The sequence below is a fragment of the Dyella sp. EPa41 genome, from assembly GCF_016586165.1.
Classification (GTDB): Bacteria; Pseudomonadota; Gammaproteobacteria; order Xanthomonadales; family Rhodanobacteraceae; genus Dyella.
The window spans coordinates 1-56,572 of the sequence record NZ_BCPR01000001.1; the positions used below are offsets into that span (position 1 = coordinate 1).

Consider the following 56,572-nt stretch of genomic DNA (forward strand, 5'->3'; position numbering starts at 1 on the left):
GGTGTTGGCGGGGCCCTGCGGTCGCGCACTGGGTGCGCTCCTACAATGGTGTGTGGGTGGGCTGCGCCGTTGAGGTGCGATCGCCATGCGGTTGGTCTTCGCGGGTGGTTCGCCTTGGTAAGCCCTCCGTTCCTGTAGGAGCGCACCCAGTGCGCGAAAAGCCTACGGAGTGGTGTTGGCGGGGCTCTGCGGTCGCGCACAGGGTGCGCTCCTACAACGGTGTTGGTATGGCTGCGCCGTTGAGGTGCGATCGTCATGCGGTTGGTCTTCGCGGGTGGTTCGCCTTGGTAAGCCCTCCGTTCCTGTAGGAGCGCACCCAGTGCGCGAAAAGCCTACGGAGTGGTGCTGGCGGGGCTCTGCGGTCGCGCACAGGGTGCGCTCCTACAGGATGGTGGTCGGGGAACGGCGTTGAAGAGGTGGGTCGGGGGCTGGGGCGTTCGAGGGCGTTCGACTGCGCTCAGGAAGCCGGTCACGTTGCCGATAGGTTTATCGAGGGCGGGGCACTTTCCGCCGGGGTTCGGTGCTAACGTCCGCTTTAAGCGGACTGGACGTGTTCGGCGTCCGGCACCATACGCTGCCGTTTCGGCCATACGAGGCGGCCCATGTCCAACGCGGAAGCACTGGGAGCTTCGTCATCCAAGTGGGTTGCAGCATGAACGACGGGTATTACAAGCGCCATGGATGAGCAGAAGGTGGAATCGAATCGGGGCGCTCCCGTCTTCATCGCTTTGATCACGCTGCTCACCCTGCTGGTGCTTGGCGCACCGCATTTCGAGTTTCCCAAGATCGCGCCCAAGATCGTTCCGGTGGCACGCCCCATCGCGCCGACCGTCGATCTCTGGCTCAGCACGCAGGATCGCCGGTTGAGGCTCGAGCGGCAGCCGGAGATCGAGATGGCGGCGCGCGGCTCGTCGCCCGTCGACGTGGTGATCGATGTCGACAAGAAGTTCCAGACCATGACCGGTTTCGGCGCCGCGATGACGGATTCATCGGCCTGGCTGCTGCAGAACAAGCTGGGTGGTTTGCAGCGCAGCGCGCTGCTGCACGAGATCTACGGGCCGCCGCCCAACCTCAACCTGACCATGATGCGCCTGACCATCGGCGCGTCGGATTTCTCGTTGAAGCCATACACGCTCGATGACGTGCCCTTCGGGCAGGACGACCCGGACCTGGCGCATTTCAACGTCACGCCCAATCTGCGCAACGTGATACCCACGGTGCGCGAGGCGCTCTCCATCAACCCCTCGCTGCTCATCGTCGCGTCGTCGTGGACGGCGCCGGCATGGATGAAGACCAGCCAGAACGTCATTGGCGGCGAGTTGCTGGAGCAGTACGAAGACACCTACGCGAGCTACCTGGTCAAGTATCTCGATGCCTACCGCAACTACGGCATCCCGATCTACGCATTGACGATGCAGAACGAGCCCAGCTTTGTCCCGATCACCTATCCGGGCATGGAAATGTCGGCGTCGACGCGCGCGCGCGTGATCGGGCAATACCTTGGCCCGAAGCTGGCGCGGCGCAAGCAGAAGACCCGCATCCTGGAATGGGACCACAACTGGAGCCAGCCCGAGCAGCCGTTGAGCGTGCTGTCCGACCCGGATGCCGCCAAATACATCGATGGCGTGGCCTGGCATTGCTATGAAGGCAGCCAGTACGCGCAGGGCCGGGTGCATCGCGCGTATCCCGACAAGGACACCTACATCACCGAATGTTCGGGCGGCGATTGGGCATCGGCCGCCAAGGGCGAGCTGATCTGGTTTTCGCGGAACCTGCTGGTCACGGGCATTCGCCAGTGGGCGCGCGGCGTCATCTACTGGAACTTGGCGCTGGACGAAAACCACGGTCCGCATTTCGGCGGCTGTACGCTCTGCAAGGGCGTGATCCTGATCGACTCGAAGACCGGCGAAGTGAGCCGCAACGACGAGTACTACGCGTTGGCGCACTTCAGCAAGTTCGTGCTGCCCGGCGCGGTGCGGGTGGAATCGACCGCGACCGAGAAGGAGCATCTGGACAACGTGGCCTTCCAGAATGTTTCCGATGGATCGATCGTGCTGGTGATGGTGAACAGCAACAAGGAGGCTCGCCACGTGTCGGTCGCGGAGAGCCAGAGCCGCTTCGAATACACCATGCCGCCGGAAAGCGTGGCCACCTTCACCTGGAACCCCAGCCAGGCCGGCGCGTGGATGGGGCGCGCGTACTGGGCCTCCCCATGAACGCCGAGGGACGCAGGCGATAGCGTGCTATTTCGCCAAGGGTGCCAGCCACGCGAGCACGGCGTGCGACAGTTCAGTGCGCTTGTCGGAATACGCATGGTCGGTGGCGAGGTGCAGGGTGGTCACCTGATGATCACCTGCCTTGCGAAGGCCGGTGCTGAAAGCATCGTTCCACGGCGTGAGGCCATCGTCCGAGGTGATGACCAGGGCGGGGCGGTCCTTGAGCGCGGCGACCTTGGATAGAAAACGCCAATCGCGTGCATGCCCGGCCAGTTCCTGTGCCAGGCCGTCGGGCGTGCAGCCGCTGAGCGGCGCCATGCCTTCGTCGGCCAGCCCCGTGCTGGTGCCCTGGATGGCGGCCTGGCGGGTGCCCTTGCCGAGCAGCTCCTGAAACCTGCCGGCCATGTCGGCGGCCGAGATCATGCCGATGGCCTTGACCGCGGGGTCGGCCGCGCCGGCCTGCACGGCCATGAAGCCGCCCATGCTGTGCCCGATCAGGACGATGCGCGTGGTATCGATGCGGAGCCGCCTGGCGTTCTCGGGTTGCCGCAGATAGGCCAGGGCCGAGGCGACGTCCTCGACGCCGTGCGAGAAGGAGAAGTCGCCCGGCGTTCCCCATGATCCGCGGTAGTTGAAGTAAAGGACGTTCCAGCCCGCGCGGCGGATGTCCTGCGCGAGGTCCAGGTTGCGCTCGTTGCCGGGAAAGCCATGCAGCAGGACGACCGTCGGGTGCGGGCCGGCGCCTGCCGCCACGTAGACCAGGGCGTTCATCAGCGCGCCATGGCTGGGAATCTGCATCGTTTCCATGGAGGCGCGACGCTCGCCCTGCGGCGTCTGCGGGAGGCTGGTGGCATCGGTGTCCTTCATGGTTTCCGCGGTAGCGGAGGGAGGACACAGGACCAGGCCCGCCAACAGGCAAGCCGCCAGGAATGCACAGGTCGCGTGGCGCTTCATGGTCTTCTCCGGCGAGTGAATGGAAAGACGTGCAGTGGACGTGCGAGCACGGCCGCGATATGACGTCGTCGACCTGATGAAGCAGGTGCGTCGACGCGCCTACATCCAGGAGACGTCGACGACGTCGACTTCCATGCCCGGCGTCAGGGTGACTTCGCTGACCTCTTCGGCGTTGATCACGGCGCCGTTGCCCTCGCGACCCTGTGCGATCTCGGGCCAGCGCTGCACGGCGAGGTCGACCGCCTTGTCCAGGGCGGCGTTCGCATCGGCCGCCGAGACCACGCCGTACAGTTCGAAACTTGCGGTTCCGTCGAGGTGGGCAAAACCCTCCCCAACGGCCATCACGGCCCAAAGATTCATGTCTTCCCCCGATGTCCCAAGCCGGCCTTGCTTCAATGGCCGGCTGCCCTGGTATCCCCGGGCGCCAGTATGGCAACTCTCCCGGGCGCTGGGGAGGCCGCCATGCGGCTTGGCCGTTTGGCCGTCCGTTTGGGTCGAACCTGGCGCCCCAGCCGCCTTCGGCCGCGTTGTGGGCGTCAGCGGCCACCTGCGCCATGGCGATCGGGCGCGAATGGTAAAATGCCCGCTTTCCCACACGACGATTCCGCCATGGGCCACGAAGCTTTCTATCCGATCGGCACGCCGGGACAGCCTTGGGGCGCGCAGGAACGCGCCACCTGGCTGGCCAAACAGGTCAAGCAGCGCAGCTACGCGCAGGATGTGTTGAGCGCCGTCGAGCGCCTGCGCGGCGACTTCGACGTGGCCGAGTACGGTGCGTTGACCTACGGCGCGGAGCATTACCCCTTGGTCGTCGTTCGCAGCCGCTCGTGGCGGGACGATCTGCCGGTGGTGCTGGTGACGGGTGGCGTGCATGGCTACGAAACCAGCGGCGTGCATGGCGCGCTGCAGTTCCTGCAGCAGCACGCGGGCGAATATGCGGGCCGTGCGAACCTGATGGTGGTGCCCTGCGTCAGCCCGTGGGCGTACGAGCGCATCCATCGCTGGAACCCCGACGCGCTCGATCCCAACCGCAATTTCCGCAAGGACAGCCCGGCGGGCGAGTCGGCCGCGCTGGTGGATCTGCTGGAGCCGTTGCGCGACGTCGTGCTGATGCACATCGACCTGCACGAAACCACCGACTCGGACGAATCGGAATACCGGCCCGCGCTGGCCGCGCGCGACGGCAAGCCGTTCGAGCCCGGTGAAGTGCCCGACGGCTTCTACCTGGTGGACGATGCCGATCAACCGCAGCCGGCGTTCCAGCAGGCCGTGGTCGAGGCCGTGGCCAAGGTCACCCACATCGCCGACGCCGACGCTCGCGGCGAGATCATCGGGTCGCCGCTGCTGCTGCCAGGCGTGATCAAGTTTCCGGTGAAGCAGTGGAGCCTGTGCGCCGGCATCACCCATGCGCGCTACGCGACGACCACCGAGGTCTATCCCGACAGTCCGCGCGCCACGCCTCAGCAGTGCAATGACGCGCAGGTGGCGGCGGTGCGTGCGGCGATCGATTACGCGTTGACCCATCGCGATTGATGGGCCCTGGCGCCGGGCGGGCGCCGCGCCTGGGCGATGGTTTGCCATTGGTTTGGACGTCCGTTTCCCCCGGGGCTCGCCGACACGGCGAGCCCCGGGGGATCTTCAGGAGATGTCGATGCCGCAGCCCGAACGCCATCCATCCACCCTGGCCGCCATCGGCCTGCGGGCGCGCAAGGGCGGCGCCGTGGCGGTCGGTGTCTGCGTCGAGCACGGCGAGCCGCGCGTCGTCCTCTCCACGATGCTTGAAACCGGTACGGCAGGCGACCGGCTCGCCCTGGAGCCCTATCGGCTCGCCGCGGACATGGCGCGAAGCCCGACGGGCCGCGCGACCGGCGAGATGACGGCCATCGTTGCCGAGGGACGCCGACGGCAGGAGCAACAGGCCGCCGAGGCGTTGCGGGCCATCGTCGACCAGCTTGGCGCGGCCGCATGCAGGCCCGCCGTGGTCGCGCTGCTGGTGAACCGTGCCGGCTGGATCACCGACCTGCTCGATTACAGCCTGGCCTGGGCCGAGCACGTGCCCGTGGCCGAAGCACTGGCGGTGCGCGATGCGCTTCGTGCCGCGTCCGCGCGATGCGGTATCGACAAGGTGGAGCTGGACGAAAAATCGCTGCCCGGGCTTGCCGTCCAAGTGCTCGGGCAGCCGACCGTCGACATCGAGCTGCGGCTCAAGCGCCTTGGCACGGCGGTGGGAAAGCCTTGGCGCAAAGAGCAGAAACTCGCCTGCCTCGCCGCCTGGCTCGCGGTGATCCAAAGGCATTGAAGCGGCGCCGCACCGTTCGCGCGTCCGCAGGCCGTGCTGTCGAAAGGACGTCCGGATGGGCATCGGTGCGCGCTTCGTGCCACCGCTGCGCTGCCACGGCGATCAGGATTCCCTGGCTTTGCGGCGGCTGCGCTTCTTCGCCGCCGGCGCAGGCGTTTCCTTGAGGGTTGGCGCGCTGGCGGCACCCAGCTGTTCCAGCCACGCCAGATCGTCGATATAGGCGAGGAACTGCTGCAGGTAGCCGGGCGAGAGGTCGCGCATGAGCGCGATCGAGCGATGCACGAGCGCGCTGGAATTGAGCGGTCCGGCATGGGTTGGCGCCTGCTCCATCGACTGGCGCACCTGGCTCTGCGTGCGCACCTGCGACCAGATCTGCTGGAACTCGTCGAGCGCCTCCAGCGGCGGCAGCGAAACGGCCTCGTCCGCGTCGACACCCGGCGGCACGCGGTTGTCACGGGCCGCCACGCGCCGGCTGAGCTCATCGACCAGCGCGCCGAGCGGCCCGCGAGCGGACGATTCGGCCGTTGACGTATCGACAGGCGCCGCCTTTGCCACGTCGCGCGCGTACGCATCGAGCAACGACGAGAGCTTCTCGTCGAGCACCTGGCGTACGGCGCCGGTCTGCTCGCGGGTGCGCCGTTCCAGCGCCTCGATGAAGTGAAAGCGCACGGCGTCGACGCGGTCGGCGCGTTGTGCGCGCCAGGTGTCGAGCAAGGTCCGCGCGCGCGTCACCGCCTCAGTCATGGGCGGCGACGGTGGTGTTGGACGGCTTGGGGATCGGCGCGATTTCCACGCGGCGGTTCTTCGCGCGCCCTTCTTCGTTCGCGTTCGAGCTCACCGGTTGCTCCGCGCCGAACGCGGCGGCAAACAGCGAGGTCGCCGGCACGCCTTCGGCGATCAAGGCGCGCGTGACGGTGAGCGCGCGTTCGGCCGAGAGTTCCCAGTTGTCGGTGAACTGGCGGTTGCCGTCGCGCACCTGGCGGTCGTCGGTGAAGCCGCTCACCATCAGGATCTCGTCGCGGGACTTCAGGTAGTTGGTAAGCGGACCGGCGAGGCTCTTCAGCAGCTCGCGGCCCTCCGGCTGCAGCTGGTCGGAGTTGAGCGCGAACAGCACGTTGCCACGGATGCCGATGCGGCCGTTGACGAGCGTGACGCGGCCGGCGGCCAGCGGCGCGGCGAGTGCCTGCTCCAGGGTCATGCGTCGCTGCGCTTCGGCCTGGCGCTGCTTCACCTCTTCGTCGAGCCGGTGCGAAAGCTGCAGCTGCACGCCGATCACGCCGACGAGGATCAGCACGAATGCGCCCAGCAGCACCGACATCAGGTCGCCGAAGGCGGCCCAGATGGGCGCGGAGGATTCGCCTTCGAGCTCGATGTCCTCGTTCATGCCGCGTCGGCTCCGGCGGTGCGCTGCCCGGCGAGCAACTGCACTTCCTCGATGATCTGCTTTTGCGACAGCATGCTGAGGTCGATGACTTCCTTCGCCTGCGCCACGTAGTACGCCAGCTGCTCGTCACTGCGCGCGAGCGACTTGTCCAGTGCGGCTTCGATGCCCTGCAACCGTTCCATCAGCATCTCGTTCGACTGGCCGAACAGCTGCACGGCGGCGCCGAAGGCTTCGCCCAGGCTCGCCACTTCGATGGCGCTGCCGGTGACCTGCGCGGACACCGTTTCGAGCTTGCCGGTTTCGGCTTCGACATGATCGGTGAAGCGCGTGCCGACGCGTTCGAGCAAGGCGGCCGAGCTGCCGACCAGCGCATCCACGGCTTGCCGCTGCTCGGTCGAGGCGTGGTTGACGGCGTCGAGCAGCGTTTCCAGCGTGCCGAGCAGGCGCGCGCGTTCGTCCAGCATCGCGGTGTCGCGCACCATGCTGTCGGAGAGCTTCTGGCGCAGCTCGGCGATGACCTCGGCGGCCGCCTTGGGCGCCTCGGAGGCGGTCTGCACCAGGCGCGAGATCTCCGCGATGGTTTCCCTGGCGTGCGACTGGGCCTGGGCGGTGACGTCGCGCGCGGTTTGCGCGAGCGTGTCGCAGATGCCCTGCTGGCGTTGCGCCACCTGCTCGCCCGCCTGCTCCCAGTGCTTGCCGAGCGCGTCGGTCATCGCGCCGAGCGTATCGGTCCAGGTGGCCAGGCGCTGCTGGTCGCGTGCTTCCAGCGCGGACTGCAGCTCGGCGTGGGAACCTTGCACCACGCGCACCAGCGAGCTTGCATGTTCCTCGAAGGTGGCCGCGGATGCGGCCAGCATCTGCTGGCTGCGCTCGGCGAGCTGCGCGTTGAGCGTGTCCTGGCGCGACAGCGCATCGCTCCATGCCTGGGCGGCGCGGTTCGTCGCGGCTTCCAGCTGCGTCGACGTGCCTTGCAGCAGATCGCCGGCGCGCTGTTCGAAGGTTGCGCTGAACTGCTCCAGCGTCTGGCCCAGCCGGCCGGCGAGCTTGCCGTTCGTTTCGCGGTGTTCCGCGAGCGCGCCCTGCCACAGGCCCGCCACGGTGGTGGTGGTCTTGTCCAGCTGGGCCGACACGCCGTCGAGCTGGCGCTGCACGGCCTGGGTGATGTGGTGGTGCAGCGCGCCCGTCTCGCGCGTCAGCCCGGCCATGGTCGCCTCGACCACCGGTTGCAACGCGGCACTCGCGGCGCTGGCGCTGCCGGCGATGCTTTCCTTCAGCGACGCTTCGACGGACGAGGCAAGGCGCGTGTAGACGGCTTCGGTGCGCGCATGGAACGCCTCGTGACTGGTCGTCTGGCGTTCGTGCGCGGTGAGATTCTGCCGTTCGATGGCGGTCATCATCGCCTGCAGCTGCTCGACCAGCGCCGGCATCTGGGCCGTCTGCTGCTGCAGCAGCTTGAACGCTTCCTCGCGCTGGTACGTCTTGGAGTAGACGCGCAGCGTGGTGGCGGCCTTCGAGTCGAGCTGCTGCGTGGCGTGCAGGCGCTCGCGGCGGCTCAGCGCGGAAAGCAGGCCCAGCATCGCCGAGCTGGCGACACCGGCGATGGAGGTGCCGAATGCAAAGCCGAGGCCCTTTACCGGTGCGGCCAGCGAACTGCGCATGGCTTCCAGGTCGGTGGCGCTTTCCAGTGCCAGGCCGGTGCCGCGCAGCGTCGCCATCATGCCCAGCAGCGTGCCCAGCATGCCGAGCAACACCAGCATGCCGACCAGGTACGGCGTCAACGCCGGCGTCGGCATCGCCACGCGCTCGCCTTCGATGCGCAGGCGAGCGTTGTTGCGCACGCCGGGATGCAGGCGTTCCAGCCATTCGCCCAGGCTCGGCGGCGCCGCGGACAGATCCGCGACGGCACGCTGCAGCGAAGCCGTGGCCTGCCGGTACCGATGCAGTTCGAAGGCGCCGGCGAGATAGCACGCGGCGATCAGCATCGCGACGGCCGCGCCCAGCGGGTTGGAGCCGATGTAGCCGATGCCGATCCAGCAGGCGGCGGCAAGGCCGACGAGGAACACACCGAGATGGAGGAGGTTTCTGAGCATGACTAACCAGTTAGCGGGTGCGAAGAGCCGCGAGCAGCCCCTCGACCGGTTGAAAACGAACATCCAGTTCGGCGAGCAACACGCTCTGCATGTCCCTGCGGAAAGTATCGAGCCATGCGCCGGCGGAGGTGTTCCCCACGGACGGCGCATCGGCCGGTGTGTGCTGCGCGCTGTTGCGCAGCCGTTCGAAATGCTCGCCGAGCAGATGGGGCACGGCGGCCAGCAGCGTGTGTTCGCGCGGGCTGAGCGCGCGCTCCATGACCGCGTCCACCTCGGCGAGGCGGGCCATCTCGGGCGTCTTCTGGGCCAGCAGGTCGCGCAGGCGGCCGCGCAGGTTGCCCGTGGCGGTTTGCATGCGGCGTTGCATGGCGAGATAGCGCTGGCGGAAAGCCGTGTATTCCGCGTCGCCGTCGGTACTTTCCCCGGTGCCCTTGATCACCTCCGCGAGCGAGGCGCGCACGCGCGCGCACTCTTCCGCTTCGGCCTGGCCGAAGGCGGGCGCATCGAAGGCTTGCCCGGGTGCCCGGCGATCCATCGCCGTGGACAGCGCGATCGCATGCGTCCAGTCGAGCCATTGGCTCAACCGGTCCGAGAGCGATGCCCGGGACGGGGAAACGCCAGCGTCCGTCAGGCGAGCCAGCAGGCGAATGAACGTCGAGCCGCGGATGCTTGTTCGTGGAGAGTCCTGCGCCATACTACGGACGTCAAAAACTCCATATTTTACACGGTTATGGAGCGAAGACGCCCTGCGGCGGACACGGCGTTGCCGGGATATCGTTCAGCACGGCGACGAATCGCCCCGCGACAGGTGGCCCATGCAGCTCATCTTCACCAAAGGCGCCGGCAAGCACGACCGCATGGAGGTCGTCCGCGAGGGCGCGCCGAACCGGCAGATCGACTGCCCCAAGCAGGGCATCATCCCGCATGACATGGTGCATTACGCCGTGGAGAGCGTGCTGCACAGGCGCGGCTTCGTCACGCGCGTGGCGACGGGCGAGACGCCGGATTTCCGCATGGACGCGCAAGCCGAAAGCGATGGCGTGGAGCGCCTGGTCGAGGTGTTCCAGGCCGACGGATGGGCCGGCTGGAGCAGCGCGCCGGCGGACATGCTGGATCTCTACCGCGTCACCTGCCAGGCCAGGCAGTGCGAGCCGCTGGCCGTGGACGTAGCGGACGTGCAGGCCGTGCGGGAACGCATCCTCGCGCTCACCACGCGCTGGCAGGCCACGGGCGTGGGCCAGTCGATGGCGCTGGCGTTCTAGCGCCGCGGGGCTTCAGTCCGTCTGCAGCTCGGCCACGAAATCGTAGATGTCGCCGCGATACCACGAGGTGGTGAACTCCACCACGCGGCCGTCGTCGAGGAAGCTGCGGCGCTCGATGTTGAGGCCCGCGCTGCCCGCCGGCACGTGCAACAGGCGCGCCTGCTGGGCGCCGAGCGAGACCGCGCGCAGGCGCTGCAAGGCGCGGCGAGGGCGCGCGCCAAGGGTTTCCAGCACCTGGTACAGCGAGTCGTGCACGATCATCGGGTCGGGCAGCACGCTGGCGGGCACCACGCTGCGCTCGATCGCCAACGGTTCTTCCTTGGCATAGCGGACGCGGTGCAGGCGCGCGACCAGCACGCCGGGCGAGAGGTTGAGCGCCATCGATTCCTCGGGCGTCACCTCGCCGATGCTGCGCTCGAAGAATTCCGAACGCGGGTTCAGGCCGCGGGCGCGCAGGTCTTCGGTGAAGCTGGTGAGGCGCGACATCGGCTTGATGATGCGTTCGGCCACGAAGGTGCCGGCGCCATGGCGCTGGTTCAGCAGGCCCTCTTCGACAAGGCCGGCGATGGCCTTGCGCACGGTGACGCGCGAAAGCTGCAGCAGGCGCGAGAGATCGCGCTCGCTCGGCAGGGCCTGTCCCGGCTCGATGTCGCGGTGCTCCACCACGTTGCGGATGGCCCGGCGCAGGCGCAGGTAGGCCAGCGGCTGGTTCACGGCCGGATCACGGCTGAGGCGGCGATATTCGTTGACGAGGGCGGTTTCCATGCCTGCACGATACCAATGAGAATACCAATCGCGCAATCAGGCGCTGCGACGCGGCTTTCCGGTGGTACCAATTCAGGCGTTGGATCCGTGCTCAAGGCAGGCTGACAAAGGCGCGCCGGGGAACTGGTGTTGTCTGGTATTTCACTGGTACGATCGTCAGGCATTGCACGTGGTATGCATGCCACGTGTCGCTCCCCGCATCGCTCGAGGTGACTGAAGTGACTGCTTCTCCCCTGCCGGTCGAACCCTTCGACCTGGTGATCTTCGGCGGAACCGGCGACCTCGCCGTACGCAAGCTGCTGCCCGCGCTGTACCACCGCTATGCGGACGGGCAGGTTCCCGAGACCAGCCGCATCATCGGCATCGCCCGCGAGGGGCTCGACGACGAGGGCTACCGTGCCAGCACGCGCAAGGCGCTGCAGGAAAACGGCGGCGACAAGAGCAAGATCGACGCCTTCCTGAAGCTGGTGAACTACCGCTCGCTGGATGCGCGCAAGGACGAGGGCTGGGACGATTTCGCCGCGATGATCGGCGGCCAGCCCGACCATGTGCGCGTGTTCTACCTGTCCACCTCGCCCGAGCTGTTCGTGGACATCTGCAACCGCCTTGGCCATCACGGCCTCAACAAGGGCAAGGCGCGCGTGGTGCTGGAAAAGCCCATCGGCCGCGACCTCAGCAGCGCCAACCAGATCAACGATGCGGTCGGTCGCGTGTTCGACGAATCGCAGACCTATCGCATCGACCATTACCTCGGCAAGGAAACGGTGCAGAACCTGCTGGCGCTGCGCTTCGGCAACATCCTGTTCGAGCCGCTGTGGAACGCCGAGCACATCGACCACGTGCAGATCACCGTGGCCGAAACGCTGGGCGTGGGCCAGCGCGCGGGTTACTACGACCATGCCGGCGCGCTGCGCGACATGGTGCAGAACCACATCCTGCAGCTGCTGTGCATGGTGGCGATGGAGCCGCCCTCCTCGCTGTCGCCCGACGCGGTGCGCGACGAGAAGCTCAAGGTGCTGCGCTCGCTCAAGCACATCGACGAAAGCAACGCCGGCCAGCTCACCGTGCGCGGCCAGTACCGCGCGGGCGCGGCCGAAGGCCAGAGCGTGCCCGGCTATCTCGACGAGCTGAAGGACCACAAGTCGAACACCGAAACCTTCGTGGCGGTGAAGGCGGAAATCGCCAACTGGCGCTGGGCCGGCGTGCCGTTCTACCTGCGCACCGGCAAGCGACTGCCCGAGCGCGTGTCCGAGATCGTGGTGGTGTTCAAGCCGGTGCCGCATTCGATCTTCGATCCGTCGGCGGGCGTGCTCGCGCAGAACCGCCTGGTGCTGCGCCTGCAGCCGGACGAGAACATCAAGCTGTGGGTGACCATCAAGCATCCCGGCCCGGGTGGCCTGCGGCTGCGCCACGTGTCGCTGGACATGAGCTTCGCCGAAGCCTTCGGCGTGCAGCAGCCCGATGCGTACGAGCGCCTCATCCTCGACGTGGTGCGCGGCAACCCGACCTTGTTCATGCGCCGCGACGAAGTGGAGGCGGCGTGGCATTGGGCCGATCCCATCCTTGCCGCGTGGGCGGACAGCGGCGAGTCGCCGCGACCGTACACCTCGGGCACCTGGGGCCCGAGCGCTGCCGTGGCGCTGATCGAGCGCGACGGACGTACCTGGAACGAGGACAGTGAATAAGCCGGTGTCCAACACCGTCGATCGCCATGCACCGGCGTTTCACCTGTGCATGGCGGCCCCAGGCCTAGACTCGTGTTCCCGCCACGCGTGTGCCGTCCGCGCAGCCCGATTTGCCCAACCATGCCGCCGATCTTGAACGTCACGACCCATAGTTTCACCGACTGTCACGCCCTGGCCGACGCCCTGGCCGAGCGCATCGCGGACCGCCTGCGCGAAGGCATCGCCGAACGCGGCCACGCCCTGCTCGCCGTCTCGGGCGGCAGCACGCCGAAGCATCTGTTCGAGCGCCTGTCGCGGCAGGCGGTGGATTGGGCCAAGGTGCAGGTCACCCTGGTGGACGAGCGCTGGGTGCCCGAAACCAGCGAGCGCTCCAACGCCGCGATGGTGAAGGCCCTGTTGCTGCAGCACGCGGCGTCGGCCGCGCAGTTCGTGCCGCTGTACGCCGATGCGCCCACGCCCGAAGCCGGACTCGTCGCCCTGCGCGCACGCGTGGCGTCGCTGCAGCTGCCGTTCGATGCGGTGGTGCTGGGCATGGGCAACGACGGCCACACGGCATCGTTCTTCCCCGGCGGCGATCGCCTGCCCGAAGCGCTCGACGCCCACAGCGAGGTGCGCGTGCTGCCGATGCGCGCGCCGGGCGCCGGCGAGCCGCGCGTCACGTTCACGCTGTCGGCGCTGCTGCAGACGCGCGCGCTGTACCTGCATATCGAAGGCGACGCCAAGCGCCAGCTGCTGGCGGATGCGCGGCTGGGCCTGGGCGAAGCCGCCCATTTCCCGGTGCGCTCGGTGCTGACGCAGGCACACGTACCGGTGGCCGTGTACTGGTGCCCGTAAGACGCGGCGCCACCCTGATGGAAGGCGTGCCACGCGGCGCGCCAGCCGATTTTCCCGGAGTTGCAACATGACTGTGCTTCACCCCGTTCTTGCCGAAGTCACCGAGCGACTGCGCGAGCGCAGCCGCGAATCGCGTGCCGACTACCTGCGCCGCATCGATGGCGCGCAGGGCGGCAGCGTGCACCGCGAGCGCCTTTCCTGCGGCAACCTCGCCCACGGCTTCGCCGCATGCGGCGCCACCGACAAGGAGCGCCTGCGCGAAGGCCATGCGCCGAACCTCGCCATCATCAACGCGTACAACGACATGCTCTCGGCGCATCAGCCGTACGAGCGCTATCCGGAGCTGATCCGCAACGTCGCGCGCGACATCGGCATTACCGCGCAGATGGCCGGCGGCGTTCCGGCGATGTGCGATGGCATCACGCAGGGTCGCGCCGGCATGGAGATGTCGCTGTTCTCGCGCGACCTCATCGCCATGGCCACGGCGATCTCGCTCTCGCACGACATGTTCGACGGCGCGCTTTACCTCGGCATCTGCGACAAGATCGTGCCGGGCCTGCTGATCGGCGCGCTGAGCTTCGGCCATCTGCCCGGCATTTTCGTGCCCAGCGGCCCGATGCCCAGCGGCATTAGCAACGAGCAGAAGTCGAAGGTGCGCCAGGCCTATGCCGAGGGCAAGGCCACCAAGGCCGAGCTGCTGGAAGCCGAGGCCGCGTCCTACCACGCACCGGGCACCTGCACGTTCTACGGCACCGCCAACTCCAACCAGATGCTGATGGAGATCATGGGCCTGCACCTGCCGGGTGCGAGCTTCGTGGCGCCGGACACGCCGCTGCGCGACGCGCTGACGCGCGAGGCCGTGCTGCGCGTGGCCGAGCTGAGCGCGCCGGGTTCCTCGCATCTGCCGCTGGGCCACATCGTCGACGAGCGCGCCATCGTCAACGGCGTGATCGGCCTGCATGCCACCGGTGGCTCCACCAACCACCTGCTGCATCTGGTCGCCATCGCGCGTGCGGCCGGCATCGAGCTGCGCTGGGACGACTTCGACGCGCTGTCGTCGGTGATCCCGCTGCTGGCGCGCGTGTATCCGAACGGCTACGCCGACGTGAACCAGTTCCACGAGGCCGGCGGCATGGCCTTCCTGATCGACCAGCTGCTGAGCCAAGGCCTGCTGCACGCCGACGTGCGCACCGTGTTCGGCACCGGTATGGACGGCTATACGCAGGTGCCCCATATCGACGACGCCGGCGCCCTGGTGTGGAAGCCGGTTTCCAGGGAAAGCGGCAACCGCGGCGTATTGCGCGGCGTGGCCGAGCCGTTCCGCGCGGACGGTGGCCTGCGCATGCTGAGCGGCAACCTGGGCCGCGCGGTGATCAAGGTGTCCTCGGTGCCCGAGGACCGCCAGGTGATCGAGGCACCGGCCATCGTGTTCCACGACCAGGACGACGTGCGCAAGGCGTTCGAGCGCGGCGAACTCAACCGCGACTTCATCGCCGTGGTGCGCTTCCAGGGCCCGCAGGCGATCGGCATGCCGGAGCTGCACAAGCTGACGCCGACGCTGTCGGTGCTGCAGGACCGCGGCCACCGCATCGCGCTGCTCACCGACGGCCGCATGTCCGGCGCTTCCGGACGCGTGCCGGCGGCGATCCACGTGACGCCCGAAGCGCAGGACAACGGCGCCATCGCGCGCATCCGCGACGGCGACATCGTGCGCCTGGATGCGGTGAACGGACGCCTGGACGTGTTGGTCGACGCGGCGGAATTCGAGGCGCGCGTGCCGGCGACCGCGGATCTGTCGGCCCATCAGTTCGGGCTGGGACGCGAGCTGTTCGGCATGTTCCGTCGCAACGCCACGACCGCCGACCTTGGCGCGGGCGTGTTCTGACGCATTGCCCTCCTCTTTGAACGCATTCACGGAACGCCATGAGCATTGAACAGAAACAGCAGCAGGTTGAAGCCACCTTGCGCCTGGCGCCGGTGGTGCCGGTGGTGATCATCGAAAACGCGCGTGACGCGGTGCCGATGGCGCGCGCGCTGGTCGCCGGTGGCACGCCCGCCATCGAGATCACGTTGCGCACGCCCGCCGCGCTCGACGCCATCAAGGCCGTCGCCGAGGAAGTGGAAGGCGCCGTGGTCGGCGTGGGCACCGTGCTCAGCGCCAAGGACCTGCGTGCCGCACACAAGGCGGGCGCGCGTTTTGCCGTGTCGCCGGGCGTGTCGCCAGGCCTGCTCGATGCGGCCGACGACAGCGAGCTGCCGTTGCTGCCCGGCACCGCCACCGCGAGCGAGGTAATGACGCTGCTAGAGCGCGGCTATCGCCATGTGAAGTTTTTCCCGGCGGTGCCGGCCGGCGGCGCCAAGCTGGTGGGCGCCTGGGCCAGCCCCCTGCCGCAGATGAAGTTCTGCCCCACGGGTGGCATCTCGCTGGCGACGGCGCCGGACTTCCTGTCGTTGCCCAATGTCATCTGCGTCGGCGGTTCATGGCTGACGCCGGCCGACAAGCTGCGCAACGGCGACTGGGCCGGCATCGAGCAGCTCGCGCGCGAGGCCGCGGCGCTGCGCGCGAAGTAACCGCGGCAGGAGCGCACCCAGTGCGCGATCGCGATCCCCGCAATGACCCCTCGCATTGCTGCGGTCGCGCACTGGGTGCGCTCCTGCTTGAAGGTCAACGCACGGCGAGGGTGATCGTGAAGGCGGGGCTCTTGCCCTGGCGTGCCGCCGACCGCATCGGGTAGACGCGCACGGTGTAGTCGCCGTCCTGTTTCAGAGCGCCCGTCCAGCGGGCGTCGCCGGTGATCGAGGTGTTGACCAGGGCATCCTGGCCGCTCGGTGGCAACACGTTGAAGTACACCCCGCTGGGGCCCTGCAGCGCCACCGTCAGGCTCTGCCCGGCCTTCCCGCCCAGCACGTAGTCGTGCCCTTCGCCCAGCGCCGCGGTGAAGGTGGTGGAGTTCACGCCCTTGTCGAAACGGATGCGTTCGGAGGCGACGCTGCCGAAGCCTGTCAGCGCCACCACGGCGAACAGCAAGACGGCGGTCCATGCGCGCTCACGTTTCTTCATCGATACCATGGCTGCGACTCCGTTGACCCGGCAACGTGCGGTGCGCTGTCAATGACTCGACTGGCGTGGCGGCTGGTTGCCCGCGACGGCTCGCGTCCAGGCCACTATCGTGGCGTCGTCGTGAAGCTCCCGTGGAGCAGTTCGCCGCTGACGCGAACGTAACGACGCAGGGTGTTGAATGCCCGCACCTGACGGAGGGAGACGCACATGAACAAGCGCATCGGCGGCATGACCACGGGCTGCGTGGCCATCGCCTTGAGCCTTGCCTGCAGCGCGGGCGGCGCGCAGGACCTTGGCAAACTGGGCAGCATGATTCCCGGCGGTGGCTCCATGACCTCGGGCAGCATGGGCAACGTGGCCGGCCTGCTGCAGTACTGCGTGAAGAACAACTACCTCGGCGGCGACTCCGGCGCGTCGGGCATCCAGCAGCAGTTGATGGGCAAGCTCGGCGGTGGTTCTCAGTCAGCCGCGGGCAACTCCGAGCAAGGGTCTAGCACCAGCGACATGCTGGGCCAGCTCACCGGACAGAAGAAGTCCAAGTCGAGCACGGAAGCCACCGGCAGCGCGGGCGCAACCAGCGACCCCGGCTATCTCAGCGGCGCCAAGGGCATCCTGCAGGGCAGCAACGGCCAGCACATGGACCTCAACAGCCTCGGCGGTGGCTCGAGCGACCTGAAATCCCAGCTCACCACCAAGGTGTGCGATACCGTGCTGAAGCAGGGCAAGTCGTTCCTGCACATGTAACGCGCATCGCGTTCTTTTTCTTTTGTAGGAGCGCACCCAGTGCGCGACCGCGGACTGACAGGGTTGCCTCGATCTGCGGTGGTCGCGACGACGCAAGGGCAAGGTGCGTTGCGACGCGGCGGTCGCGCACTGGGTGCGCTCCTACAGAGATAGGAGAGGTTTTGGCGAGCACCCACCCCTCACCCCAGCCCTCTCCTCGCTCCTCAAAGCCGCGGCCATCCATGGCCGCTCCCCGCGTGCCCCGGAGGGGAGAGGGAGAACGGATGCGGCGCCTCATAGGGTTCATCACGGCTCAGCGAGGTTGCTTTAAGTCCTCTTCGCGTCGGCGCGTGGCGGTGTAGCCGCGTCGTTCGAGATAGTAACGAGCGCATCCCAGCTGGCCTCAGTCATCCGACGCTTCTATCCCACATATCGCTATGAGCCCTGGCTCTGAAGGCCATTTTCTTTGGGTTACTTTTCTTTTGGGCCAGCAAAAGAAAAGTGACTCGGCGGCCGGCAGGACGTCGAAACGCCCGCTGCGTAGGCGGCATGCTCGCGGAAGCGGGGCTACCGGAGGCAATAGCCCGCTTTCACAAGAGCAACAAACGTGCAGCCCACCGTGAAAGGCTGTCGCGCACAGGGTGCGCTCCTACAGGGGGGGCGGGGCTTTGCGCAGGCGGTATTCGTCGCGGCCCACGTAGATCGCCGCACCCAGCACCAGCAGCGCCAGCGCATACCAGGTGATCAGGTAACTGAGATGATTGTTCGGAAACGCGATCACCGTCAGCCCGCCCTGCGGCCATGAAGGCTTACCCTGGTCGAGTGTTCCGGGCGCAGCATCCTCGTCGACGAAGAACGGCGCGGCGCGATCCAGGCCACGAGCCTTGGCGATGCCGGCCACGTCGCGCGCGTACCAGCTGTTGCGCGCGGGATCGTTGCCACGCAGCAGCCCCGACGGCTCGCTCATGCGAAGCAGCCCGGTGAGCGTCGTCTCCCCATCGGGGACAAATGGGCAGGCGCGCCTGGCGCCACACCAGTCGGCCGGCGCGAAACCGCGGTTCACCAGCACGATCGAGCCGTCGTCCTGCTGCAGCGGCGTCATCACCCAGTAGCCGCTGCCGAAATCGGTCGCCGTCCACACCAGGGTCTGGCGATCGTGCAGAAAACGGCCGTGCAAGGACACATGCCGGTACTCCGCCGATTCCGCCGTGATGGCCGGCCATCGGTCCGGCGAGGGCACCGCAACGGGCGCCGCATGCACGCGCGCGTCCACGCGTGCGATCAGGTCGCGCTTCCAGGCGAGCCGCTTCACCTGCCACGTGCCGAGCGCCACGAAACCGGCGAACAGCACCAGCCCCAGCAGGGCGAACAGGCCGAGGGCGACGGGGCCGCGCGGCCGGCGGATCGAATCGTCAGTCATCGATGGGGGGTGGCGGTGGAAACGCGCGATAGTCTACGGCAGGTTCGACGTATCCATCAGCGGCATCATGTTGTGGTTGAGGTGATACATGATCCAGATCGAGCCGCTCAGCGTGATCACCACGAGCACGATGGTGAACACCAGGGCCAGCATGTTCCAGCCGCCCTCGGATTTCGAGTTCATGTGCAGGAAGTAGATCATGTGCACCACGATCTGCACGGCCGCCAGGCCAAGGATGATCACCGCCGCGGTGCTCGAATCCTTGATCACATGGCCCATTACCAGCCAGAACGGGATGATGGTGAGGATCACCGCCAGCACGAAGCCGGTCATGTAGCCCTTGAAGGTGGCGTGGATGCCCAGGTCGTCATGATCATGGTCGTCGTGGGCGTGCTGCAATTCATCGTGCGCGCTCATGGCAGCACCCCCATCAGATAGACGAAGCTGAAGACGCCCACCCACACCACGTCGAGGAAGTGCCAGAACATCGACAGGCACAGCAGCCTGCGCTTGTTGGCATGGATCAGGCCCTTCCTCATCACCTGTACCATCAATACGATCAGCCAGAGGATGCCGCAGGTGACATGCAGGCCATGCGTGCCCACCAGGCTGAAGAACGAGGTGAGGAAGGCGCTGCGCTGCGGGCCGTTGCCTTCGGCGATGAGGTGCGCAAACTCGCGAAGCTCCACCGTGAGGAAACCCGCGCCCAGCAGGCCGGTGACCACCAGCCACGCCAGCATCGGGTTCTTGCGGTCGCGCTGCATCTCGAGCACCGCAAAGCCGTAGGTGATGGAGGAAAGCAGCAGTAGCGTCGTGTTGAGCGCCACCGTGGGAAGCTCAAGCACTTCGGCGCCCGTCGGCCCGCCGGCGTACTCGCGGCCCAGAACGCCATAGGCGGCGAACAGGCAGGCGAAGATGAGGCAGTCGCTCATCAGGTACACCCAGAAACCGAGCAGGGTGCCGTTGGCCGTGTGGACGTCGCGCGCCTCGTGGAACAGCAGCTTCTCGCCCGGCCCGCCGTCCGGCGTCATCGTGGAGGACATGTCAGACATGGCTGGCCAGTAGCTCCGTGCGGGATTGTTCGACGCGTCGCACCTCATCGGCCGACAGGTAGTACTCGCGCTCGTAATTGAACGTGTGCGTGATCCCGACCACCAGGATCGCCAGGAACGACAGCGCCGCCAACAGCCACATGTACCAGATCATCGCGAAGCCGAACACGAAGCTCAGCGCGCCGAGGACGAACCCGGTGCCGGTGTTGTGCGGCATGTGGATCGGAAGGAAGCCGTCGAGCGGCCGCTCGTACCTGTATTTCTTCATCATCCACCAGGCATCGTGGTCGTGGATGCGCGGCGTGAACGCGAAGTTGTACGGCGGTGGCGGCGACGAGGTCGACCATTCCAGCGTGCGCCCGTGCCAGGGATCGCCGGTGACATCACGAAGCTCCACGCGGCGGCGGAAGCTCACGTAAAACTGCATGATGGTGCAGGCGATGCCGAGCAGGATGAGGAAGGCGCCGAACGCGGCCAGCAGCGTCCAGATGCGCAGCGATGGATCGTCGAAATGGTTGAGGCGGCGCGTCACGCCCATCAGGCCCATGACGTAAAGCGGCATGAAGGCGAAGTAGAAGCCGATCACCCACAGCCAGAAGGAGCACTTGCCCCAGAAGCGGTCGAGCCGGAAGCCGAACGCCTTGGGAAACCAGTAGTTGATGCCGGCGAACAGGCCGAACAGCACGCCGCCGATGATCACGTTGTGGAAGTGCGCCACCAGGAACAGGCTGTTGTGCAGCGAGAAGTCCGCGGGCGGCACCGCCAGCAGCACGCCAGTCATGCCACCGATGACGAAGGTGACCATGAAGGCCACCGTCCACATCATCGGTATCTCGAACTCCACGCGGCCGCGGTACATGGTGAACAGCCAGTTGAAGATCTTCGCCCCGGTGGGGATCGAGATGATCATCGTGGTGATGCCGAAGAACGAGTTGACGCTCGCGCCCGACCCCATCGTGAAGAAGTGGTGCAGCCACACCAGGTACGACAGCACGGTGATCACCACCGTGGCGTAGACCATCGAGGCGTACCCGAACAGCGGCTTGCGGCAGAAGGTGGCGGTCACTTCGGAATAGATGCCGAAGGCGGGCAGCACCAGGATATAGACCTCGGGGTGGCCCCAGATCCAGATGAAGTTTATGTACATCATGGCGTTGCCGCCCGATGCCGTGGTGAAGAAATTGGTGCCGACGTAGCGGTCCAGCGCCAGCATGGCGAGTACCGCCGTAAGCACCGGGAACGCCGCCACGATCAGCACGTTGGTGCACAGCGCCGTCCAGGTGAACACGGGCATCTTCATGATCGTCATGCCGGGCGCGCGCATCTTCACGATGGTCACCAGCAGGTTGATGCCTGACAGCAAGGTGCCCACGCCCGCGATCTGCAGCGCCCATATGTAGTAATCGACGCCGGCGTCTGGGCTCGACACGATGTCCGACAGCGGCGGATAAGCCAGCCAGCCGGTGCGGGCGAACTCGCCGATGAACAGCGAGGCCATCACCAGCAGGGCGCCGGCCACCGTCATCCAGAAGCTGAAGTTGTTCAGGAAGGGGAAGGCCACGTCGCGGGCGCCGATCTGCAGCGGCATCACGAAGTTCATCAGGCCCGTCACCATCGGCATGGCGACGAAGAAGATCATGATCACGCCGTGCGCGGTGAAGATCTGGTCGTAGTGCTCCGGCGGCAGGTAACCCATGTTGTCGCCGAAGGCGATGGCCTGCTGCGCGCGCATCATGATGGCGTCGGAGAAGCCACGCAGCAGCATCACGAAGCCGAGGATCATGTACATGATCCCGATCTTCTTGTGGTCGATGCTGGTGAACCACTCGCGCCACAGGTAGCCCCAAAGCCGGTAGTAGGTGATCACGCCGAGCAACGCGATGCCGCCCAGCGCCACCACGGCGAACGTGCCGACCAGGATCGGCTCGTGGAATGGCAACGATTCGAGCGTGAGGCGGCCGAACAGCAGTTTGGTCAGGTCGGGCATGGCATCACCGCGGGATCAGTCGGTACGGGAGGACATCGACATGCCGTCCATGTCGCCGGCATGCGCGTCGCCCGCCGGATGCGTGTTGCTCATGCACGAACGGCTGCCGGGGTCCACGCATTGCGTGAGGATGGTCTGGTAAAGCCCGGGCGCCACCGTGGCATAGGTGTGCACGGGCTCATAGCGGCTGGGCTGGGCGAGCTTCACGTACGCCTCACGACTCAGGTCGCCGCCGCCGCGCTTGGCGCGTTCCACCCATTGCGTGAAACCGCCTTCGCTCATGCCGTGGAAGGCGAAGTGCATGCCGGAGAAACCCAGGCCGCTGTAGTTGGCGGAGAAGCCCTCGAACTCGCCCGGGTGGTTGATCACCGCCTGCAGCGTGGTCTCCATGCCGGGCATGGCGTAGATCTGTCCGGCGAGCGCCGGGATGAAGAACGAGTTCATCACCGTCGACGCCGTAATCTTGAAGTTGATCGGCCGGTCCACCGGCGCGGCCAGCTCGTTCACGGTGGCAATGCCCTGTTCGGGGTATATGAACAGCCATTTCCAGTCGAGCGCCACCACGTACACGGTCAGCGGTCGCGCATCGGCAGGTATGGGCCGGCCCGGTGCGAGCTGGTCGAGCGGCCGATACGGATCGAGCTTGTGCGTGCTGACCCAGGTGATCGCACCGAGCGCGATGATGATCAGGAGCGGCGCCGACCAGATCAGCAGTTCAAGGATGGTCGAGTGGTCCCAGTCGGGGTCGTAGGTGGCTTTCTTGTTGGACGCGCGGAAATGCCAGGCGAACGCCAGTGTCAGCACGATCACGGGAACGATGATGAGCAGCATCAGCACGGTTGAGGTGATGATGAGGTCCCGCTGTTGCCTGGCCAGGTCGCCCGACGGCGACATCAACACCGACTGGCAACCCGCCAGCGGCAGGGCGACGATGAACAGCAGCAATCCGCGCATAGCCTTCATAGACGTCACCGGCGCAACCGATGTTATGGGTGTCGTTGAACGGTCCGCCGATCAACACCGCGCAGGAGCGCATCGAAGCTCTCCTGCAGCGGCCAGGGCGTGGCGGCGCCATGCAGTTTGCCCTCACATCCTCCCCCTTTCCGAGTAACGACTATGTCAAGCACCTACCCCGAACACGGCGGCGCAACGGAGCACTCGGCGGAGCAGATCGGGCGCCTGCATGCGCATGCAAGGGTGGCTCCGGGCGAGATCGCCGTCGGGGTGATCATCGGCCGCACGTCCGAACACTTCGACTTCTTCGTGTTCGGTATTTCTTGCGCACTGGTGTTCCCGCAGGTGTTGTTTCCCTTCGTCGACACGCTGCACGGCATGCTGTACGCCTTCACGGTCTTTTCACTGGCCTTCATCGCGCGACCGTTCGGCACGGCGCTCTTCATGGACTTCCAGCGGCGCTGGAGCCGCGGCACCAAGCTCACCATCGCGCTGTTCCTGCTGGGCAGCGCCACCGCGGGCATGGCGTTCCTGCCGAGCTACCGGCAGGTCGGCGACTGGGCGATCGGGTTGCTGGTGCTGTTTCGCATCCTCCAGGGCATCGCACTGGGCGGCTCGTGGGACGGCCTGCCCTCGTTGCTCGCCTTGAACGCGCCGCCCGACAAGCGCGGCTGGTACGCCATGCTCGGGCAGCTGTCCGCGCCGATCGGTTTCCTGGTGGCCGGTGCGTTGTTCCTGTTCCTGCACGAAAGCCTCTCCGATGAAGACTTCATCGACTGGGGCTGGCGCTATCCCTTCTTCGTCGCGTTCGCCATCAACGTGGTCGCCTTGTTCGCACGCCTGCGCCTGGTGGTGACGGAGGAATACACGGTCGCGATGGAGGAGCGGGAGCTGGAACCCGTCGGCAGCCTGACCATCCTGCGCACGCAGGGCTACAACATCTTCATCGGCGCGTTCGCTGCGCTGGCGAGCTACGCCTTGTTCCACCTGGTGACGATCTTTCCGCTGTCGTGGATCGTCCTGGGCTCGATGCAACCGGTCAACTCGGTGCTGGTGGCCGAGATCATCGGCGCGTTCGCGTGCATCCTCGGCATGATCATCTCCGGCCTGCTCGCCGATCGCGTGGGTCGCCGCACCACGTTGGGCACGATGGCCGCGCTGATCGCGATATTCGCGCTGATCACGCCGTGGTTGCTGGGCGGCGGCAAGTGGGGGCAGGACGCCTTCATCATCCTGGGCTTCGGCGGGCTGGGCCTGTCTTATGGCCAAGCAGCAGGCAGCGTGACCTCCAACTTCGAGATGCGCCTGCGCTATACCGGCGCTGCCTTCACCACCGACTTCGCGTGGTTGATCGGCGCGGCATTCGCGCCGCTGGTCGCACTGGGTTTGTCGATGCGCTTCGGCCTGGTTGCCGTCAGCGCGTACCTGTTGTCGGGCGTGCTGTGCACGCTGGTGGCGCTGCGGGTGAATCGAGCGTTGGCAGAACGCGAGTAAGGGCGCTCGGCCGGTACCCAGGGTGAAGTATTCGCCCGCGAAGTAGACGGCCTGGAACGCCAGCGCAAACACGGCTATGGCCAGCTGCAGCTCGCGGCTGGTGCAGCCATGCGCCCGGACCCGTGATCACCGACATCAGCTCCGTGTGCATCGGATAGGCTCGCCGAGCAAGCGCCTCGGCATGCGTGATGCCGGGCACCCGGGCGCCGCCTGATTTCGCAGGGTACGAGACGCGGCCTTGCGATAATGCGCGACTGTCTTTCGTGGAGCCCCAACGCATGAGCCGACGATCCGGAAGCGCCGACCTGCCGCTGCATGGCGGTCGCGTGCCGCGCTGGCTGGCCGATCGCATGACGACGCTGGGCGCACTGATGGCCGAGGCGATCGTGCGCGAGTACGGTCGCGACGAACTGCTGCGCCGCCTGTCGCATCCGTTCTGGTTCCAGTGCTTCGGCTCCGTGATGGGCATGGACTGGCACTCGTCCGGCATCACCACCAGCGTGATCGGCGCGCTCAAGCGTGGCCTGGCGCCGATGTCCGGCGAGTTGGGCATCCATGTGTGCGGTGGCCGCGGCAGGCATTCGCGCGCGACGCCGGCGGAACTGGTGGGCATCGGCGAGCGCGTGGGTTTCGATGGCGCCGCCCTGGCGCAGGCGAGCCGGCTGGTGGCGAAGGTGGACAGCGCCGCGGTGCAGGACGGTTTCGATCTCTACCTGCATGGTTTCGTGGTCAGCAATGACGGCCGCTGGGTGGTGATCCAGCAGGGCATGAATGGCGAGCGGCGCCAGGCACGGCGTTACCACTGGCTGTCGGAGGGGCTGCAGGGTTTTCTCGACGATCCGCATGCGGCCGTGGATGGCCCCGGCCAGGGCCGCATCATCAATCTCGCCGACCGTCGCGCGAGCGACTCGCGCGATGCCCAGCTGGCATTGCTGCACACGCTCGGGCCCGATCGCATCCTTCGCGAGTGGCGCCTGCTCGAAGGCGATCGTGGCCATGCCGAAGCGCCGCTGCAGCTCGGACTGCTGCCGCACCTGATGCTGCCTGACCATCATGACGTGCGCGCCAGCGACGTGGTCACCCGTCGCCTGCGCGGCAACCTCGCCGCCGCCGCGGAAAACGGGCCGAAGGATTTCACCGAGCTGCTGCAGGTACCTGGCGTCGGCGCGCGCACGGTACGCGCCCTGGCGATGGTCGCCGAGGTGCTGCATGGCGCGCCGTGCCGCTTCAATGATCCCGCGCGTTTCTCGATGGCGCACGGCGGCAAGGATCGCCATCCGTTTCCCGTACCCACGCGCGTGTATGACCACACCATTGGCGTGCTGAAAACGGCGATCACGCAGTCCAGGCTGGGCAACGACGAACGCATGGCCGCCTTGCGTCGCCTGGATGAGCAGTCGCGCCGGCTGGAACGCGATGCGGGCGGGCCGTCCGTTCCCGAACTGATCGCCGAGGAGCGCCGCCTTTCCCACCGCTACGGAGGGCGCAGCGTGTTCGGCTGGGAGCCGGCGCCGACGCCGCGGGCGAACGAGTTGCCGAAGAAGCGGGCGCAACCGTAACCCGCGACGCGGCGCATACCGCGCGATGACGGCACGGTGGCTAGCGTCGATGCATGCGCGTCACGCTGCTCCTGTTGTTGCTCGTCGCGGCCGTATGCCTGGGCCTGTGGACCAGCGGCTGGCGTCCGCCCGATCGCTACAATCCCTGGGCGCCGCTGGATCTGCGCGCCGTGCCCGACCTGTTCTTGGGCTACAAGCTGCACCGTCTGGGCGAGGATCCGCCGCGCTGCCGTGCTGCGTTGGCGCAGGCAGGCGCACGCTTCGTTCCACTTCCCGATCACGTTGGGAACGATGGTTGCGGCTGGCACGATGCGGTGCAGTTGAGTGGTACCGGATTCGCGCAGCTGACGCATGCCACGACCGTGAGCTGCCCGCTTGCCGCGTCGCTGGTGCTGCTCGATCGCCATGTCGTGCAGCCGCTGGCGCACACCTCGTTCGACCAGCCCGTGCGCAAGATCGATCATGTCGGCAGCTATGCCTGCCGCCATGTCTACGGTGAACGGGATGCGGCGTTGAGTGCGCACGCGACCGCCGACGCGATCGATGTCACCGCGTTCCAGCTCGCCAACGGTCAACAGATACGGATCCGCAGCGACTGGAGCCGTGGGCAGCCCGGGGTATTCCTGCACCGGCTGGAAGACCAGGGCTGCCGATACTTCGGCATCGTGCTCGGCCCCGACTACAACGCCGCGCACCAGACGCATTTCCACCTGCAGGCAGGCGGCGGGATCGGCGGATGGTGCCGGTGATCAAGGCGTGTCGGAGGTGAGGTCGTAGCGGGCGCGACCGCGTTCCTTGGCGCGATAAAGTGCCTGGTCGGCGGTGTGCATCAGGGCATCGGCGTTGTCGACGCCCCGGCACAGCGCCACGCCGACACTGAGCGTGACCTGCAGGCGCCGATCCTCGAAGACCACCGGGCGCGTCATGGTGGCGGTGACCTTGCGGGCGAGTGCTTCGGCGGCATCGCGCGTGGTGATGTCCTCGCACAGTATCACGAACTCGTCGCCGCCCAGCCGCGCCAGCAGGTCGGATGCGCGTATGGCCGCCTGCAGCCGGTGCGCCACCTCATGCAGCACGGCATCGCCCGCGGCGTGGCCGTTGGTGTCGTTGATCTGCTTGAAGTGGTCCACGTCGATCATCATCAGCATCAGCGGCGCATCGATGAGCGATGCATGCCGTATCGCGCTGTCGATGCCTTCGTTGAACGAGAGGCGATTGGCGATGCCGGTCAGCGTGTCGTGGTGCGCGAGGAAGGCGAGCTGCCGCTCCGCCTGCTTGATCCGCGTGATCTCGGTGGTGAGCGCAATGATGCCGTTCGGGTCGCCGTTGGCGCTGCGCGCCGGCAGGTAGGTGGCCTGGTAGTAGTCATGCCGGTTCCCGTAGCGCGCCTCGTACTCGAAGGTGGTGGCGGCACCCGTCAGCGCCAGTTCGATATGCGGCCTGAGCACGGCATAGACCTCCGGGCCGCGCACGTCCTCGACGGTCCGGCCGAGCATCGCCGAGGGCTCGATGCCCACCATGGTGCTCACATAGCCATTGACGAACGTATAGCGCTGTTCGGCATCGATATGGGCAATGACCGCCGGTACGTTGTCGGTAATCGTGCGCAGCCGCTGTTCGCTCTCCGCGAGCGCCTGCTGGGCTTCCTTCGCCTCGGTGATGTCGCGGCCGGTGTAGACCAGCTCCATGTCGCCGGGTCGGTCGGGGCTAGGCGCCACGCGCGCGAGCGCCTCCAGCCACAGGTAGTCCCCGGAGCGACGGCGCACGCGGTATTCCGTGAGCGAAGGCTTGCCGGTTTCCCACAGCCGGGCGACCGCGGCGGCGACGGGTGCGCGATCGTCGGGATGGATCAGCTCGACGCCGCTGTCCATGAACTCGTCGACGTCCCAGCCGAGCAGCTCCTTGACCGACGGGGATACGTACCTTCGCGTTCCATCGCGCGAGATGCGCATGATGAGGTCGCTCGCGTAGTCGGCGAGCAGCCGGTAACGGCTTTCGCTTTCGCCGACCTGCCGCTCGAGGCGTCGCCGATCGGCCAGGGCGAGCGCCACCGGCACGGCAACCACGCACAGCACGCCAAGATAGACCTGCGCCAGCAGTGCACGTTCGCCCGAGGTGGCGGCAAGGATGAGGTCGAACGGTCCGCGGCCCAGCGCCGTCGCCACCGTGGTCACGGCCGCCACGATGGCGATGCCGATCACCAGGCCGGGAAACCGGTAGTGGAACACCAGGTAGAGCAGCGGTGCGAACACGATGAACAACAACGGATAGCGTGACTGCGCGAAGACCGCGATGGTGATGGCGGCGTGCAACGCGACATCGCGCAGCATGCGCAGGCGGCTGCCGGGGTGGCCGAACATGCGGCGCTGCTGGATCAGCGTCACCAGGCTCAGTGTGCCCACGATCACCATGCCGAGCACGCGGGAACGAAACCACCAGTCCGCCGTGTTCCAGTACGGCGCGCCGATGACCACCCGCAGGATGAGGGCCGCCATCAGCGCGGAAACCGCCGACGCCACCAGCGTGGACGCGAACGCGATGCGGCCCAGGCGCAGGAAGCGCGTGTCTTCGGCGATCTGGGGAAAGCCATGGTGTATCGCCGTGGCCACGATGAGGATTTCCACGCAGTTGATCAGCGCCAGCGCGATGGCCATCCACGGATGCGAGCCCAGCAGGCCTCCGGATGCCACGTCATGCGCGAGCATGAAGGCTGCGATGTAGATCAACAGATAGGCCAGCCATCGGCGTTCGGGCGCGTACAGCAGTACGGCCACCAGGATGCCGTTCGGAATCCAGATCGACATGACGGTGCCGGTGTGCCGCGCCAGCAGCATGGAGCCGCCGGCGGTGACGAAGATCGCCAGGAATACCGCGGCTCCCTTGGCGAGCAGGATCCATCGCTCGCGATGTCGCTGGGATGGCTGATGCATGACCATGGTCGGCAGCTGTGGCGGCGGGCCCGCCACGCCATCTTTAGGATGCCCGCGTCAACGCTTTGTCGTTGCGCCTGGCCTGCAGTCAGCGTTGCTCGGGGGAGAGCTCGCCTGCCAAGGCCGCGAAGGCGGCGTGCGCCTGGAGATCCACCGGCTGGTGCGTGATGCGCGTTGTCGCGGGATGCCGCGGCAATGCGTTGCCGTTCTTCCAGTCGTGCAAAGGCCGGATGGGCCGCGGTGTGAAGCCGCCGCCGCAATTCGGGCAGACGTTTTGCAGCAACCTCACGCAATCGCGGCAGAACGTGCATTCGAACGAGCAGATCATCGCCTCGGTCGAATGCGGCGGCAGCCGCTTGTTGCAGTGCTCGCAGGTGGGACGAAGCTCCAGCATGAAACCTCCTGCCGCCGGGGGAAGGGCGATCGTAGCGCGTCAGGTATCGGCGAGCGACAGGCAGTAGCGCAGCTTGGCGTGCTCGGTTGCGCCCAGCCGCCGGTAGAAGCGCGCGGCGTCCACGTTCCACCACGGTGTCTGCCATTGGATGGCGAGGCACTGGCTGGCTCGCGCAAAATCGCGGACAGCGTCCCACAGGCGGCGCCCGATGCCTTGTCCCCGCCAGCCTTCCCGCACGTACAGGCAGTCCGTGTGCAGGTAGAACGCGGCATCGAGCGTGGAAAAATCCCGCGTGGCGCTTGCGTAGCCCACTGCGCCGCCATCGCTCTCGGCGAGCCAGGCGTGCAGTCGCGGCGGTTCGTGCTCCAGCGCGCTCGCGAGTGCCGCGGGGCGCTGGGCCGCCTGATGGCGCAGCTGCTCGAACGCGGCATGTTCGGCACCGAGCTGCAGCAGGGCGTTGAGGTCGGCTCCGCCGGCACGCCGTATCGCGATGGCGCCGGGCATTCAGCGCTCCAGTCCGAAGCCTTCGTCGATCCAGCCGGTCAGTCCGCCGATCATCTCCTTCACCGGCCGACCGTACTGCGCGAGCTTTACCGCGGCCTTGTTGGCGCCGTTGCAGTGGGGGCCCGCGCAGTACACGACGAACAAGGTGTCCGCCGGATACTCGGCCAGGCGCTGCTCGCTGATGGTGCGGGTGGGCATGTTGATGGCGCCGGGCACGTGGCCGGCCGCGTAGAGCGTGGGGGTGCGGACGTCCAGCAGCACGAAGTCCTTCGTTTCGTGGTTCGTCGCGTAGTAGACGTCGGCGCAGTCGGCTTCGAAACCGAGCCGTGCCTGGAAATGCGCCAATGCGTCGGTGCTGGCGGCGGCGGGAAAACGCAGGACGACACTGCTCATGACGGGCTCCGTGTGAAAGGACGGTGCCAGTATCGGCACTGGCGCCCGCGCCCGACATTGGCAAGAATGCCATTCACCATGAAAAATCCGCCAAAGCGTTCCAGACGTCCATCCGTGCCGGCCAACCGCGACGTGGCGGTGCTGGTGTACGACGGCCTGTGCACGTTCGAGTTCGGCATCGCCGTGGAAATGTTCGGCCTGTCGCGCCCCGAACTGAAGGATTGGTATCGCTTCGGCCTGTGCGCGGTCGACAAGGGCCCGATGCGAGCCGCGGGCGGCATGCGCGTGCTGGCCGACGCGGGGCTGGAAGCGCTGGCCGGCGCAGGCACGGTGATCGTGCCTGGCTGGCGCGGCGTGGATGCCGAGCCGCCCCGCGCCTTGCTCGATGCCCTGCGCAAGGCGCATGCCATGGGCGCGCGCCTGGTGTCGTTCTGTTCCGGCGTTTTCGTCCTGGCCGCCACGGGCCTGCTCGACGATCGCCGCGCCACGACGCATTGGCGTTACGTCGACGCGCTGTCGGCGCGGTTTCCGCGCATCCACATCGAGCCCGATGTGCTCTACGTCGACGAAGGCGACCTGCTGACTTCCGCGGGTTCCGCCGCCGCGCTGGACCTGTCGCTGCACCTGATCCGCCGCGACTACGGACCGGAAGTCGCCAACTCGGTGGCACGCCGCGCCGTGGTGCCGGCGCATCGTGATGGCGGGCAGGCGCAGTTCATCCAGGCGCCATTGCCCGAACAGGGCGCGACGCTGGGCAAGCTGCTGGATTGGATGCGCCGCCATCTCGACCAGCCGTTGCCGCTGCCCGAACTTGCCGAACGCGCGCGCATGAGCGAGCGCACCTTGCTGCGCCGTTTCGAGGAAGCCACCGGCTGCTCGCCCAAGCAATGGCTGACGCGCGAGCGCCTCCATCGCGCGCGCGAGCTGCTGGAGGGCAGCGATCTCCCCGTCGAGCGCGTGGCGGATGTGTGCGGCTTCGGCAGCGCCGATACCTTGCGCCACCATTTCCGCCATCATGTGAAGCTGAGCCCGGCACGCTACCGCGAGCGGTTCGCACACGGCAGCCTGCTCCCCTGATCGTTGCTTATCCGGCCGGGTGACGCCCGCAAGGCGATCCGGTGTATAGGCGGGGCTCGCCCGGCCACCGCCCGACAAGGACACCCATGATTTACGTGTTGATGAGCGTTGCCTGCAGCGTGCTGGTATCGGTGCTGCTGAAGCTCGCGCGACGGCTGGAAGTGGACGTGGGCCAGGCCATCGCATGGAACTACGTCGCGACCAGCGTGCTCACCTGGACGGTATTCCATCCAACGCTCGACGTGCTGCGCGGCGCGCAGGCGCCATGGATGGGCTTCGTGGGCCTGGGCCTGCTGTTGCCGCTGATCTTCCTCGCGCTGGCGTCCTCCGTGCGCAGTGCGGGCATCGTGCGCACGGATGCCGCGCAACGCCTGTCGCTGCTGATCTCCCTGCTCGCCGCGTTCCTGCTGTTCGGCGAAACCTTGAACCTCGCCAAGGGCGCCGGCATCGCGCTTGGCCTGCTCGCGCTGCTGTGCATGGTGTGGAAGGTCGATGCGCGCGGACCGGACGAGGCGCGCGGCTGGCTATGGCCCCTGGTGGTGTTCATCGGCTTCGGCCTCATCGACATCCTGTTCAAGCACGTGGCGCGTGCCGGCACGCCATTCGCCGCGTCGTTGCAGGCCATGTTCGCGCTGGCCTTCGTGGTTTCCCTTGCCCTGCTGCTGTGGCGACGCTGGCATGACCGCACCTTCTTCACCCTGCGTGACGCCATCGCCGGCCTGCTGCTCGGCCTCGCCAACTTCGGCAACATCGTGTTCTACGTGCGCGGCCACCAGGCCTTGCCCGATCATCCGTCGCTGGTGTTCGCGAGCATGAATTTAGGCGTGGTCGTCCTGGGCGCCGTGGTCGGCACGGTGGCGTTCCGCGAGCGGTTGAGTGGGGTCAATGTGTTGGGGTTGGGGTTGGCGCTGGGGGCGATCGGGTTGATCGCGTGGGGGTGAGCGTTGGGCATTCTGTTCTCGCACGGGCACCGGCCAACCCCCGTCACCCCTGATGTGCGATGCTCCTCGTGTGTAGGAGCGCACCCAGTGCGCGACCGCCTTTCGCGCCGGTCTGCATGTTCATCGTGTCGATGCATGGAGATTTCTGGTGCTGTCGTTGCCGGGTTTCTGCGACCTGGCTCGCCTGCGGCGGGCTTCCGAGTCGCTGCCGCGGCCCGGGTCACTTTCTCTTGCTTGCCCAAGAGAAAGTAACCAAAGAGAACGGCACCCCGCGTGGCGCTGTCTGGGCGTTGCCCAGCCAGTGCGTGAGGGGCGGCCGGGCTTTTCGACCGGGCTCCTGCCCGGACGAAAAGTGCCCGACGTCCTGTCGGGCACCCCTGCGGGGCCTGCTCGTCCACCCCTCACCGCCCCACAGGGGAGGGGTGAAGGCTCGTGCCGCTGGGCGGCACATCGCATCGAGGAGCTGAAGACTTCGGTTCGTTGTGGGAGCGCACCCTGTGCGCGACCGCGGACTGACGTGGTTGCCTCGATTCGCGATCGTCGCGACTGGAAGGTAAAGGAGCATCGCCACGTTGCGGTCGCGCACTGGGTGCGCTCCTACAGAGATAGGAGAGGTTTTGGCGAGCACCCACCCCTCACCCCAGCCCTCTCCTCGCTCCTCAAAGCCGCGGCCATCCATGGCCGCTCCCTGCGTGCCCCGGAGGGGAGAGCGGGAAAGAATGAGGCGCCCATAAAGTCCATCGCGGCTCAGCGAAGTGGCTTTAAGTCCTCTTCGCATCGGCGCGTTGCGGTGTGGCGGCTCCGTTCGAGGTAGTAACGAGCACGCCACGGCTAACCTCGGTCGGCCGACGCTCCTATCCTGCATATCGCCATGAGCCTTGGCTCTGAAGGCCATTTTCTTTGGGTTACTTTTCTTTTGGGCCAGCAAAAGAAAAGTGACTCGGCGGTCCCACGGGACTAGCTTCGCGTCGCCGGCAGGACGTCGAAACGCCCGCTGCGTAAGCGGCACCCTGGCGGTAGCGGGGCTACCGAAGGCAATGGCCCGCTCTCATAAGAGCAATAAACGTGCAGACCACCGCGAAAGGCTGTCGCGCACAGGGTGCGCTCCTACAAAGGCCGGCAGGACGTCGAAACGCCCGCTGCGTCCCACGGGGACTTCCTACGGTCGTAAGCGGCGCCCTGGCGACAGCATGGCAACCGAAAGCAACACCCCTCTCTCACGAGAGCCACAACCATGCCGCCCACCGCGAAAGGCCATCGCGCACAAGGTGCGCTCCTACACACGGCAGAAATGGCGGAAAGGCGCGCCCCGGGCACCCCGCCAATGACTTCTGGCGTATGAAAACCCTCCCCCGCGCTCCCTAATCTGGCGGTCTCGCGCCCCGCGCCCTCCAAAGGTTCCACCCTCCATGCGCAAGCTCCCTCTCGCCATCGCCCTGGCGGCACTGACCCTCGGCACCGGTGCCTACGCGGCCGACAAGCACGACAAGGATCAGAAGCCCGACGACAAGCCCGACGCCGCGCTGCTCAAACCGCAGTCGTCGGAAACCTCGGGCACGGTGAAGGTCGAGGGCAAGAGCATCGACTACAAGGCGGTGGCCGGGACGCTGGTGCTGCATGGCAGCGGCGACAAGGAGAACGAGCCGCAGGTCAGCATGTTCTACGCGGCCTACTTCAAGAAGGGCGTGGAACCGGGCAAGCGTCCCATTACCTTCATCTACAACGGCGGCCCGGGTTCGGCCACGGTGTGGCTGCACATGGGTGCGTTCGGCCCCAAGCGCGTGGTGACCAGCGACGACTCGCATACGCCTGCCGCGCCCTATGGCCTGGTCAACAACGACTACAGCTTGCTCGACGCCTCCGATCTCGTCTTCATCGACGCGCCCGGCGCGGGCTTCAGCCGCCTGATCGCCGATGAGCAGGACAAGGGCAAGCGCGATGAGCAGATGAAAGATCGCAAGAAGCAGGTCTACGGGGTGGACGGCGACGGTCATGCGTTCGCGCAGTTCATCACCCAGTTCCTCTCCAAGTACAACCGCTGGAATTCTCCCAAGTACCTGTTCGGCGAAAGCTACGGCACTACCCGCTCGGCGGTGGTGGCGAACATCCTGGAGAACGAGGACAGCGTCGACCTCAACGGCGTGATCCTGCTCTCGCAGATCCTCGCCTTCGATACCAGCATCGACGGCGCGGCCAACAATCCGGGCGTGGACCTGCCGTATGTCGTCGGCCTGCCGACCTACGCGGCCACGGCCTACTACCACCACAAGCTGCCGCAGCAGCCGGCGGCGCTGGAGCCTTTCCTGCGCGAAGTGGAGCAGTTCGCGCTGACCGACTACGCCTCCGCCTTGATGGCCGGCTCGCGGCTCGACGACGCACGCAAGCAGGCCGTGGCGCAGCGGTTGCACCAGTACACCGGCCTGCCGGTGGCCTACCTGATGAAGGCCAACCTGCGCGTCGACGGCGGCATGTTCGAGCATGAGCTGCAGGCCGACGGCGACATCACCACGGGCCGCCTGGACACCCGTTTCTCGGGTCCGTCGCTCGATCCGCTGAGCAAGGCGTCCGAGTACGATCCGCAGTCCTCCTCGATCAGCTCGGCCTATGTGGCGGCATTCAACGACTACGTGCGCCGCGACCTGAAGTTCGGCGACGGCCAGAGCTACCGCCTGTTCGCGGACATCGACCACTGGGAGTTCTCGCACAAGGCGCCGGGCGCGACCGAGGCGTTGCAGCAGTCCACCAACGTGATGGGTGATCTCGCCACGGCGATGAAGACCAACCCGAACCTGCGCGTGTCGCTGCATGGCGGCTACTACGATCTCGCCACGCCCTACTTCGCGGCCGACTACGAAATGCACCACATGCCGATTCCGGTCAACCTGCAGAAAAACATCTCGTACGCCTGGTATCCGTCGGGCCACATGGTCTACGCGCACGAAGACTCGCTGAAGCAGCTGCACGACAACGTGGCGCGGTTCATCGGCGAAACCGACAACGTCGGCAAGCACTGACCTCACCGGCGCGGCGGCCATCCGCCGCCGCGCCTTCACGCCCGGATTCCAGGCGCGGCGCTAGGCTCACCAGACCCCTTTGCCGGAGTCGTCGCCATGAGTACCGAAGCCGTCGCCAAGCGCCTGGTCGCCATGTGTCGCCATGGCCAGTTCGAGGAAGCGCAGCACGAGTTGTATGCCAAGGACGCCGTCAGCATCGAACCCGAGTCGGCGGCGAATGGCCCGTTGGGCAACGTGAAGGGCCTCGATGCGATCCTGGAGAAAGGCAAGCGTTTCCAGGCGGGCGTGCAGCAGATCCACGGCATCGAAGTGAGCGACCCGTTGGTTGCTGGCAACTGGTTCAGCATCTCGATGACGCTCGATGTGACCATGAAGGAATACGGGCGCAACACCATGACCGAGATCTGCGTCTATCACGTCAAGGACGACAAGATCGACTCGGAGCAGTTTTTCTACGACATGGGGTGATGCGGGATCGCCCTTTGTAGGAGCGCACCCAGTGCGCGACCGCGAACCGTCAGGTCGCCACGTCCCGAACGCCGCACTGTCGTCCCGCAGGCCTATCGCGCACTGGGTGCGCTCCTACAGCGCCGCCCCCAAACAAAAAGCCCCGCTTTCGCGGGGCTTCCTGCAACTTGCACCAGCGTAGTGCTCAGTCGATGTCGAGGAACGAACGCAGCTGTTCCGAGCGGCTCGGGTGGCGCAGCTTGCGCAGCGCCTTGGCTTCGATCTGGCGGATGCGCTCGCGCGTGACGTCGAACTGCTTGCCGACCTCTTCCAGCGTGTGGTCGGTATTCATGTCGATGCCGAAGCGCATGCGCAGCACCTTCGCTTCCCTCGGGGTGAGGCCGGCGAGCACGTCGCGCACCGTTTCCATCAGGCCCGTCTCGGTGGCCGACTCGATCGGCGAGGACGCGTTGGTGTCCTCGATGAAGTCGCCAAGATGGGAATCCTCGTCGTCGCCGATCGGGGTTTCCATCGAGATCGGTTCCTTCGCGATCTTCAGCACCTTGCGGATCTTGTCCTCGGGCATGTCCATTTCCTTGGCCAGCTCCTCCGGCGTCGGCTCGCGGCCGAACTGCTGCAGCATCTGGCGGGAAATGCGGTTGAGCTTGTTGATCGTCTCGATCATGTGCACCGGGATGCGGATGGTGCGCGCCTGGTCGGCGATCGAGCGGGTGATGGCCTGGCGGATCCACCACGTGGCGTAGGTGGAGAACTTGTAGCCGCGGCGGTACTCGAACTTGTCCACGGCCTTCATCAGGCCGATGTTGCCTTCCTGGATGAGGTCGAGGAACTGCAGGCCGCGGTTGGTGTACTTCTTGGCGATCGAGATCACCAGGCGCAGGTTCGCCTCCACCATTTCCTTCTTGGCGCGACGGGCCTTGGCCTCGCCGATCGACATCGTGCGGTTGATTTCCTTGATGTCGGTGAGCGGCAGGAACAGCTTGCGCTCGATCGCGGCGAGCTTTTCCTGCTCGGCGTCGATCGCTTCCTTGTGCGGCTTGATGTTCGGCGACCACTTCTGGCGCTTGCGGCCCAGCTCGTTCGCCCACTCGAGGTTGCCCTCGTTGCTGGGGAACGCCTTGAGGAACTCGGCCTTGGGCATCTTCACGTGCTTGACGAAGATGTCCATCAGCACGCGCTCGTGGTGACGGATGTCGTTGACCACTTCGCGCAGCTTGCGCACGAAACCGTCGATCAGCGCGGACGGCAGCTTGAGCTTGAGGAACTCCTCGGCCATCTGGTCGCGCAGCTTGGTGACCTTCTTGTCGTTGATGTCGGTGGCCTTGGCGGCCGCCTTCTGGAACTTGCCGTAGAAGTCGCGCAGCAGCTCCATGCGGCGCTTGACCTCTTCCGGGTCCGGACCGGTCGGGCCGGTGTCTTCGTCTTCGCCGGAGGCGTCGTCGTCTTCTTCCTCGACTTCGGCGTCGGAATCGTCCACCTCGGCGTCGGCCAGGGCGGCCTGTGCAGCGTCGGCGGCTTCTTCCAGGTCGGCGAAGCCGGCCAGGATCTCGCTCAGGCGGCGCTTGCCGTCCAGGTGCTGGTCGTATTCCTCGAGCAGCAGCTCGATGGTCAGCGGGAAGGTGGCGAGCGCGGTCTGCACCTGGCCCAGGCCTTCCTCGATGCGCTTGGCGATGGCGATTTCGCCCTCGCGGGTCAGCAGCTCGACCGTGCCCATCTCGCGCATGTACATGCGCACCGGGTCGGTGGTGCGGCCCACTTCGGAGTCGACGGCCGACAGCAGGGCCACGGCTTCTTCGGCGGCGGCTTCATCGTCGGTGGACGCGCCCGGGGCGTTGTCCGACAGCGGGTCGGCATCCGGCGCGGCGTCGTGTACTTCGATGCCGACGCCCTTGAGCACCGCCATGATGTCTTCGATCTGCTCCGGATCGACGATGTCGTCGGGCAGGTGGTCGTTGATCTCGGCGTAAGTCAGGTAGCCCTGCTCCAGACCCTTGGAGATGAGCGCCTTGATTTCAGACTGTTGCTCAGGAGCTTTGTTATTCATACCTACCGCCGCGTATGCAGGAACCGATCAGTATACCCATGTGATGCTTTTTTGACCAGTTTTCAAGTGAAATAAACGGAACGACCGACACGCAAAAATCGCGCCAAATAGGCATCTTCCGGGGATTTTCTCGACAAAGGAGGAGGCGTGCCGTACCGGCCGGTGGTCATGGCGTCTCCAGCCAGAAAGTGACCGGACCATCGTTGACCAGATGCACCTTCATATGGGCGCCGAAGCGTCCGATTTCCACCCTGGGGTGCGCGGCGCGTGCCAGTTCCACCAGTCGATCGAACCAGCGCCGGCCTTCCTCGGGCGTTGCCGCACGGGTGAAGCTCGGGCGCATGCCCGAGCGGGTGTCGGCGGCTAGGGTGAACTGGCTGACCAGCAGCAGCTCGCCGCCGGTGTCGGCCAGCGAACGGTTCATGCGCCCCTGCCCATCGGCGAAAACCCGATAGCCCAGTAGGCGTTCCAGCATGCGTTTCGTGCGCGCCTCGTCGTCTCCGGGCTGCACGGCCACCAGGGCCAGCAGCCCGGGGCCGATGGCTCCCACGGTTTCGTTGTCGACATCCACGCGGGCGGACAGGACGCGCTGAATCAGGGCGATCATGGAAGGCATAAGGGCTGAAGTGGCCGGAAGCTTAGGGCCTGGCCAGCAGCGGCGATAGCCTCGGGCGCAGGCATGGCAACACGACCGCGCCGCGACCCGTGAACCGGCACGCGGGCCGGTTACACTGCGGCGCTCATGCGATTCGACATCACCCTCCTTTATCTCGTCCTGCGCCTGTTCGGAAAGCTGCCCCTGCGCACGCTGCACGGCCTGGGCGCCGCCATTGGCCGGTTCTCGCTGTGGCGCGATAGCCGCACCGCGCACAACACCTCGGTCAACCTGCGCATCGTCCGCCGCGGCCTCGACGAGGCCGCCCATGCGGCGTTGCTGCGCAAGGTGATGGAGGAAAGCGGCAAGTCGGCCGTCGAGATCGCCGGCATCTGGGGTCGCGATGCCGAGCGTGCGCTCGACCTGGTGCGCGAGGTGCGCGGCGAGGCGTTGTTCGACGCGGCCCTGGCCGCGGGCAAGGGCGTGATCATCGCCGCGCCGCACCTGGGCTGCTGGGAGCTGCTCAATTACTGGCTGTGCCGCAAGACGCCGATGGCGATCCTCTATCGACCACCGCGCATCGCCGCGGTGGAAGGCCTGCTGCGCAAGGTACGCGGTGCGCTGGCGCCGGAGCAGGTGCGCGCGGAAGGCGCCGGCGTGCGCACGCTGTACAAGCGCCTGGCCGCGGGCGGCACCGTCGGCATCCTGCCCGACCAGAAGCCGCGCGCGGGGGAAGGCGAGTTCGCGCCGTTCTTCGGCCGCGACGCGCTTACCATGGTGCTGTTGCCGCGACTGGCGGCGCGCACCGGGGCCACCGTGCTGTTCGCGTTCGCCGAACGTCTGCCGGAGGGCGCGGGCTATCGCATCCACCTGCTGCCCGCGCCCGAGGGCGTGGCCGATGCCGATCTCGCCGTGGCGTGCCGGGCCTTGAACCAGGGCGTGGAGCATTGCGTGGAGCTCGCCTTCGCGCAGTACCAGTGGCACTACAAGCGCTATTCGGCGGATGACCGCACCAGTCCCTACGATCACCCGGAAGTGATCTAGGGCGGCGCCCAGGCGCCGTGGCGTCAGCCCAGGCGCCTCAGGAACACCGTCATCTCTTTCTCGGCCTGCTTGTCGCCACGCGCCTGCGCCACGGCGATGCCTTGCCGCCAGGCCTCGGCGGCGCCGGGTTTGTCCTCCAGCGCGAGGCAGGCCTTGCCAAGCAGCTTCCAGGCCGCCGAGTAAGCGGGGTCGAACACCACCGCCTGCTTCAACTCGGCAGCCGCACTGGCCGCGTCGCCAGCGGCAAGCAGGGCGTTGCCCAGCGAGAAGCGCAGCAACGCGCCGTCGCGCGGACCACCGCATTGCGCGCGCAGGTTGGCGATCAGCGCGTCGTTCATGCCCTTACTGCAGGGCGCGGAAGCGCCACTCGTCGACCTGGTAGATGCGCGTCGGATGCGGCGGCTCGGCGGGCACGCGACCGGCGCGCAGGTCCGCCAGCGACCTGGCCGGCCAGATCACCACCCACGAGGAGCGGAACGGTTGCACCAGCAGCGGGTAGCGCAGGTCGGTCGGCTCCAGCTTTTCGGGCCGGGCCACGATCAGGCCGTCCGGGTGCTCCTGCGCGAATTTCTGCAGGGCGTCGCCTTCGCTCAGCCGCTCGATCGGCCGCGTGATGCGTCCTTCGAAATGGAACTGCCCCTCGTAGTTGCCCAGGTAGCCGATCGCCCGGCCCTCGCCGTCGGCGGCGCCCAGCAGGTGCGCGGACGGACGCAGGTCGAAGTTCTGCCACATGGTCAGGGTGAACAGCGCATTGAGCGCCAGCGTGCCGGCCAGGCCGGCGAAGGCGAGGCGACGCACCTCGCCGCGGCCGCGCACCAGCAGCAGCAAACCGAGCAGCACGAACACGATGCTGAAGAAGCGGCTGTAGCGCTGGGTACTGTCGAACCATTCGCCGTGCAGGTGGTTGTGCGCGACCAGCACCGGCAGCACGAACAGGAACACACCGAACAGGATGCCGCCCACGCCCAGCGGCCACGTGCCCAGCCATGCGCTGTTGGCGAGCTGCGGACGCTGGTCACGCAGCACGGCGACCGCGCCGGCGATCAGCAGCGCGCCACCGGCGAACTCCGGCAGCGGGTAATAGAGCTGCTTGCCGCTGATGAAGGAGAAACACACCATCACCGGCAGCAGCCAGCACAGCGCGAAGCGGATGCCGCTGTCGAGCGGACGGCGCAGCGTGACCAGCGCCGCCCAGGCGCGCGGCCAGCCGCTGAAGGGAAACAGCAGCGCCGGAATCATCGGCAGGTACCACCAGAACGGGCGGGCGTGGTCAAACGCATCCACCACGCGGCCGGCGGTCTGCGTGAAGAACAGGCGCTGGCGATAGGCCTCGCCGCCGGCAAAACCGGCGGGCAGCGCCCACGCCAGCAGCATGGCGCCGCCCAGCAGCACGGCGAGCGCGCCGCGCCCGTACCAGCGCGCGCGGTTGTCGCGCGCCCAGTCGTTCCACAGCGGGCCCAGCAACCACGGGAAGGCGACGTGCAGCAGCATCACCGGGCCCTTGGTCAGCAGGCCGGCGCCGATGCACAGGCCGAACAGCAGCCAGCGCGGTTCCGCGCGCTGCGGCTTGGGCGTCAGGCACAGCAGCGAGGCCAGCACGCACACGGCCAGCAGCACCTCGTACATGATCTGCAGGCCGAACAGGAACGCGTAGCCCAGCGCCAGCAGCATCCATGGCGCGCCCTTGGCCACCCACGGGCGATTCGGGAACAGCCGGTTCGCCAGCACCGATACCAGCACCAGCTGCGTGCCGCCGAAGATCACTTCCAGCACGCGCGGCCAGATGTCGTTGACGCCGAACACCGCCCAGCCGGCGTGGATCAGCCAGAACAGCAGCGGCACCTTCTCGCTGTACGGCTGGCCATTGATGTACGGCACCAGCCAGTGGTGGTGGTTCCACATTTCCCACGCCACGGCGAGCGTGCGGGTGGAGTACAGCGGCATCGGACCGTGCGAGAAGATCGCCAGCAAGGCGGCCAGGCCCCACAGCGGCAGCCACGGCCAGAGGGAGCGCAGGTGTTCGGAGCGGCTGTAGCTGCTGGATGCCACGGGCAGTCTTCTTGATGGGATTGAGACGATTCTATCCCGAGCCGTGGAGACCGGTTCGAACGGGAATTCAGGGAGGGCCATGCGGCCAAGCCCCGCTTCGCCGGTGCCTCATCCGTCCTCCGGCCGCCGGCGGGAGCAGGGGTTCGAGCGCTGGCCCCTCTCCCGTCGGGAGAGGGGGTGGGGTGAGGGTGCGGGCCCGCGCCCGCGCCGCCCCGACGCCTTAGACCGGCCCCCAGTAGCCGATGCGGCGGCGGATCTTCAGCTTTCGCCAGAAATTCCACGGCTTTCGGCGGCGGTTGCGGGCCCCGGCGGCGATGAAGCCGTCGATGGCCTTGAGGATGCGCTCGCTGGAATGACCGTCGCGGTACGGATGGATGGCATCACCGTACTCACGGATGGCCTGCATCAGCTCGGGCGGCCGGGACAGTGCCCGCTCGATCGCCGGCTCGAACTGGGCCGCGTCGTCAATGTCGATCAGCTGCGGGCCCGGGCGGCGGTTCTTGAAGGTCACCACCGGCTTGCCGGTGAGCAGGAACTCGTTGAGCGCGGACGAGGTGTCCGAGCACATCATGTCGACCTGCGGGAACAGCTCGAGGATGTTGTCGTTCTCGGCGAAGGTCAGGTACTCGTTCTGCAGCGCCTTGTACTTGGCGGTCGTCTCCGGGTTCATCTTCGGATGGAAGGTGACGATCCAGCGCCAGCGGCCATCGCGGGAGAGGCGCTTCACTTCCTCGTACAGGGTTTCGGCCGCGCTCCACGAGGGCGAGAAGGTGGAGTGGTAGAGGATCACGGGCGGCTGGCGCACGGGCGGGATCGGGCCGGTGATCTGCTTCATGAAAGGGTCGAGCTTGGGAAAGCCCGTTTCCACCACCGAAAAGTGGCCCACGCGGTCGGCGATCTCCTTGAACTTCGCCGTATCGCGCGGCCCGGTCGTGCAGTACAGGTCGAAGAAGCCGCGCACGTAGATATGCCGCGGCTTGCCCGCATCGAAGCCGTGGAAGGTTTCCACCTTCACGCCCGGGAAGAAGTGCGGCACCGCGTTGCTGGAGGTGATCACCGCGCGCGGCTTCCACGCACGCACTTCCTGCACGGTGAGCAGGCGCTCGCCTTCGACCAGGTCTTCCGCGCCGGGGCCGTCGAAGAACCACGCGGCCTCGTCGCCGCGCGCGCGGATCGCCTCCTGCACCGGGCGCAGGATGGCCAGCGCGTAGCGCTCGGAGCCGTAGAGGAGGTAATGCTGCTTGGGATCGGACTGCTTGCTCATCGATCGATACCGTGGCGGGTCAGTGCATCTGCCGCACTCTCGACCGAGGCGGGGTTTCGGCGCATCTCGTAGTACCGCATGCGCTTGTAGGCCGCGTACGAGGCGGCTGTCTGGGCGATCACGAATCCTCGCCAGCCGTCGAGGAAGGCGAGGCGGAAGATGTAATCCTTGATGAAGGCCAGCAGGTACACGAACGGCGTCTGCCACATGCGCACCGGCTTGTTCTTCTCCAGCCAGTCGCGGCATTTCAGCTCCGCGTAGCGCAGCACCTTGATCTGCTTCTGCGGCAGGCTGGGATTGTTCTCGTGGTTGAAGCGCGCATGCAGCGTGACCGACGGGCCGTCGAACACCAGCGATTCATGCACGCGCACGTCCTTCCAGCGCGCGCGGTCGCGGTGGAACAGGCGCGCCATCTTCTCGCCCATCGACGGCAGGTACCAGCGCATCGGCGCGCCCATGTAGATGGTGGCGCGGCGCAGGATCACGGCGCTGTTGTCGCTGGCCATCAGCTCGGGCAGGCGTCGCTCCAGCTCGGCGGCCAGTTCGGGCGAGAGGTATTCGTCGGCGTCCAGCGCCAGGATCCAGTCATGGCTGCACTGGGTGGTGGCGAAGTTGCGCTGCGCGCCGAACCCCAGCCAGTCCTGCTGCACCACGCGCGCGCCATGGGCCTGCGCGATGGCGATGGTGTCGTCGGTGCTGCCGCTGTCGATCACCAGCTTCTCGGCCGCGAACGGCACGCTGTCGAGGCAACGGGCGATGCTGTTCGCCTCGTTGTAGGTGATGACCACGAGGGTGAGGGGAAAGGTAGGCATGAGGAGATTCTAGAGGCGGCGGGAAGGCCAAGGCCACGAATCCGTGCCCGGGTGCTCCCTGCGCGGTGGTCGCCGGGTCAGAGCAGCTGCCGCAGCGCCGCGCCCAGCCGTGCATCGAAACCTTTCTGGTTGTCCACGTACCACGCGCGGGCAGCGGCCCCCAGCTGTTCCCATTCGGCCCGTTCCATGCGGCTGCAGCGCTCGACCGCGGCCTCCAGCGCGGCTTCGTCGAACAGGTAGCGGGTGGCGAGGTTGAGCGGGCCGTCCGGCGTCGCCGCGACCGGCATGCCGCGCGTGGCCGTCACCAGTTCGTTCATGGGTGGCGCGTCGCAGGTCAGCACCACGGCGCCGCAGCTCAGGGCCTCGACGATGTAGTGGCCCCAGCCTTCCGTCTCGGACAGGCACAGGTGGAACACGTGGCTGTTCTGCAGCGTGCGGATGTCGGCGATGTCGGCCACGTACTCGCGGCGATGCACGATGTTGGGCGCCGACAGGTCGGTATCCGGCCCGACGCCCGGTGCCTGCAGCACGTGCAGCATGGGCCACTCGGGATGCCGCCGCCATGTCGCCAGCAGGCGCTCGGTGCCCTTCATCCGGCTGGCGCCGGCCAGGTGCAGGAAGGTGGGCTCGCGCTCGCGCTCGCGCCGCAGGCAGTCCGTGCTCTGGAAGCCGATGGGCAACGTGCGCATGCCTAGTTGCTGGAAGATCCCGGTGGCTTCGCGCGTCTTGGTGAGCACGGCGTCGTATCGCGCCAGTTGCTTGCGGTCGCGCTGGGAAAACCACTCGGGATTGGGAATGAACGCATTGAGCCGCGCCAGCGGCAGGTGCTCGGGGCTGGCGTGTTCCAGCGTGATGTTGAGGTCGTACAGCGGCGCCTTGCGGCTGGCGTTCCAGCGCAGGGCAAGCTTTTGCCACCAGCGACGTTTCCGCGGTGCGCTCGCCGGCGTGAAGCTCACTTCGTGGCCCAGCTCGCGCAACGCCTCGCGCAGCAGCCGGATGTCATGGCTCAGGCCACGGTTGTTGTCCCACGCGATGAGGTTGATGCGGGCCATGGAGTCGCGCTGAAAGAGGGAAGTGGGGCCGCCGCCATGATGGCGCGGTCAGGCTCCGGTTGCGCGCAGGCGGCTGATCTGCACCGTCATGCCCAGCACCAGGAAGAAGAACAGCGAATGCGGCATGGAGCGATACAGCACGTTGTCCGTCAGCCCGCACAGCGCATACATCGCCACCGTCAGCAGGCCGACCATGGCCGAGACGGCCACGGCGTCATCAGGATCGAACACGCGCCGCGCGAACAGCACCAGCGGCATGCCGAACAGCAGCAGCAACAGGATCAGTCCGGGCACGCCGCCGGCCACCGCGGCCTCCAGGTATTCGCTGTGCGGGTGCTCGTACTTGGCGATGGAGTCGCTGGCCAGGCCGAGCTTCATCTGCGACTGCGTGTACTTGCCGAACTGGTCGATGCCCACGCCGGCCACGGGATGCTCGGCGAAGGCGCGCGTGGCGACCCGCCACATTTCCAGGCGTTCGCGCACGGCGCCCTGCGTATCGTTGCTGCTGTAGGTGCGTACTTCGTGCCCGATGGCATCGAAGCGGGCCACGATCTCGCCACGCATCAGCAGCACCGCGCCCGAGGCCACCAGCACCGCGCCCGCCAGCACGACCAGCGGCGCCCGCCACTGCCGCGTGCGGTAGATCGAGCAGCCGATCACCAGCGCGAATACGGGGGCGCAGGCCAGCAGCGGGCCGCGGCTCTGCGTCAGCAGCGCGCCGAACATGCCGAGCGCGGCGCATCCGGCATGGAAGACGCGCTCGGGCATCGCGAGCTGCGGCCGCAGCAGCTGGACCACGCCGCTCAGCGACAACACCAGCATGAACATGGCCAGCTCGATCACGCCCCAATCGCCGCCATCGATGCCCGAGGCGCGCTCGGCGCCCTGGAAATAATGCTGGTAGATGCAGACCAGGCCGAGCACGGCCGCCGCCATGCTGAGCCCGCGCCAGAACCACGCCAGCCGCAGCGGCTGGGTAAAGACCGCGGTAATGCCCAGGAACAGCAGGATGTGCGAAGGCAGGTCGAATTCGTTCCAGCGCAGGCCGTGGCCCAGGATGTTCGCCGCCGCAAACAGCACCAAGGCCCAGCACAGCCAGGTCACCGGACGCGCGCCGCGGTAGATGGCGCGGGCCTGCCGGTTGGCGATCAGCAGATACAGCCCATAGAAGAACAGCACGCCGACCAGGGCCACCTTGGCCCGGCCAGGCGTTGCGAATGAGAGGGGAAGCAGGGCCAGCAACAACGTGGATACCAGCGGGGCGATACGACGTTCGGCCGCGGTGGCAGGTGGAACTACTCTCATTCGATCCTCGATCAATGCCAGCCGGCGAAGCCAGCCCGACGCCATACATCCCGGCGTGCCGCTGCTCCGCTCGTGCCGAAGGGAACAGGAAACCGCCTATACAATCTATGACATTCTATGAGGAAAACCCGACTCCTCCCCTAGTACAAGAGAGATAGGGTTCATATCCCGGCAGATTCCTGCGGCGGATTCGTTGTCCTTCCTTGAGGCTTGGGCGTGAAGCTTTTGTTCACCAACTTCCACTCGGGTGATGGTGGAGGTCACACCACCTACATCCGCACGCTCGCCGCGGCCCTGGCATCGCACCACGAGATTCACGTCGCCGCCCCGCCCGGCAGCCGGCTCAATCGCGAGGCGCGAACCCTGCCCGGCGTATTCGTGCTCGACCAGCCCTTTCCCAACGGCCTGGGCCGGTGGCGCGCCCGACGGCGCGCCCGGGCGCAGCTTGCGCACTACCTGCGCACGCAAGCCTTCGACATCGTCCACGTGAACGGTTCGGCCGATCACCGGCTGGTGCTTTCGGCGATGCCCCCGAAGCGGCCCGCCCTGGTCTGGACCAAGCACAACTCCAAGCCGGTGCGCGGCATCGGCCATTGGCTGCGTGCGCGCCGCACCGACCAGGTGATCGCCGTGTGCGACTACACGCGGCGCGAACTGGCCGCGACGGCCTATCGGCGATGCCGCCTGTCCACCGTGCACAACGGCATCGATATCGACCACTGGTCGCCCTGGCCGGCGGGCGACGCCGCGGCGGAATCCGCCCGTTGGCGTAGGGATGACGACCTGCTCCTGCTTGGCAGCAACGCGGGCACGGCGGCCTACAAAGGCTGGCTGGATCTGCTGGAAGCCGTGGCCACGCTTGCGCCCGAGCTGCGCCGGCGCCTGCGTATCCTGATCGCCGGCGTGCCGCCCAAGGCGGCCGAGCGCGAGCGCGTGGCGGCGCTGGGGCTGCAGGACGCCGTGGTGTTTCCCGGCGTGCTCGCCGATCCACGCCCCATGGTGGCGGCGCTCGATGCGGGCTTCGTACTGTCTTACGACGTCGAGACCATCTCGTTCGCCTGCCGCGAGATGATGGCGATGGGCAAGCCGGTGCTGCTCAGCAACTACGCCGGCCTGCCGGAGAACCTGGCGGCGGGCCAGGATGGCTGGCTGGTTCCGGCGCGCGACAGGGCGTCCATCGCCGCCGCCGTCACGTCCATCCTGGAGCAGCGCTCGTCTTTGCCCGCCATGGGCGCCGCTGCCCGCGCGCATGCGGAGCGCGACTTCGGGCTTCCCCTGTTCATCCAGCGCACCGAAGCGGTCTACCGCGCGCTGCTGGCGGGATAGCCAGGGCGGTCGCCCGTGCGCGACCGCCGGCGGACGATCACTCGTCGACGGCGGCGGCCGGCAGGCGATCGATGCTCTCGTCAGGCAGGCAGCCCGGCACCACGGCATCGGCCTTGAACATCCACCATTCGCGGCGGTTCGCATGGCCCAGGCTGATCGCCTTGCTGCGGTCCACGCACTGGCCCATCACCGGGTCGAGCACGAACAGCCAGCGATGCGCCGGATCCTGCGCCTGCCACTTCACGCCGGCGGCGTATTGGTCGTGCCACGGCTGGGTGAAGCCGAAATCGACGGCCGGGTGGTTGAGCATCAGCAGGTTCTGTTCCTTCCACGCCACCATGCCGAGCTGGTCGCCGGCCGGCAGGCGATCGCGCACTTCCTGCATCACGCCCGTGGCGGAGCTGGAATCATTGAGGATCGGATAGGCCCAGAGGCCCAGCACCAGCCACATCGCCGCCATGCCGCCAGCCACCGCGGCCACGGCCCGGCGCACGCGCAGCGTGGCGACCAGCAGCAACAGGATGGCGCCGAGCGTGGTGCCCATCCACCACAAGGCGCGGCCGCCGTCCTCGAAGCCGCGGGCGATCGCGAAATCGGTGGTGAACTTCGGATGCACGGCCAGCCCCGCGATGCCTAGGCCGAGCATCGCCGCGCCCATCACGCCGATGAAGACCAGCCCCGCGATGCGCAGCCAGCGCTTCTGCAGCAGCTCGCCCAGGTACGGCGCGCTGACCAGCGCCAGCATCGGCAGCGCCGGCATGATGTAGACGTCGCGCTTGCCCTTGGGGATGGAGAAGAACACCAGCAGCAGCACGATCCAGCCCAGCGGCAGCAGGATGCGGGCATCCTTTTCCTTCAATGCGCGCCACCAGCGCGGCAGCGTGCCCGGGTAGGTCAGCGACAGCGGCAGCCAGGTGAACAGCACGATCGGCAGGTAGTACAGCACCGGGTGATGGTGGTCCCACGACTTGCCGTAGCGTCCCGCCGTCTGGTGGAACAGGATGTCGTTGACGTAGGCGGCGTAGGCCGGATCGTTCGCGTGCGCTTTCGCGCCCAGCAGCATCGGCACCAGCCACAACGCCATGGCCGCCAGCAGGGCGACGAGCCCAAGCGCCCAGCGCCACCACGCGCCCGCACCCATGCGCGCCACGCCGTTCCATTGGCCGAAGCTGGCGACGAGGTAAGGCACTAGCATCAACAGCGCGAGCACGCCCACGCCCTTGGTGATCACGCCGAGTCCCGCGCAGAAACAGCCGAACCAGAACGCCCGCCAGTTCGGACCCTTGAGGAGGTGCAGCAGCAGGCCCCAGTTCGCCGCGGTGATGTAGAACATCACCAGCGGATCGATCTGCGCGCGCTTGGTCTGGTAGACGAACTGGAACGTGATCAGCAGGGCCGACGCGGCATACAGGCCCACCTGGCGATTCCACAGGCGCCGCCCGAGGTCGTACACGCACAACAGGCAGCCCAGCGCGGCCAGCAGCGACGGCAGCAGGAACGCCAGGCGCCAGCTGCCGATCACGGTGTAGCTGGCGGCCTCCAGCCAGAACAGCATCGGCGGTTTGTCCGAGTACAGCTCGCTGCCGCGATGCGGAAACAGCCAGTCGCCGCTCTCCACCATCTGCTTGGCGGCCAGCGCAAAGCGCGGCTCGTCGGAAGGCCAGGGATCGCGCAGGCCCATGCCGGCGCCGATCACGACCAGGGCGATCAACAACAGCAGCCAGAACTGGCGGCGTTCCTGGGGGGTGGCTTGGGAGGTGGCGAGCATGCGTGGATTCCGGAGGCGGCATGGCCGCGTCACAAGCAGTTCTAAAGCGTCACGGGTCGCCGCTCAGGGCGCACCGGGCCGCGGTGGCATGGCTGCCATGCGCGCGGCGCGCGAAGCGGCGGCCTCAGGACTTCTCGAGCACCGCATAGTACATGCCGTCGAGGTCGCCATCGCCGGGCAGTACCTGCCAGCCCACCGCCGCCGGCTGTCCCGCGGGCAACGAGAAGCCCGCGGCACGGGCATCCTGGTGCCGTTCCAGCCAGTCGTTCACCACGGCCTCGTTCTCCTCGCGCAGCAGCGAACACGTGATGTAGAGGAGCTTGCCGCCCGGGGCGAGCAACGGCCACAGCGCCTCCAGGATGCGCCGCTGCTGCGCGACCAGGGGCGCGATATCGCTGTCGCGGCGGTGCAGGCGCACGTCGGGCCGGCGGCGCATGACGCCGGTGGCCGAGCAGGGAGCATCGATGAGGATGCGGTCGAAGGCCTGGCCATCCCACCAGGCGGGCGGATCGCCGGCATCGCCGATGACGATGTCGGCCTTGAGCCCAAGGCGATCGAGATTCTGCGTGATGCGCTGCGCGCGTTTGGGTTCGAACTCCAGCGCGGTCAGCGCGATGTCCTCGCGCTCCAGCAGGTGGCAGGCCTTGCCACCCGGTGCGGCACAGGCGTCGAGCACGCGTTGCCCACGCTTGAGATCCGCCAGGTCGCCGGCAATTTGCGCGGCGCCGTCCTGCACGGCGAACTCGCCGGCGGCGAAGCCCGGCATGCGGGTGATGTCCGTGCTGTGCGGAAGCACGATGCCGTCCGCCAGCCAGGGATGCGCATCCGCGGTATAGCCGTCCAAACGCAGGCGCTCGATCAACGACTCGCGATCGGTGCGCCGGCGGTTCACGCGCAGCATCAGCGGTGGCTCGAGGTTGTCCGAGGCCATTACGGCATCGGCCTGCGCGGGCCAGTCGCGCCCGATCGCCCTGGCGAGCCAGGCCGGGTGCGCGTGGCGCGTCTGCGGCTTGGCGTCGAGCGCCGCCAGCAGTTCGGCGCGTTCGCGCTGCCAGCGCCGCAGCACCGCATTGACCAGTCCGGCGAAGCGGGGCCGCTGCAACGCCTTGGCGGCCTGCACCGTCGCCGCCACGGCGGCATAGTCGGGCAGCTGCAGGATCTCCAGCTGCACCAGCCCCAGCACGAGCAGCGCATGGATGGTGGGTTCCTTCTGGCGCAGCGGCTTGTCCAGCAGGCGGTCGAGCGCCGCATCGAAGCGCAGCCACCAGCGCGCACCGTCGCTCAGCAGCGCCATCAGCAGGGCGCGGTCACGCGCGTCGGGCAGCTTGGGCGCATAGCGCTCCATCGCGTCCCGCAGCGAGGCGCCACGCAGGGCGACGTCGGCGAGAGCTTGGGCGGCGAGGGCGCGGGTATCGGTCATGGGCAGAAAGTAGCGGAGAGGTGTGAGAAGCGGGAGTCAAGGCCATAACCCTCAGGTCCGGCATGCCGGCGGACGTATCGTCGGGCTGTCGCGAGAGCCCGTGGGCCGTTCTTTCGCGACAAGCCGGCGTTGCCGCCACTGGGCTCCGGCCCGCGCCGGAGCGACGGTGTTCAGGTGCCGCGGGTCTTGGTGGCGTTGAGGTAGTCGGCCGCCGTGATGCGCTTGCCGCCGGCGCGCTGCAGCGCCGTCACGCGCAGTGCGCCTTCGCCGCAGGCGATGTCGATGCCGTCGCGAGTCACGCTCAGCACGCTGCCGGGCGCGGCGCCGGGCTGCCCGTGGACGGCTCGCGCGGCCCAGATGCGTAGCATTTCACCCGCGACCTCGCCTTCGGCCACCGGCCACGGATCGAACGCGCGCACCTGGCGTTCCAGTTCAATCGCCGGCCGCGCGAAGTCCAGTCGCGCCTCGGCCTTGTCCAGCTTGTGGGCATACGTGACGCCCTCGTCGGGCTGCGCGCGCGATGCCAGCGTCTCGCCGGCGATCACCCGGGCGAGGCCTTCGGCGAGCACGTCCGCGCCGAGCGCCGCGAGGCGGTCGTGCAGCGAGCCGCCGGTGTCCTCACGGGTGATCGGCGTGCGGCGTTCCAGCAGTACCGGACCGGTGTCGAGGCCGGCCTCCATCTGCATCAGGTCGACGCCGCTCTCGGCATCGCCCGCGAGGATCGCGCGCTGGATCGGCGCCGCCCCACGCCAGCGCGGCAGCAGGCTGGCGTGAACGTTCCAGCAGCCCAGGCGCGGAATCGCCAGCACCTTGCGCGGCAGGATCAAGCCATAGGCCACCACGACCATGAGGTCCGGCGCGTAGGCGGCAAGCGTGGCCTGCGCGTCGGCGGACTTCAGCGATTGGGGCTGCTCGACCGGGATACCAGCCGCCTCGGCGGCCTGCTTCACCGGGCTCGGCGTCAGCTTGCGGCCGCGTCCCGCGGGGCGGTCGGGCTGGGTATACACGGCCACCACCTCGGCGCCGCTGGCGCGGCAGGCCTGGAGGCAGGGTACGGAAAAGTCGGGAGTGCCCGCGAAAACGACGCGGAGCTTAAGGCGACGCTGACCAAGTATCACCATCGTCACCCGTTCTGTCTGTTTGCAGGCCACAGGAACGACGGCGAAGGCAGACTGGCCGTCTGTCTAGACGGCGGGCCGAAGGCCTGCGGACAGACAGAACGGGCCCCAGCTGATTGAATTTCAAATGATGGGGTGATGCCTGGAAGGCCCGCGGGCTGCGCCGCGCGGCTTGGCAAGACGGCCAGTCTTCCCGGCGACACTCGGCGCAGCCCGCGGGCCTTCCAGGCATCATGACGATGGCGATACTTGGTCAGCGTCGCCTTCAAGCGCTGGCCGCCTGCTTGCGCTGCTTTTCCAGGCGCTTGAGCAGCATGGAGCGCTTGAGCGGCGAGAGGTAATCCACGAACACCTTGCCGGCGAGGTGGTCCATCTCGTGCTGGATGCACACGGCCAGCGGGCCTTCGAACTCGCGTTCGATGGTGTTGCCGTCCACGTCCTGCGCCTTGACCTTGACCTTGAGCGCCCGCGTCACGTCGGCATAGATGCCGGGAAACGACAGGCAGCCTTCCTGGTAGACCTGCGCGCCGTCCTTCTCGACGATCTGCGCATTGATGAGCGCGAGCGGCTCGTTGCGCTCCTCGCTCATGTCGGCAACCAGCACCTGCTGGTGCACATTGACCTGGGTGGCGGCCAGTCCCACGCCGTTGGCGTCGTACATGGTCTCGAACATGTCGGCCACGAACTGCTTGAGGTCCGCGTCGAAAACGCGCACGGGCTCGGCCTTGGTGCGCAGGCGGGGATCGGGAAATTCGATGATGGTCAGGACGGACATGGCTTTAACCTCAAGCGCTCAAACTGCGGGCGAATTGGTGAAAACCAAGCCCGGGCGCGATCTAGAATGACAGCGTTTGCTCAGCATCTGCACGTCACCCGCGTTGTGCTGGTAGGGCCGCTACGGGGCAGTGCGTGGCGAAGCGCCTGACTGGTGGTCAGGTCGAGCCGCGCGGTGTCCCGTAGCGGCCCTACCAGCACAACCCTTCGGGCCGGACTGTTTGCCCGCCTGACCGCGTCATCACTCGGTTGTGTATCGACATACACGCCCTCGTTCTTCCTTGTCATGCGGGCAAACAGTCTCGGCGCGGGTCACGTGCAGATGCTGAGCAAGCGCTTTATTGTACGCCGCCAACTGCCCGGAAGGCATGCCGTTTTGCCAACTGGACACGGTTGCGTGGACAAGAGGTTCGGTTAAACTCGCCCGAGCGTCGGGGGATGGGGGATTCCCGTTTATGATCAGAAAGTCCATTGGGCTGCTGGCCGGCATGCTGGTCACGGTGGCTGTTTATGCTGCGGGTGCGCAACTGCGCGCCGATCACCCCGATACCTATACGGTGCGCAAGGGCGACACGCTCTGGGCGATCTCTGCACGCTTCCTGTCCAAGCCGTGGCTGTGGCCCGAGATCTGGCAGGCGAACCCGCAGGTGCAGAACCCGCACCTGATCTATCCGGGCGATGTGCTCAACCTCTCCTTCATCAACGGTCCGCGCGTGGGCTTGCAGCCGCGTGTACGCACCGAAGGCGAGCCGATTCCGGCGATTCCCCTTTCCGACCTGCGCATGTTCCTGAAGGAAATGCGCGTGCTCGACAGCAACCAGGTGAAGTCGCTGCCGTACGTGGTGGGCTTTGAAGAAGCCGACCTGCGCGGCACCGTGGGCCGCAATGTCTACGTGCGCAACCTGCAGGCCGAACCGGGCCAGCGCGTTGCCATCGTGCGCCCCACCCAGACCTTCCGCAATTACGACGGCGGCAAGGGCCGCGACAACGGCGGCGACCTGCTGGCGCATCCGCTCGACAGCGACGTGTCCACCGTGCGCACGCCGTGGTACGAGGACACGCGCAACGACGGCCATTACGGCAAGGGCGAGGACATCGGCACCGAAGTCAGCGTGATCGGCACCGCCGAAGTGCTGCGTACCGGCGATCCGACCACCCTGCTGCTGCTCGACTCCACGCTCGAGATCCGCAAGGGCGACCGCATCCTGCCGATCGACGAGAAGCCCTACGACCCGTATTACTACCCGCATGCGCCGAAGTCGCTGCCGGGCAACGCACGCGTCATCGCCTTCACCGACGCCCACGACGCCGTGGGTCCGCGCCAGGTGGTGGCGTTGAACATCGGCTCGCAGGATGGCGTGGAAAACGGCCAGACCTATTCGATCTACCAGCCGGGCGAAACCATCGCCGACGACGTGGCCAGCAACAGCTGGGACCGCGGCACCGGCAAGAGCGTGACGCTGCCGCAGGAGTTCGTGGGCCACGTGATGGTGTTCCGCACCTTCGATCGCGTGAGCTACGGCCTGATCATGGATGGCCTGCGCCCCGTGCATCGGCACGACAAGCTCGAACTGCCCGAATAAGCCGTCGCGGCAAGGGACGACAGAACGGCGCGGTGATCACCGCGCCGTTTCTTTTTGGGCCGCCCCTAGGCTTGGCGGCCATGATCGATAACGACCTTTTCCGCGCGTGGCTGATCCTGCTGCGCACGCCCGCCCTCGGCCCGGCTGGGCTGCGCGAACGACTGAGAGCCCAGTCGGGTGACATCCACGCGGTGCTGCGGGCCTTGCGAGAGCAGGCCGCCTCGCTGCCCGATGACGCCCGCGACTGGCTCCGGCGCCCGAACGAAGCGCGCCTCGCCGCCGATCTCGCCTGGCTGGCCAAACCCGGCCACCGCCTGATGTGCTGCACCGACGAGGATTTCCCGCCGCTGCTGGACACCATCGCGCAGCCGCCTGCCGCCCTGTTCGTGTCCGGCAACGCCGAGCTGCTGCTGCATCCGCAGGTCGCCATCGTCGGCGCCCGCGCCGCGAGCCTGAGTGGCCGCACCAACGCCCGGGCCTTCGCCCAGGCCCTGGGGCGGGCGGGATTCACCATCACCAGCGGCATGGCCGATGGCATCGACGGCGCGGCCCACGCGGCGGCGCTGGACGCCGGGGTACCCACGGTGGCGGTGATCGGCACGGGCCCGGATCGTGTCTATCCGCGCAAGCATCACGCGCTGGCGCGCCGCATCGCGGACGAGGGCGTGCTGGTCAGCGAGTTCCCGCCGGGTACGGCCGCCCGCGCCGACCACTTCCCGCGTCGCAATCGCCTCCTGGCGGGGCTGGCGCTGGGTACGCTGGTGGTGGAGGCCGGCCTCCCCTCCGGCTCGCTGATCACGGCCCGGTTGGCGGCCGAGCAGGGGCGGGAGGTATTCGCCCTCCCCGGTTCCATTCATAATCCGCTCGCGCGCGGTTGCCACCAGTTGATCCGCGATGGCGCACGGCTGGTTGAGACGGCGGGCGAAATCGTGGAGGCGCTGGCGCCGGCCGCGGTGGCGCTGGGCCGGGAACTGGCCAGCCGGCTCGACGAGCCCGGCGATCCCGCGCCGGCCGCACCGACGGATGCGGTCGGCCAGATCGTGCTGGATGCGCTCGGGCATGGCCCCATGGCGCTCGATGAGCTGGCCGATTGCGTGGCCCAGCCTGTCGCCGGCCTGACGACCGCGCTGTTGTTGCTGGAACTGGACGGCAGGGTTGAAGCCTTGCCCGGCAATCGCTACCAGCGGCTGCCGGGCTAGCCAAACCCGTACCGCCACTCGTTTTCACATGGCCGAGCTTGACGAGCTTGAGTCGGCATGCCTTTAACTAAATATAGGAAGCCAGCCCGGACGGGCCTGGCCATTGATGGCGGATACCGAGTTTCATGGCAAAAAACCTGCTTATCGTCGAGTCGCCGGCCAAGGCCAAGACGATCAACAAATACCTCGGCAAGGACTTCCAGGTCCTGGCCTCCTATGGTCACGTGCGTGACCTGAAGCCGAAGGAAGGGGCGGTAGACCCCGACCACGGCTTCGCCATGGCCTACGAGGTGATCGACCGCAACGAAAAGCACGTCGACGCCATCGCCAAGGCGGCCAAGGTGGCCGACGACATCTACCTCGCGACCGACTTGGATCGCGAGGGTGAAGCGATCTCCTGGCACATCAGCGAAATCCTGAAGGAGCGCGGCCTGACCAAGGGCAAGCAGCTCCATCGCGTGGTGTTTTCCGAGATCACGCCCAAGGCGATCAAGGCCGCCGTCGCGGCGCCGCGCCAGCTCTCGCTGGACATGGTCGATGCGCAGCAGGCGCGTCGCGCGCTGGACTACCTGGTGGGCTTCAACCTGTCGCCGGTGCTGTGGCGCAAGGTGCAGCGCGGGCTTTCCGCCGGCCGCGTGCAATCGCCCGCGCTGCGCATGATCGTGGAGCGCGAGGAAGAGATCGAAGCGTTCAAGGCGCGCGAGTACTGGACCGTCGAGGCCGCGCTGCGCCATCCGGAAGGCGACTTCAGCGCGCGCCTCACCAAGCTGCACGGCAAGAAGTTCGAGCAGTTCGACCTCACCAACGAGGCCGATGCGATGGCCGCGCGCGCGGCGCTGAAGGAGGCCGCGCACGGCCGCCTCACCGTCAGCGAAGTAGGCAGCAAGGAACGCAAGCGCCGCCCGGCGCCGCCGTTCACCACCTCCACCTTGCAGCAGGAAGCCGCGCGCAAGCTGGGCTTCTCCACCAGCCGCACCATGAAAGTGGCGCAGGGCCTGTACGAAGGCGTGTCGCTGGGCACCGAGGGCAACGTCGGCCTGATCACCTACATGCGTACCGATTCGGTGGCGCTGTCCGAGGACGCCCTGGGCGAGCTGCGCGAGCTGATCGCGCGCGACTTCGGCCGCAAGGCGCTGCCGGATCATCCGCAGGCCTACAAGGCCAAGTCCAAGAACGCGCAGGAAGCGCACGAGGCGATCCGCCCGACCTCGGCCATGCGCACGCCGCGCGAAGTGGCCTCGTTCCTCAACGACGAGCAGCGCAAGCTGTACGAGCTGATCTGGAAGCGCACCGTCGCCTGCCAGATGATCCACGCCACGCTCAACACCGTGTCGGTGGATTTCGACCTCAAGCACGTCGCCGGCGGCGACGCCGCGTTCCGTTCGACCGGCACCACCGTGGTCGATCCGGGCTTCCTCGCCGTGTACGAGGAAGGTCGCGACCAGAAGAGCGCGGAGGACGACGACGAAGGCCGCCGCCTGCCGAAGCTGGAGGTCGGCGAGCAGGTCGCGTTGCACGACATCGTGGCCGACCAGCACTTCACCGAGCCGCCGCCGCGCTATTCCGAAGCGAGCCTGGTGAAGGCGCTGGAGGAATACGGCATCGGCCGCCCGTCCACCTACGCCAGCATCATCCAGGTGCTGCTCAACCGCGAGTACGTGTTCCTCGACAGCCGGCGCTTCAAGCCCACCGACGTGGGCCGCGCGGTGAGCAAGTTCCTCACCTCGCACTTCACGCGCTACGTCGACTACGACTTCAC

General features: G+C 67.2%; 50 protein-coding genes (1 of these 50 cut by a window edge). 21 read left to right on the forward strand and 29 right to left on the reverse strand.

Annotated features, from left to right (window positions below; translation table 11 throughout):
- Positions 1–677 precede the first annotated feature (677 nt).
- Positions 678–2,216 (forward strand): glycoside hydrolase family 30 beta sandwich domain-containing protein, encoded by a 1,539-nt coding sequence (locus JMF82_RS00005; RefSeq protein WP_201312485.1) that lies wholly within the window; start codon positions 678–680, stop codon positions 2,214–2,216.
- Positions 2,217–2,243: 27 nt separating this feature from the next.
- Here the strand turns inward: JMF82_RS00005 and JMF82_RS00010 are convergent, their stop codons facing one another.
- Positions 2,244–3,170 (reverse strand): alpha/beta hydrolase, encoded by a 927-nt coding sequence (locus tag JMF82_RS00010; protein WP_236585209.1) that lies wholly within the window; start codon positions 3,168–3,170, stop codon positions 2,244–2,246.
- Positions 3,171–3,269: 99 nt separating this feature from the next.
- Positions 3,270–3,530: a hypothetical protein gene (locus JMF82_RS00015; protein ID WP_201312486.1), complete on the reverse strand. Its 261-nt coding sequence runs from the start codon at positions 3,528–3,530 to the stop codon at positions 3,270–3,272.
- Between the two features lie 249 nt (positions 3,531–3,779).
- Between JMF82_RS00015 and JMF82_RS00020 the strand changes: the two genes are divergently transcribed.
- Both JMF82_RS00020 and JMF82_RS00025 read left to right on the forward strand, forming a co-directional pair.
- A complete protein-coding gene (locus tag JMF82_RS00020) occupies positions 3,780–4,703 on the forward strand; it encodes a M14 family metallocarboxypeptidase (RefSeq protein WP_201312487.1) in 924 nt (307 codons plus the stop codon).
- 118 nt (positions 4,704–4,821) lie between these two features.
- Positions 4,822–5,469: a hypothetical protein gene (locus tag JMF82_RS00025; RefSeq protein WP_201312488.1), complete on the forward strand. Its 648-nt coding sequence runs from the start codon at positions 4,822–4,824 to the stop codon at positions 5,467–5,469.
- A 102-nt stretch (positions 5,470–5,571) separates the two neighbouring features.
- Here JMF82_RS00025 and JMF82_RS00030 read toward each other — a convergent pair whose 3' ends face one another.
- Genes JMF82_RS00030 through JMF82_RS00045 form a run of 4 tightly spaced genes read right to left on the reverse strand, consistent with a single transcriptional unit; the run spans position 5,572 to position 9,637 of the window.
- Complete coding sequence (locus JMF82_RS00030; protein WP_201312489.1) at positions 5,572–6,213, reverse strand: DUF2894 domain-containing protein; 642 nt, start codon at positions 6,211–6,213, stop codon at positions 5,572–5,574.
- Positions 6,206–6,853: an OmpA family protein gene (locus JMF82_RS00035; RefSeq protein WP_201312490.1), complete on the reverse strand. Its 648-nt coding sequence runs from the start codon at positions 6,851–6,853 to the stop codon at positions 6,206–6,208. The genes JMF82_RS00030 and JMF82_RS00035 overlap by 8 nt, the downstream gene beginning before the upstream one ends.
- Complete coding sequence (locus tag JMF82_RS00040) at positions 6,850–8,943, reverse strand: DUF802 domain-containing protein (RefSeq protein ID WP_201312491.1); 2,094 nt, start codon at positions 8,941–8,943, stop codon at positions 6,850–6,852. Before JMF82_RS00040 ends, JMF82_RS00035 begins: the two co-directional genes overlap by 4 nt.
- A 10-nt stretch (positions 8,944–8,953) precedes the next feature.
- Complete coding sequence (locus JMF82_RS00045) at positions 8,954–9,637, reverse strand: DUF3348 domain-containing protein (RefSeq protein WP_201312492.1); 684 nt, start codon at positions 9,635–9,637, stop codon at positions 8,954–8,956.
- 121 nt (positions 9,638–9,758) lie between these two features.
- On the opposite strand from JMF82_RS00045, the gene JMF82_RS00050 reads away from it, so the two are divergent.
- On the forward strand, positions 9,759–10,205 hold the full coding sequence (locus JMF82_RS00050) for a hypothetical protein (protein ID WP_201312493.1): 447 nt from the start codon (positions 9,759–9,761) through the stop codon (positions 10,203–10,205).
- Between the two features lie 12 nt (positions 10,206–10,217).
- Here the strand turns inward: JMF82_RS00050 and JMF82_RS00055 are convergent, their stop codons facing one another.
- Positions 10,218–10,970 carry a GntR family transcriptional regulator gene (locus JMF82_RS00055; protein ID WP_201312494.1) on the reverse strand — a complete coding sequence of 251 codons (753 nt, stop codon included), beginning with the start codon at positions 10,968–10,970 and terminating at the stop codon, positions 10,218–10,220.
- Positions 10,971–11,188: 218 nt separating this feature from the next.
- Between JMF82_RS00055 and zwf the strand changes: the two genes are divergently transcribed.
- The 4 genes from zwf to eda all read left to right on the forward strand — a co-directional run bounded on the left by zwf (position 11,189) and on the right by eda (position 16,060).
- Positions 11,189–12,655, forward strand: coding sequence for a glucose-6-phosphate dehydrogenase (gene zwf, locus JMF82_RS00060; RefSeq protein ID WP_201312495.1), 1,467 nt, complete (start codon positions 11,189–11,191; stop codon positions 12,653–12,655).
- A gap of 120 nt (positions 12,656–12,775) precedes the next feature.
- Positions 12,776–13,489, forward strand: coding sequence for a 6-phosphogluconolactonase (gene pgl, locus JMF82_RS00065; protein WP_201312496.1), 714 nt, complete (start codon positions 12,776–12,778; stop codon positions 13,487–13,489).
- Positions 13,490–13,556: 67 nt separating this feature from the next.
- Positions 13,557–15,374: a phosphogluconate dehydratase gene (gene edd, locus JMF82_RS00070; RefSeq protein WP_201312497.1), complete on the forward strand. Its 1,818-nt coding sequence runs from the start codon at positions 13,557–13,559 to the stop codon at positions 15,372–15,374.
- Positions 15,375–15,412: 38 nt separating this feature from the next.
- Positions 15,413–16,060: a bifunctional 4-hydroxy-2-oxoglutarate aldolase/2-dehydro-3-deoxy-phosphogluconate aldolase gene (gene eda, locus JMF82_RS00075; RefSeq protein ID WP_201312498.1), complete on the forward strand. Its 648-nt coding sequence runs from the start codon at positions 15,413–15,415 to the stop codon at positions 16,058–16,060.
- A 94-nt stretch (positions 16,061–16,154) separates the two neighbouring features.
- Here the strand turns inward: eda and JMF82_RS00080 are convergent, their stop codons facing one another.
- Positions 16,155–16,550, reverse strand: a complete 396-nt coding sequence (locus tag JMF82_RS00080; RefSeq protein WP_201312499.1) for a hypothetical protein — start codon at positions 16,548–16,550, stop codon at positions 16,155–16,157.
- Positions 16,551–16,757: 207 nt separating this feature from the next.
- On the opposite strand from JMF82_RS00080, the gene JMF82_RS00085 reads away from it, so the two are divergent.
- Complete coding sequence (locus tag JMF82_RS00085) at positions 16,758–17,294, forward strand: DUF2501 domain-containing protein (protein WP_201312500.1); 537 nt, start codon at positions 16,758–16,760, stop codon at positions 17,292–17,294.
- A gap of 628 nt (positions 17,295–17,922) precedes the next feature.
- On the opposite strand, the gene JMF82_RS00090 is transcribed toward JMF82_RS00085, so the two are convergent.
- The 5 genes from JMF82_RS00090 to cyoA are packed head-to-tail and all read right to left on the reverse strand — an operon-like array spanning position 17,923 to position 22,695.
- Positions 17,923–18,693: an SURF1 family protein gene (locus JMF82_RS00090; RefSeq protein ID WP_201312501.1), complete on the reverse strand. Its 771-nt coding sequence runs from the start codon at positions 18,691–18,693 to the stop codon at positions 17,923–17,925.
- A gap of 33 nt (positions 18,694–18,726) precedes the next feature.
- Entirely contained in the window at positions 18,727–19,110 is a 384-nt protein-coding gene (gene cyoD, locus JMF82_RS00095) for a cytochrome o ubiquinol oxidase subunit IV (RefSeq protein ID WP_201312502.1), read from the reverse strand.
- Complete coding sequence (gene cyoC / locus JMF82_RS00100; protein ID WP_236585210.1) at positions 19,107–19,745, reverse strand: cytochrome o ubiquinol oxidase subunit III; 639 nt, start codon at positions 19,743–19,745, stop codon at positions 19,107–19,109. Before cyoC ends, cyoD begins: the two co-directional genes overlap by 4 nt.
- On the reverse strand, positions 19,738–21,732 hold the full coding sequence (gene cyoB / locus JMF82_RS00105) for a cytochrome o ubiquinol oxidase subunit I (protein ID WP_236585211.1): 1,995 nt from the start codon (positions 21,730–21,732) through the stop codon (positions 19,738–19,740). The genes cyoC and cyoB overlap by 8 nt, the downstream gene beginning before the upstream one ends.
- Positions 21,733–21,747: 15 nt before the next feature.
- Positions 21,748–22,695, reverse strand: coding sequence for a ubiquinol oxidase subunit II (gene cyoA, locus JMF82_RS00110; RefSeq protein ID WP_201312503.1), 948 nt, complete (start codon positions 22,693–22,695; stop codon positions 21,748–21,750).
- A gap of 153 nt (positions 22,696–22,848) precedes the next feature.
- Here cyoA and JMF82_RS00115 point away from each other — a divergent pair, with 153 nt between their 5' ends.
- The 3 genes from JMF82_RS00115 to JMF82_RS00125 all read left to right on the forward strand — a co-directional run bounded on the left by JMF82_RS00115 (position 22,849) and on the right by JMF82_RS00125 (position 26,488).
- A complete protein-coding gene (locus JMF82_RS00115) occupies positions 22,849–24,180 on the forward strand; it encodes an MFS transporter (RefSeq protein ID WP_201312504.1) in 1,332 nt (443 codons plus the stop codon).
- 278 nt (positions 24,181–24,458) lie between these two features.
- A complete protein-coding gene (locus tag JMF82_RS00120) occupies positions 24,459–25,739 on the forward strand; it encodes a DUF763 domain-containing protein (protein ID WP_201312505.1) in 1,281 nt (426 codons plus the stop codon).
- 53 nt (positions 25,740–25,792) lie between these two features.
- A complete protein-coding gene (locus JMF82_RS00125; RefSeq protein WP_201312506.1) occupies positions 25,793–26,488 on the forward strand; it encodes an extensin family protein in 696 nt (231 codons plus the stop codon).
- Here the strand turns inward: JMF82_RS00125 and JMF82_RS00130 are convergent, their stop codons facing one another.
- From JMF82_RS00130 to JMF82_RS00145, 4 genes are all read right to left on the reverse strand, one after another.
- Positions 26,489–28,669: a diguanylate cyclase gene (locus JMF82_RS00130; protein ID WP_201312507.1), complete on the reverse strand. Its 2,181-nt coding sequence runs from the start codon at positions 28,667–28,669 to the stop codon at positions 26,489–26,491.
- Positions 28,670–28,757: 88 nt separating this feature from the next.
- Positions 28,758–29,063: a DUF1272 domain-containing protein gene (locus JMF82_RS00135; protein ID WP_201312508.1), complete on the reverse strand. Its 306-nt coding sequence runs from the start codon at positions 29,061–29,063 to the stop codon at positions 28,758–28,760.
- 39 nt (positions 29,064–29,102) lie between these two features.
- Positions 29,103–29,567 carry a GNAT family N-acetyltransferase gene (locus JMF82_RS00140; RefSeq protein ID WP_201312509.1) on the reverse strand — a complete coding sequence of 155 codons (465 nt, stop codon included), beginning with the start codon at positions 29,565–29,567 and terminating at the stop codon, positions 29,103–29,105.
- Complete coding sequence (locus tag JMF82_RS00145; RefSeq protein ID WP_201312510.1) at positions 29,568–29,960, reverse strand: rhodanese-like domain-containing protein; 393 nt, start codon at positions 29,958–29,960, stop codon at positions 29,568–29,570. It lies immediately after the preceding gene.
- A gap of 78 nt (positions 29,961–30,038) precedes the next feature.
- Between JMF82_RS00145 and ftrA the strand changes: the two genes are divergently transcribed.
- The 4 genes from ftrA (at position 30,039) to JMF82_RS00165 (ending at position 35,460) form a co-directional block, all read left to right on the forward strand.
- Positions 30,039–31,037, forward strand: coding sequence for a transcriptional regulator FtrA (gene ftrA / locus JMF82_RS00150; protein ID WP_236585212.1), 999 nt, complete (start codon positions 30,039–30,041; stop codon positions 31,035–31,037).
- A gap of 86 nt (positions 31,038–31,123) precedes the next feature.
- The gene (locus JMF82_RS00155) at positions 31,124–31,978 is read left to right on the forward strand and encodes an EamA family transporter (protein WP_201312511.1); all 855 of its coding nucleotides are present in this window, start codon (positions 31,124–31,126) and stop codon (positions 31,976–31,978) included.
- Between the two features lie 1,409 nt (positions 31,979–33,387).
- A complete protein-coding gene (locus JMF82_RS00160; protein WP_201312512.1) occupies positions 33,388–34,992 on the forward strand; it encodes a peptidase S10 in 1,605 nt (534 codons plus the stop codon).
- 96 nt (positions 34,993–35,088) lie between these two features.
- A complete protein-coding gene (locus JMF82_RS00165; protein ID WP_201312513.1) occupies positions 35,089–35,460 on the forward strand; it encodes a nuclear transport factor 2 family protein in 372 nt (123 codons plus the stop codon).
- A 184-nt stretch (positions 35,461–35,644) separates the two neighbouring features.
- On the opposite strand, the gene rpoD is transcribed toward JMF82_RS00165, so the two are convergent.
- Positions 35,645–37,504, reverse strand: a complete 1,860-nt coding sequence (gene rpoD, locus JMF82_RS00170) for an RNA polymerase sigma factor RpoD (RefSeq protein WP_201312514.1) — start codon at positions 37,502–37,504, stop codon at positions 35,645–35,647.
- Positions 37,505–37,670: 166 nt separating this feature from the next.
- A complete protein-coding gene (gene dtd, locus JMF82_RS00175; RefSeq protein ID WP_201312515.1) occupies positions 37,671–38,111 on the reverse strand; it encodes a D-aminoacyl-tRNA deacylase in 441 nt (146 codons plus the stop codon).
- Positions 38,112–38,246: 135 nt separating this feature from the next.
- On the opposite strand from dtd, the gene JMF82_RS00180 reads away from it, so the two are divergent.
- Positions 38,247–39,143 carry a lipid A biosynthesis acyltransferase gene (locus tag JMF82_RS00180; RefSeq protein ID WP_201312516.1) on the forward strand — a complete coding sequence of 299 codons (897 nt, stop codon included), beginning with the start codon at positions 38,247–38,249 and terminating at the stop codon, positions 39,141–39,143.
- A 23-nt stretch (positions 39,144–39,166) separates the two neighbouring features.
- On the opposite strand, the gene JMF82_RS00185 is transcribed toward JMF82_RS00180, so the two are convergent.
- From JMF82_RS00185 to JMF82_RS00210, 6 genes are all read right to left on the reverse strand, one after another.
- Positions 39,167–39,481 carry a hypothetical protein gene (locus tag JMF82_RS00185; RefSeq protein WP_201312517.1) on the reverse strand — a complete coding sequence of 105 codons (315 nt, stop codon included), beginning with the start codon at positions 39,479–39,481 and terminating at the stop codon, positions 39,167–39,169.
- 4 nt (positions 39,482–39,485) lie between these two features.
- Positions 39,486–41,192, reverse strand: a complete 1,707-nt coding sequence (locus JMF82_RS00190; RefSeq protein WP_201312518.1) for a glycosyltransferase family 39 protein — start codon at positions 41,190–41,192, stop codon at positions 39,486–39,488.
- Between the two features lie 220 nt (positions 41,193–41,412).
- Positions 41,413–42,456 carry a CDP-glycerol glycerophosphotransferase family protein gene (locus tag JMF82_RS00195; RefSeq protein WP_201312519.1) on the reverse strand — a complete coding sequence of 348 codons (1,044 nt, stop codon included), beginning with the start codon at positions 42,454–42,456 and terminating at the stop codon, positions 41,413–41,415.
- Positions 42,453–43,268, reverse strand: a complete 816-nt coding sequence (locus JMF82_RS00200; RefSeq protein ID WP_201312520.1) for a glycosyltransferase family 2 protein — start codon at positions 43,266–43,268, stop codon at positions 42,453–42,455. Before JMF82_RS00200 ends, JMF82_RS00195 begins: the two co-directional genes overlap by 4 nt.
- Positions 43,269–43,345: 77 nt before the next feature.
- Positions 43,346–44,320, reverse strand: coding sequence for a glycosyltransferase (locus JMF82_RS00205; RefSeq protein WP_201312521.1), 975 nt, complete (start codon positions 44,318–44,320; stop codon positions 43,346–43,348).
- A 48-nt stretch (positions 44,321–44,368) separates the two neighbouring features.
- Positions 44,369–45,625, reverse strand: coding sequence for an O-antigen ligase family protein (locus JMF82_RS00210; RefSeq protein WP_201312522.1), 1,257 nt, complete (start codon positions 45,623–45,625; stop codon positions 44,369–44,371).
- Positions 45,626–45,841: 216 nt separating this feature from the next.
- Here JMF82_RS00210 and JMF82_RS00215 point away from each other — a divergent pair, with 216 nt between their 5' ends.
- The gene (locus tag JMF82_RS00215) at positions 45,842–46,951 is read left to right on the forward strand and encodes a glycosyltransferase (protein ID WP_201312523.1); all 1,110 of its coding nucleotides are present in this window, start codon (positions 45,842–45,844) and stop codon (positions 46,949–46,951) included.
- A 37-nt stretch (positions 46,952–46,988) separates the two neighbouring features.
- On the opposite strand, the gene JMF82_RS00220 is transcribed toward JMF82_RS00215, so the two are convergent.
- The 4 genes from JMF82_RS00220 to def all read right to left on the reverse strand — a co-directional run bounded on the left by JMF82_RS00220 (position 46,989) and on the right by def (position 52,032).
- Positions 46,989–48,719 carry a glycosyltransferase family 39 protein gene (locus tag JMF82_RS00220; protein WP_201312524.1) on the reverse strand — a complete coding sequence of 577 codons (1,731 nt, stop codon included), beginning with the start codon at positions 48,717–48,719 and terminating at the stop codon, positions 46,989–46,991.
- A 124-nt stretch (positions 48,720–48,843) separates the two neighbouring features.
- Positions 48,844–50,139, reverse strand: a complete 1,296-nt coding sequence (gene rsmB, locus JMF82_RS00225; RefSeq protein WP_201312525.1) for a 16S rRNA (cytosine(967)-C(5))-methyltransferase RsmB — start codon at positions 50,137–50,139, stop codon at positions 48,844–48,846.
- 170 nt (positions 50,140–50,309) lie between these two features.
- The gene (gene fmt / locus JMF82_RS00230; RefSeq protein WP_201312526.1) at positions 50,310–51,260 is read right to left on the reverse strand and encodes a methionyl-tRNA formyltransferase; all 951 of its coding nucleotides are present in this window, start codon (positions 51,258–51,260) and stop codon (positions 50,310–50,312) included.
- A gap of 262 nt (positions 51,261–51,522) precedes the next feature.
- Positions 51,523–52,032, reverse strand: coding sequence for a peptide deformylase (def, locus tag JMF82_RS00235; RefSeq protein WP_201312527.1), 510 nt, complete (start codon positions 52,030–52,032; stop codon positions 51,523–51,525).
- A gap of 454 nt (positions 52,033–52,486) precedes the next feature.
- Here def and JMF82_RS00240 point away from each other — a divergent pair, with 454 nt between their 5' ends.
- From JMF82_RS00240 to JMF82_RS00250, 3 genes are all read left to right on the forward strand, one after another.
- A complete protein-coding gene (locus tag JMF82_RS00240; RefSeq protein ID WP_201312528.1) occupies positions 52,487–53,614 on the forward strand; it encodes a LysM domain-containing protein in 1,128 nt (375 codons plus the stop codon).
- Between the two features lie 80 nt (positions 53,615–53,694).
- Positions 53,695–54,813 carry a DNA-processing protein DprA gene (dprA, locus tag JMF82_RS00245; RefSeq protein WP_201312529.1) on the forward strand — a complete coding sequence of 373 codons (1,119 nt, stop codon included), beginning with the start codon at positions 53,695–53,697 and terminating at the stop codon, positions 54,811–54,813.
- A gap of 125 nt (positions 54,814–54,938) precedes the next feature.
- Positions 54,939–56,572: the 5' portion of a DNA topoisomerase I gene (locus tag JMF82_RS00250; protein ID WP_201312530.1), read on the forward strand. The gene runs 886 nt beyond the window's last position; the window shows 1,634 of its 2,520 coding nt (coding positions 1–1,634); it begins with the start codon at positions 54,939–54,941; the stop codon falls past the right edge of the window.

Bases quoted from the DNA above. Each gene is read 5' to 3' on its own strand.
- JMF82_RS00015 (WP_201312486.1), bottom strand. From the start codon at position 3,530: ATGAATCTTTGGGCCGTGATGGCCGTTGGGGAGGGTTTTGCCCACCTC.
- ftrA (WP_236585212.1), top strand. From the start codon at position 30,039: ATGAAAAATCCGCCAAAGCGTTCCAGACGTCCATCCGTGCCGGCCAAC.
- pgl (WP_201312496.1), top strand. From the start codon at position 12,776: ATGCCGCCGATCTTGAACGTCACGACCCATAGTTTCACCGACTGTCAC.
- JMF82_RS00030 (WP_201312489.1), bottom strand. From the start codon at position 6,213: ATGACTGAGGCGGTGACGCGCGCGCGGACCTTGCTCGACACCTGGCGC.
- JMF82_RS00210 (WP_201312522.1), bottom strand. From the start codon at position 45,625: ATGAGAGTAGTTCCACCTGCCACCGCGGCCGAACGTCGTATCGCCCCG.
- rsmB (WP_201312525.1), bottom strand. From the start codon at position 50,139: ATGACCGATACCCGCGCCCTCGCCGCCCAAGCTCTCGCCGACGTCGCC.
- JMF82_RS00165 (WP_201312513.1), top strand. From the start codon at position 35,089: ATGAGTACCGAAGCCGTCGCCAAGCGCCTGGTCGCCATGTGTCGCCAT.
- JMF82_RS00200 (WP_201312520.1), bottom strand. From the start codon at position 43,268: ATGCCTACCTTTCCCCTCACCCTCGTGGTCATCACCTACAACGAGGCG.
- JMF82_RS00035 (WP_201312490.1), bottom strand. From the start codon at position 6,853: ATGAACGAGGACATCGAGCTCGAAGGCGAATCCTCCGCGCCCATCTGG.
- JMF82_RS00025 (WP_201312488.1), top strand. From the start codon at position 4,822: ATGCCGCAGCCCGAACGCCATCCATCCACCCTGGCCGCCATCGGCCTG.
- JMF82_RS00145 (WP_201312510.1), bottom strand. From the start codon at position 29,960: ATGAGCAGTGTCGTCCTGCGTTTTCCCGCCGCCGCCAGCACCGACGCA.
- JMF82_RS00155 (WP_201312511.1), top strand. From the start codon at position 31,124: ATGATTTACGTGTTGATGAGCGTTGCCTGCAGCGTGCTGGTATCGGTG.
- edd (WP_201312497.1), top strand. From the start codon at position 13,557: ATGACTGTGCTTCACCCCGTTCTTGCCGAAGTCACCGAGCGACTGCGC.
- JMF82_RS00180 (WP_201312516.1), top strand. From the start codon at position 38,247: ATGCGATTCGACATCACCCTCCTTTATCTCGTCCTGCGCCTGTTCGGA.
- def (WP_201312527.1), bottom strand. From the start codon at position 52,032: ATGTCCGTCCTGACCATCATCGAATTTCCCGATCCCCGCCTGCGCACC.
- JMF82_RS00135 (WP_201312508.1), bottom strand. From the start codon at position 29,063: ATGCTGGAGCTTCGTCCCACCTGCGAGCACTGCAACAAGCGGCTGCCG.
- JMF82_RS00020 (WP_201312487.1), top strand. From the start codon at position 3,780: ATGGGCCACGAAGCTTTCTATCCGATCGGCACGCCGGGACAGCCTTGG.
- JMF82_RS00045 (WP_201312492.1), bottom strand. From the start codon at position 9,637: ATGGCGCAGGACTCTCCACGAACAAGCATCCGCGGCTCGACGTTCATT.
- JMF82_RS00185 (WP_201312517.1), bottom strand. From the start codon at position 39,481: ATGAACGACGCGCTGATCGCCAACCTGCGCGCGCAATGCGGTGGTCCG.
- JMF82_RS00195 (WP_201312519.1), bottom strand. From the start codon at position 42,456: ATGAGCAAGCAGTCCGATCCCAAGCAGCATTACCTCCTCTACGGCTCC.
- JMF82_RS00205 (WP_201312521.1), bottom strand. From the start codon at position 44,320: ATGGCCCGCATCAACCTCATCGCGTGGGACAACAACCGTGGCCTGAGC.
- JMF82_RS00090 (WP_201312501.1), bottom strand. From the start codon at position 18,693: ATGACTGACGATTCGATCCGCCGGCCGCGCGGCCCCGTCGCCCTCGGC.
- JMF82_RS00115 (WP_201312504.1), top strand. From the start codon at position 22,849: ATGTCAAGCACCTACCCCGAACACGGCGGCGCAACGGAGCACTCGGCG.
- JMF82_RS00125 (WP_201312506.1), top strand. From the start codon at position 25,793: ATGCGCGTCACGCTGCTCCTGTTGTTGCTCGTCGCGGCCGTATGCCTG.
- JMF82_RS00005 (WP_201312485.1), top strand. From the start codon at position 678: ATGGATGAGCAGAAGGTGGAATCGAATCGGGGCGCTCCCGTCTTCATC.
- JMF82_RS00120 (WP_201312505.1), top strand. From the start codon at position 24,459: ATGAGCCGACGATCCGGAAGCGCCGACCTGCCGCTGCATGGCGGTCGC.
- cyoA (WP_201312503.1), bottom strand. From the start codon at position 22,695: ATGAAGGCTATGCGCGGATTGCTGCTGTTCATCGTCGCCCTGCCGCTG.
- JMF82_RS00085 (WP_201312500.1), top strand. From the start codon at position 16,758: ATGAACAAGCGCATCGGCGGCATGACCACGGGCTGCGTGGCCATCGCC.
- JMF82_RS00080 (WP_201312499.1), bottom strand. From the start codon at position 16,550: ATGAAGAAACGTGAGCGCGCATGGACCGCCGTCTTGCTGTTCGCCGTG.
- dprA (WP_201312529.1), top strand. From the start codon at position 53,695: ATGATCGATAACGACCTTTTCCGCGCGTGGCTGATCCTGCTGCGCACG.
- dtd (WP_201312515.1), bottom strand. From the start codon at position 38,111: ATGATCGCCCTGATTCAGCGCGTCCTGTCCGCCCGCGTGGATGTCGAC.
- fmt (WP_201312526.1), bottom strand. From the start codon at position 51,260: ATGGTGATACTTGGTCAGCGTCGCCTTAAGCTCCGCGTCGTTTTCGCG.
- JMF82_RS00220 (WP_201312524.1), bottom strand. From the start codon at position 48,719: ATGCTCGCCACCTCCCAAGCCACCCCCCAGGAACGCCGCCAGTTCTGG.
- cyoD (WP_201312502.1), bottom strand. From the start codon at position 19,110: ATGAGCGCGCACGATGAATTGCAGCACGCCCACGACGACCATGATCAT.
- JMF82_RS00160 (WP_201312512.1), top strand. From the start codon at position 33,388: ATGCGCAAGCTCCCTCTCGCCATCGCCCTGGCGGCACTGACCCTCGGC.
- JMF82_RS00240 (WP_201312528.1), top strand. From the start codon at position 52,487: ATGATCAGAAAGTCCATTGGGCTGCTGGCCGGCATGCTGGTCACGGTG.
- eda (WP_201312498.1), top strand. From the start codon at position 15,413: ATGAGCATTGAACAGAAACAGCAGCAGGTTGAAGCCACCTTGCGCCTG.
- JMF82_RS00130 (WP_201312507.1), bottom strand. From the start codon at position 28,669: ATGCATCAGCCATCCCAGCGACATCGCGAGCGATGGATCCTGCTCGCC.
- JMF82_RS00010 (WP_236585209.1), bottom strand. From the start codon at position 3,170: ATGAAGCGCCACGCGACCTGTGCATTCCTGGCGGCTTGCCTGTTGGCG.
- JMF82_RS00050 (WP_201312493.1), top strand. From the start codon at position 9,759: ATGCAGCTCATCTTCACCAAAGGCGCCGGCAAGCACGACCGCATGGAG.
- JMF82_RS00055 (WP_201312494.1), bottom strand. From the start codon at position 10,970: ATGGAAACCGCCCTCGTCAACGAATATCGCCGCCTCAGCCGTGATCCG.
- JMF82_RS00140 (WP_201312509.1), bottom strand. From the start codon at position 29,567: ATGCCCGGCGCCATCGCGATACGGCGTGCCGGCGGAGCCGACCTCAAC.
- rpoD (WP_201312514.1), bottom strand. From the start codon at position 37,504: ATGAATAACAAAGCTCCTGAGCAACAGTCTGAAATCAAGGCGCTCATC.
- cyoC (WP_236585210.1), bottom strand. From the start codon at position 19,745: ATGTCTGACATGTCCTCCACGATGACGCCGGACGGCGGGCCGGGCGAG.
- cyoB (WP_236585211.1), bottom strand. From the start codon at position 21,732: ATGCCCGACCTGACCAAACTGCTGTTCGGCCGCCTCACGCTCGAATCG.
- JMF82_RS00040 (WP_201312491.1), bottom strand. From the start codon at position 8,943: ATGCTCAGAAACCTCCTCCATCTCGGTGTGTTCCTCGTCGGCCTTGCC.